We start from the raw sequence: 56,375 nt of genomic DNA on the forward strand, positions 1-56,375 counted from the left end.
GCCGCCCTGCCGCCCGGCCGCCCGGGTCCGCGGCCGGTTCCCGCTGCTGGAGGCCGGACGGCTCATCGCCGGGGGACGCCCCGACGCGGCCCGCGCGGTGTTCGACGCCGGGTTCGAGGTCGCCGGCCTGTGCGAGGGCGCCGAGGCCACCGGCCTGCTGGGGGCCCGGCTCTCCGGCCGGCCGCTGCCCGCGCCGTACGACTTCCGGATGCGCCCGCCCGCACCGTGACCGAGCGTTACGCCCCGTCCGCGCCGGGTACCCGGCGGCCATGGACCGCTTGGATCATCTGGAGCATCTGGACAAACACCTCGTCGACGAGCTGGCACAGGTGGCACGCGAGACGATCCGCGACGAACTGCGGGAGCAGACCCGCAAGCAGCGCCGCACGGCGATGCTGTACGCCGCGTCCGGCACCGTCGCCCTTTACGCGGGCGCGGCCCTCGCGCTCGCCGTCGGGCTCGCGCTGGCGCTTGTGCTGCCGGACTGGGCCGCCGCGCTCATCACCGCGGCGATCCTCGCCGTCGTCGCCTACGCGCTGCGCGGCGCCGCCCGGCCCAAGCAGACGTCGATGTACGACTCCGGCAACGGGCGCACCGTCGGCGGCACCCAGCCGGCCGGGCCGCCCGGCGGGCTCGGCACGGCGCCCTACCCGCCGATGCCGCCCGTCGCCCCCGGCGGGGCCGGCGCCGCGACCGGCGCGCCCGGCGCGGGCACCCCGGCCCCCGGCCACCTCGGCGCCCCGGCGCCGCGGCAGGACGACATCGACCCCGAGAACCCGCACCACCGGGCGTGACCACGGGGCGCGGGCCCGGAACGCCGTCGCGGCGGTGCGGAACCGTCGTGATCACCGGGCCGGTGAAGGCGCGGGCCGTGCGACGGTCCGCGCCTTCGCCGTGCGTGCCTTCGCCGTGCGCGGCGACCGCGTTGCCCTGCCGGCCCGCGGGTGCGGACCGGCACACCGGCCGGTCGGCGCCTTGTCAGTTGCCCGGGAGCTGCGGCAGCACCTTCGTGCGGTAGAAGTCGAAGAAGCCGCGCTGGTCGGGGCCGATCTGGTTGACGTAGATCGTGTCGAAGCCCGCGTCGGCGAAGGCGGTCAGCGCCGCCACGTGCTCGTCCACGTCGTCCCCGCAGACGCCCTGCTCGGCGATCATCTGCTCGGTGACCAGCGGCTGGAGCTGCTCGAAGTGGCGCGGTGAGGGCAGTATCTGGCCCATCTCGCCGGGCAGGTACTCGTTGGACCACAGCCGGTGCACGGTACGGACCGCCTCGTCGCGGTCGGTGCCGTAGCAGACCTTGGTGCCGCCGATGACGGGCTTCGTGCCCCCGCCGCCCTCGCGGTACCGCCGCACCATGTCCGCCTCGGGCATCATCGTGATGTAGCCGTCGCCCACGCGGGAGGCCAGCTCGGTCGCCTTCGGGCCGAAGCCGGAGACGTCGATCGGGACCGGCTCGTCCGGGACCGTGTAGAGGCGGGCGTTCTCGACCGTGTAGTGGGTGCCGTGGTGGGTGACCTCCTCGCCCGTGAACAGGCGGCGCATCACGTGGATCGCCTCCTCCAGCATCTCCAGCCGGACGTCCGCGGGGGGCCAGGTGTGGCCCAGGATGTGCTCGTTGAGGGCCTCGCCCGTGCCCACGCCGAGCCGGAAGCGGCCGTTCGTCATCACCGCGCTCGTCGCCGCGGCCTGCGCCACCACCGCCGGGTGGATCCGCACCGTCGGGCAGGTCACCGCCGTCTCGATCGGCAGCGACACCGCCTGCGACAGCGCGCCGATCACCGACCACACGAACGGGCTCTCGCCCTGCGCGTCGTTCCACGGGAGGTAGTGGTCCGAGATCCACAGCGACCGGAAGCCGGCCTGCTCGGCCATCCTGGCCTGTTCCAGCAGGTCCGCGGGGCCGTGCTCCTCGCAGGAGAGGAAGTAGCCGTACTCGGGCATGGGGGGTACCTCCGCGACGGGCGGACGGGTGGGGGATCCCCGCGCCGAGTTACCCGGGCGCCCGGCGGGGAAACCGGGGGGACGGCCCGCTGCCTCGGGGCGGACGGCCGAGGCGTCGGAGCTGGGGGCCGGGTGCCTCGGGCGGACGGCCGAGGCGTCGGAGCTGGGGGCCGGGTGCCTCGGGGCGGACGTTTGGGTGCCTCCGGCACGGGGACGCGGTTAGTTCGTACGGGAGTGCCGTACGTCCTCGTACCGCCCGCCCTCGTACCGCCCTCGCACGGGCGAGACCGCCGGAGGCGCACTGTGAGCCGACCCCGCATCGTGATCGTCGGCGCCGGCTTCGCCGGCTACCGGACGGCCCGCACGCTGTCCCGGACGGCCCGGGACAAGGCCGAGATCACCCTGCTCAACCCGACCGACTACTTCCTCTACCTGCCCCTGCTTCCGCAGGTCGCCGCGGGCGTGCTGGAGCCGCGCCGGGTCACCGTCTCCCTGTCCGGCACCCTGCCGCGGGTGCGGCTCGTGCTCGGCGAGGCCGGCCGGGTCGACCTCGACGCGCGCACCGTGCACTACACCGATCCCGAGGGCGGCGCCAAAACCCTGGAGTACGACCGGCTCGTCCTCGCCGCCGGCAGCGTCAACAAGCTGCTGCCCGTCCCCGGCGTCGCCGAGCACGCGCACGGCTTCCGCGGCCTGCCGGAAGCCCTCTACCTGCGCGACCACATCACCCGGCAGGTGGAGCTCGCCGCCTCCTGCGAGGACCCGGAGAGCCGCGCCGCGCGCTGCACGTTCGTCGTGGTCGGCGCCGGATACACCGGCACCGAGGTGGCCGCCCAGGGGCAGCTCTTCACCGACGCGCAGGTCCGCAGACACCCGCTGCGGCAGGGCCTGCGGCCCCGCTGGCTGCTGCTGGACGTCGCGCCGCGCGTCCTGCCCGAACTCGACGAACGGCTCTCCCGCACCGCCGGCCGGGTGCTGCGGGAGCGCGGCGTGGACGTGCGGATGGGCACGTCCGTGAAGGAGGCCACGCCCGGCGGCGTACTGCTCACCGACGGCGAGTACGTCGAGACCCGAACCCTCGTGTGGTGCGTCGGCGTGCGGCCCGATCCGCTGGTCGCCTCGCTGGAGCTGCCGCTGGAACGCGGCCGGCTGCTCGTCGACCCGCAGCTGCGGGTGCCGGGCCGGCCGGAGGTGTTCGCCTGCGGTGACGCGGCCGCCGTGCCCGACCTGGAGAAGCCGGGCGAGTACACGCCGATGACCGCGCAGCACGCCTGGCGGCAGGGCAAGGTCTGCGCCCGCAACGTCGCCGCCTCGCTGGGCGCGGGGGAGTGGCAGGCCTACCGCCACCGCGACCTGGGGTTCGTCGTCGACCTCGGCGGCGTCAAGGCCGCGGCGAATCCGCTCGGCGTGCCGCTGTCCGGGCCCCTCGCCGGGGCCGTCACCCGCGGCTACCACCTCGCCGCGATGCCCGGCAACCGGGTGCGGGTGGCCGCGGACTGGCTCCTCGACGCCGTACTGCCCCGGCAGGCCGTGCAGTTGGGGCTCGTCCGCTCCTGGTCGGTCCCGCTGGACACGGCTTCCCCGGAGCTGGCGCGGATGGCCGGCGGGCGGGAAGCGCCGGGGCATGGGGGAGGGGGAGGGGGAGGGGACAAGGGGGACGACCGTACGGAGGCCGGGAGGCGCGCCGTGTCAGAGAGTGCGATGAATCGACCGGGTCCTGGACCCGTACCCACGCCGGACGAGCCGGCGAAGAACCAGCCGGGCGGGGAGCCCGCGAGGAACCAGCCGGGCGGGGAGCCCGCGAGGAACCAGCCGGGCGGGGAGCCCGCGAGGAGCCAGCCCGGTGCTGAGCCGGCGGGTCAGCCGGGTGGCGAGACTGCCCGCGAGCAGCCCGGTGGGCAGGCCGAGACCGGTGGTGGTCTGGCGGACGGGGAGCCGGGCCGCGGTCGGCGCGGCGGCGGGCCCGGCGCGCGCCGGCATCGTCCGCTGGGGGCCGTCGTGGAGAGTGACGCCGAGTGGTCCGGGGTCGCCGGGCCGTTCCTGGACGCGGAGACGCCCGGACCGGCCGGGTCCGCGGACATCGAGCCGTCCGGGCCCGCCGAGACCGTGACCGGCGAGGAGGCGTCGAGCCCCGCCGAACCGCACTTCGGCCTCGGGCACGGCCCCACCCCTGTCCCCACCGAGCCCCGGGCCGGCCGCGAGCCGCCCGGCCCGGCCGGGACCGGGCACCGGACGGGGCCCGAACCACCCGGACCGGTCAGGAGCTCCGACCTGCCGGCGGACGACACCGATCCCTCCGAACCCTTCCCCGCCGACACCGATCCCTCCTGATCCCTCCCGACCGACACCGACACCGACACCGACACCGACACCTTCGCGCCCCTTCCCGCCGACACCCACACATCCGAACCCTCCGCCGAAGGAGACCGATGAACACCGACGAACTCGTGGAGCTGGGACAGCAGTTGCGTGTGGACAGCGTGCGGGCGGCGGCCGCCGCCGGCTCCGGGCATCCCACGTCCTCGATGTCGGCCGCCGACCTGATGGCCGTCCTGCTGGCCAACCACCTGCGCTACGACTTCGACCGCCCCGAACACCCCGCCAACGACCGCTTCATCCTCTCCAAGGGACACGCGTCCCCCCTGCTGTACTCGGCGTACAAGGCGGCCGGCGCCCTCGACGACGAGGAGCTGCTGACGTTCCGCAAGAAGGACAGCCGGCTGGAGGGACACCCCACGCCGCGGCGGCTGCCGTGGGTCGAGACCGCCACCGGATCGCTCGGCCAGGGCCTGCCCGTCGCAGTGGGCGTGGCGCTCTCCGGCAAGCGGCTGGAGCGCAGCGACTACCGCGTGTGGGTGCTGTGCGGCGACAGCGAGCTGGCCGAGGGCTCCGTCTGGGAGGCCGCCGAGCACGCCGGCCACGAGCACCTCGACAACCTCATCGTGATCGTCGACGTCAACCGGCTCGGCCAGCGCGGCCCGACCCGGCACGGCCACGACCTCGACGCCTACGCCCGCCGCTTCCGGGCCTTCGACTGGCACACCGTGGAGATCGACGGCCACGACGTCGACGCGATCGACCGCGCCTACGGCGAGGCGATCTCCACCACGGGCCAGCCCACCGCGATCCTCGCCCGCACCCTCAAGGGCAAGGGCGTCGAGGGCGTCCAGGACCGGGAGGGCCTGCACGGCAAGCCGCTCCCGGACGCCGACGAGGCCATCGCCGAGCTGGGCGGGCCGCGCGATCTGCGGGTGCGGGTGCACGAGCCGCCGGCCGACCGGGTCCTGCGCGCCGTCCGCGACGCGGCGGCCGCCGACCTGCCCGAGTGGGAGCGCGGCGGCGACCCCGTCGCCACCCGCGACGCCTACGGCAAGGCCCTCGCCGCCCTCGGCGCCGCCCGTGACGACGTCGTCGCCCTCGACGGCGAGGTGAGCGACTCCACCCGCGCCGAGTACTTCGCCAAGGAACACCCCGACCGCTTCTTCGAGTGCTACATCGCCGAACAGCAGCTGGTCGCCGCCGCGGTGGGGCTCGCCGCCCGCGGCTGGGTGCCGTACGCCTCCTCCTTCGCGGCCTTCCTCACCCGCGCGTACGACTTCGTGCGGATGGCGTCCGTCAGCGGCGCCGGGATCAACCTGGTCGGCTCGCACGCCGGGGTCGCGATCGGGCAGGACGGGCCGTCGCAGATGGGCCTGGAGGACCTGGCGATGTTCCGGGCCGTGCACGGCTCGACCGTGCTGTACCCCTGCGACGCCAACCAGACGGCCCGGCTGGTCGCCGAGATGGCCGGCCTCGACGGCATCCGCTACCTGCGCACCTCGCGCGGCAAGACCCCGGTGCTCTACGGGCCCGACGAGGAGTTCCCCGTCGGCGGCAGCAAGGTGCTGCGCTCCTCCGGCCGCGACCGGCTCACCCTCGTCGCGGCCGGGGTCACCGTGCCGGAGGCGCTGGCCGCCGCCGACGCCCTCGAACGGGAGGACATCCAGGTGCGGGTGATCGACCTGTACTCGGTCAAGCCCGTCGACCGGCTCACCCTCCGGCAGGCCGCCGAGGAGACCGGCTGCCTGCTGACCGTCGAGGACCACCATCCCGAGGGCGGCCTCGGCGACGCCGTCCTCGACGCCTTCCTCGACGGGCGGCCCACGCCGCGCCTGGTGCGGCTCGCGGTCCGTACGATGCCGGGCTCGGCCTCGCCCGAGGAGCAGCTGCACGCGGCCGGCATCGACGCCGAGTCGATCGCCGCCTCCGTACGCCTGCTGGTGGAGCAGGCGGTGGTGCGGTGACCGGTGCGGGAGCCCGCACGGTCCGGGCGGGCCGCCGTACGGTCGACGTACGGCGGCCCGCCAAGGTGCTGTTCCCGGGCGGCGACGGCCACCCGGAGTACACCAAGGGCGACCTCGTCGACCACTACCGGGCGGTCGCGCCCTTCCTGCTGCCGCACCTGCGCGGGCGCCCGCTGATGCTGCAGATGCACCCCGACGGCATCGACGGGCCCCGCTTCCTGCAGAAGAACACCCCGGAGAACTACCCGGAGTGGATCACCCGCGTCGACGTGCCCAAGGAGGGCGGCACGGTCCGCCACACCGTGTGCGACGACTCCGCGACCCTCGTGTACCTCGCCGGCCAGGCGTGCGTCACGCTGCACCGCTGGCTGTCGCGCACCGGCCGCGCCCACTCCCCGTCGCGCTCCGGTGGCTCGACCTCCCTCCACCACCCCGACCGGATGGTCTTCGACCTCGACCCGTCCGGCGACGACTTCGCACCCGTGCGGGAGGCGGCCGGGCTGCTCGGCGAACTCCTCGACACCCTGCGGTTGCCGTCTGCCCTGATGACCACCGGTTCACGCGGCCTGCACGTGATCGTGCCGCTGAACGGGCGGCACCACGTCGACGAGGTACGGCAGTTCGCGCGCGACGTCGCCCACACCCTCGTCGCCGCGCACCCCGACCGGCTCACCACCGCGGCCCGCAAGAAGGACCGCGGCGACCGGCTCTACCTGGACGTCCAGCGCAACGGCTACGCCCAGACGGCCGTCGCCCCCTACACCGTCCGCGCTCTCCCCGGCGCGCCGGTCGCCGTGCCCGTCACCTGGGATCAGCTGGACGCACCGGACTTCGGCCCGCGCCGCTGGACCATCGCCGACGCCGCCGACCAGGCGCGGACCCATCCCTGGGCGGACGTGCCGAGCCGGGGCCGCGCCCTCGGACCGGCCCGGCGCCGGCTCGACGCGTTGCGCTGACGAGCCACGCGGGGGGCCGGGCGGTGCGCGGATGAGCCATGCGGAGGTCGGGTGCTGCGCTGATGGGGCACGCGGGGGCCGGGCGGCGCGCGGGTGATTCCGCGGCCGAGTGGGGCGTGAGAGCGCGCGGCCGAGTGGTGCGCGGACGCGCGTGCCGGGACACCGCTCTGCCCTCCACAGGTTTGGCCACGGAATGTGCGGCCACCCGACCCAAGAGGTGGCCATGTCGAACACAGATCGCACATCACATTCGCAGCGTTCACAGAAAAACCAGACCGACAGCACGGACGAAACCGACAACACCGAGAACACCGACAACTCCCGTACGGCGGTGGACGACCGGCCGAGGCCGATGGAGGTGCTGCGCGAGGCGCGCGCCCAGCTCGCCGAACTCACCGGTATGACCCCCGAGTCCGTGTCGTCCTTCGAACAGACGGAGGACGGCTGGTCCCTTGAGGTCGAGGTGCTCGAACTCGAGCGCGTGCCCGACACGATGAGCCTGATGGCGAGCTATCAGGTCGAACTCGACCCGCAGGGCCAGCTCACGGGCTACCGGCGCATCCGCCGCTACGAACGCGGGCGGGCCGACGCACGGTCCGGCGGCCGCTAGGCCGTTCCACCCGCCCGCACCCACACACGAGCAGAGAAGGAGGGATCGGTCGGCATGACCGTTGTCCCGGCACAGCAGACCGGATCGGGAGGCGGCTCCAGCGGCCTCTACGACGTCCTGGAGCTCGTCCTCGACCGAGGGCTCGTCATCGACGCCTTCGTGCGGGTCTCCCTGGTCGGCATCGAGATTCTGAAGATCGACGTACGTGTCGTCGTGGCCAGCGTCGACACCTACCTGCGCTTCGCCGAGGCCTGTAACCGCCTCGACCTGGAGTCCGGGCCGCGCAAGAGCCCGGGCCTGCCCGACGTCGTCGGCCAGATCACCGAGTCCGGCGCGCGCGGCAAGTCCAAGGGCGCGCTGTCCGGCGCCGCGCAGACCATCTCGGACGCCTTCAAGCAGGCGCGTGACGAGAACAACGCCGAACCCGAGACCAAGAGCAGCCGCCGCGGTTCCACGTCCCGCCGGAAGGAGGAGCAGGAGTGAGCACCTACGTCTACGGCATCGCCGCCCGCTCCCACCCGGGCCTGCCGGACGGCATGGACGGCGTCGGGGACCCGGCCCGTCCCGTGCGGATCCTGAGGGAGGGCGAGCTGGCGGCCATCGTCAGCGACGCTCCCGAGGGGCTGCGCCCCAAGCGGCGCGACCTGGTCGCCCACCAGAACGTGCTCTCCGAGGCCGGCGCCGCCGGCTGTGTGCTGCCCATGCGGTTCGGCAGCCTGGCCGACGACGACGCGTCGGTCACCAGCGTCCTCGCCGAACGCGCCGAGCACTACCAGGAGCGGCTGCGGGCCCTCGACGGCAAGGTCGAGTACAACATCAAGGCCACGCACATCGAAGAGGCCGTACTGCACCACGTGATGGCCGAAGACCCCGAGATCCGCTCCCTCGCCGAGGCCAACCGGCAGGCGGGCGGCGGCAGTTACGAGCAGAAGCTGCGGCTCGGCGAGATGGTCGCGGCCGCGGTGAAGGCCAAGGAGGCCGAGGACGGCGCCGCGGTGCAGCGGCTGCTGGAGCAGGCCGCCGACACGATCAGCGTCGGGCCCGAGTCCACCGGCTGGCTGGTCAACATCTCGTTCCTGGTGGACCGGGACGCGCCCGGACCCTTCCTCACGGCCGTCGACCAGGCCCGCAAGAGCCTGCCCCACGTGGAGCTGCGCGTGAACGGCCCGCTGCCGCCGTACAGCTTCGTCGACCCCGGCCCCGCCGAGCACGCGGGCACGGCCGCCGCGGGCGCGGGGAGCACTGAGGAGTGACCCCGTGGGACTGATCGGAGAAGTGCTCATGCTGCCGCTCGCCCCGGTGCGCGGCAGCGCCTGGGCCATCAGACAGGTCCTGCAGGAGGCGGAGCGTATCTACTACGACCCCGCCACCGTCCGTGCCGAACTCGCCCGTCTTGAGGAGCAGCTCAACGCCGGGGAGATCACCGAGGAGGAGTTCGACCGCCGCGAGGACGAGCTTCTCGACCGGCTGGAGCATTCGCCGTGACACGGCGGCTGGTGGTCCTGGCCGTGCTCTTCCTGGCCCGCCGGCGGCTGCGCGCGCTGTCCCGGCGGCTCAGGGAGCACCCGCGGGTCCGGGAGATCGAGGAACAGCTCCGCGAGGATCTGCGGGGTGTGCCGGCCGCGGCCGCGGACATCCTGGCCCGCTGGGCCGAACGCCGCCTCGACGCCCTCGCCGACCGGCTGCACGAGCGTACGCGGGAGATCCACGCGTCGCTCGGCGCCGGGCCCGGCGGGAGCGCCGGGGCGGCGGGCGACGCGGAGCCCGGGTGGCCGGACGAGGACGACCAGGAGCAGGAGGACGTGGTCCAGCTGCTGACCGATCATCCCGAGGTGGCGAAGGGCGTGGTCGACCTGCTGGGCGACGACCCCGACGTGCTGGACGAGGTGGCCGAGGCGCTGGCCTCGGACCCCGAGGCGATGCAGGCCGCGATCGAACTGTTCGGCGAGCCGCGTGAGCCTGCGCCGGCGGAGGACGAGCCGGCGGAGGACGAGCCGGCGGTTGGCGAGCGGGCTGCTGACGCGCCGGAGAAGGATGAGTCGGCGGAGGACGAGCCGGTGGCTGGCGAGGCGGCTGCTGACGCGTCGGCGAAGGACGAGTCGGCCGCGGACGAGCCGGGCGACGTCGTGCCGGGGGACGGTGACGCGGACCCCCCGCAGGGTGCCGCCGAGGCGGACCCACCGGGTGGTGACGCCGAGGCGGACCCACCGGGTGGCGACGCCGCCGAGGCCGGCACCGACGCCCGCGCCGGCGCCCGTGACGATGCCGACGACGCCGACTCCGAGGGGAGCGGCGTCGTCGCGCGGAAGGCCCCGAAGAGCGGGACGCGGGCCGCGAGCACGGGGAAGAGTGCCGCGCGGGCGGCCGGGAAGACCACCGCCAGGAAGGCGAGGAGGGCTTCTGCCGCCGAGTCGGGGAGTACGCAGCCCTCGGCAGGGAAGGCGCCGGGCATGAAGGCGCCGACGACGAAGTCGGCGGAACGGACCGCCGCCCGCCGGACGGCGTCCGGAAAGGCGGCGGCACCGGCCACGGAGGGCGCCACGCGTGCCCCGAAGGCGGCCGACCGGCCCGCCGAGGGGACCGCGAGCGCCGCCGAGGGCACGGGGAGTGCCGCGAAGAGGACATCGCGTGCCGCGAACGGTACGGCACGTGGCGCCAAGAGCACGACGGGCGCCAGGAAGAGCACAACGAGCGCCAGGAAGAGCACAACGGGTGCCAGGAAGGGCACGGCGAGTGCCGGCAAGGGCACCGCGCGTGCCGCGAAGGCGTCCGCGCGTGCCGGCAAGACGTCCGCGCGTGGCGTGGAAGGAGGGGAGGACCGATGACCGGGGTGCACGCACCGGTCGTGTCCGGCCGTCGCGGCCTGCTCGGGGAAGTGGCCCGCAGCGAGGCGGCCGAGCGGCTGAGGGCGGAGGCCGGCAAGTACCTGGCCGCCCACGTCCGGCGGCTGCTCGCCGAGGCCGGCCGCGGGCTCGGCACGGCCACGGTCCGGCTCACCGACATCGCCGAGGGCCGCGACCCCGGCTTCGCCCGGCTGGCCCGGGACACGGGCCGCAGGCTCGTCCAGGGCAAGAGCCCGGCGCGGGCCGCGCTGGAGATCGCCGCCGCCCGGCTGACGAACCGGCCGGGCCGCCGGCAGGCCCGGCCGCTGACCGTCGTCGAGCAGATCGACGTCGGCGTGTCCGCCGACGAGGCCTACGAGGCGTGGGCGCGGCACCCGCACGCGCGTCCGGCCACCGGCAGACGGCTGGTGCGGACCGGGCGGGGCCTGCGGGGCGTGGTGTCCTTCCACCCGCTCGGCGACAGCCTGACCCGGGTGCTGCTGGTCGCCGAGTACGCGACCCCCCGACGGCCGGCCGCGCGGGCCGGCCTTCTGCTGCGGGCGCCGCGCCGCCGGGCCCGGCGCGCCCTGGAGGACTTCGCCCGGCACGTCACGCTGCGCGGGGTACCCGAGGGGGACGACAGCCCGGACGCCCTGCCCGAGAACACCAGGCCGACCCCAGGGAGCCGCCGATGACCACCGCCAGCAGACTTCCCGAGCCGTACGGCCGCGACGGGGGCGCCAACCTCGCCGACATCCTGGAGCGCGTCCTCGACAAGGGCGTCGTCATCGCGGGCGACATCCGGATCAACCTGCTCGACATCGAACTGCTCACCATCAAGCTGCGGCTCATCGTCGCCTCGGTCGACAAGGCGAAGGAGATGGGCATCGACTGGTGGGAGAACGATCCGGCCCTGTCCTCCCGCGCCCGCCGCGACGAGCTCGCCCGCCGGGACGACGACGCCCGGCACGACGAACTCGCCCGCGAGAACGCCGAGTTGCGTGAGCGGCTGGCGGCCCTGGAGGCCGGCCGTACCCGGGAGGAATCGTGATGACCACCGGACTTCGCTACGTCTACGCCGTCTGCCGACCCTTCGGCACGCCGCTGCAGTCCCAGCTGACCGGCGTCGGCGGCGCCCCGCCCCGGCTGCTGCACCACCACGACCTGGTCGCCATCGTCAGCACCGTGCCCGAGCGGCACTTCGCCGAGGAGCCGCTGCGCGCCCATCTGGAGGACCTGGACTGGCTCACCGACACCGCCCGCGCCCACCAGCAGGTGATCGACGCGCTCACCACGGTCACCACCCCGCTCCCGCTCAGGCTGGCCACCGTCTTCCGGGACGACAGCGCGGTCCGGACGATGATCGAGACCCGCGAGGAGTTCTTCCGGCAGGCCCTGGACCGGCTGGAGGGGCGGGTGGAATGGGGCGTGAAGGTCTACGCCGAAACGGAGCCCGACGAATCCGGGGAACCGGAGCCGGAGCCGAATTCCGGGAAAGCCGCCTCGGGCCGGGACTATCTGAGGCGGCGCAGCGCCCGCGTCCGCACGCGCGAAGAACGCTGGCAGCAGGCCGAGACGTTCGCCACCCGGCTGCACGAGACGCTTTCCGAGTACGCAGAAGATTCCGTTCTGCACGCCCCGCAGAATGCGGCGCTCTCCGGAGTTCCGGGGCGCAATGTGCTGAATGCCGCGTATCTGGTCCCGCGCAATCGATCCGAGGAATTCGTGGAACTGGTGGACCGTACGAAGGACGACCCGTCCGGAATGCGGGTGGAACTCACCGGCCCGTGGGCGGCCTATTCGTTCGTCAAGGCCCCCGACCTGGAGGACGACGAGGAGAACGGGGAGGGCGACCTGCCGTGACCGTCGTCGAACGCCGTGAGATCGCCCTGGTGGACCTGCTCGACCGGCTGCTGGCCGGCGGGGTGGTCATCACCGGTGACATCACGCTGCGGATCGCGGACGTCGATCTCGTCCGCATCGATCTGAACGCGCTGATCAGCTCGGTGAACGCGCAGGTGCCCGCACCGTGGGAATCGTGGGAGGGAATGAATCCGTGACCGTGAGCGGGGAGTATGTGAGCGGGGAAGCGGGCGGGGAGACCGTGGGCGGGGAGGACACGCCACGTCCGCCTGGCCGGCGCCACCGGCTGGAACTGGAGCCCGACACCGTCGAGCGCGACCTGGTGAAGCTGGTCCTCACCGTCGTGGAACTGCTGCGGCAGCTCATGGAGCGGCAGGCGGTGCGCCGGTTCGACGCCGGTGACCTGACCGAGGAGCAGGAGGAGCGGATCGGGCTCACGCTGATGCTGCTCGACGACCGGATGACCGAGCTGCGCGAGCGCTACGGACTGCGGCCCGAGGACCTGAATCTGGACCTCGGGCCGCTGGGACCTCTGCTGCCCCGGGACTGACCGTCATGTCCCGGGGCTTCCCCGGGACCGGCGATCACGTCCCGGCATTCCTCACCATCGATACCACCGTCCCCGGGAACCGGCAGCCGTCGTGCCGCGCAGCAGGAATCCGAGCAGCCACACGACGAGCACGGCCACGGCGATCCACCACAGGAGTTCCACGGCGAATCCGGCACCGAAGAGAAGCAGTGCCAAAAGCAGTACGAGCAGGATGGGTACCATTTTGAGAACCTCCTGCCGAACGTATTCCCCGGAATGCGCCGAACAGGCTCCCGAAGTATCTTCAGGCCCTTTCGGGCCCTTTCAGGCTTCCTTACGGCACAGGATCTCGCCGTGCAGAACGGTGAACCAGCCGTCCTCGTGCCGCCCCCACTCCCGCCAGGCGTCCGACACCGCCCGCAGCTCCTCCTCGGTGGCGTGGCCGCCGCCCACGGCGACCCGCGCGTACGCGGAGGTCAGGGTGCGGTCCGCCCACAGCCCGCTCCACCAGGCCCGCTCCCGCGCGGTCGAGAACGTCCAGGTGGAGGAGGTCGCCGTGATGTCGGTCAGCCCCGCGCGCAGCGCCCACGACTTCAGCCGGCGCCCGGCGTCCGGCTCGCCGCCGTTGGCGCGGGCCACCCGCCGGTACAGGGCCAGCCACTCGTCCATGCCCGTCGACGCGGGGTACCAGGTCATGGCGGCGTAGTCGGAGTCCCGTACCGCGATGTAGCCGCCCGGCCGCACCACCCGCAGCATCTCGCGCAGCGCCCGCACCGGGTCGCCGACGTGCTGCAGCACCTGGTGGGCGTGGACCACGCAGAACGTGTCGTCCGGGTAGTCCAGGGCGTGCACGTCCGCCACGGCGAAGTCGACGTTGCGCAGCCCCCGCCGCGCGGCCGTCGCCCGCGCCTGCTCCAGCACCTCCGCGGCCCGGTCGACCCCCGTGACCCGGCCGTCGGGGACCAGCTCCGCCAGGTCGGCGGTGATGGTGCCGGGACCGCAGCCGACGTCCAGGACCCTCATGCCGGGCTCCAGGACGCCGAGCAGGTAGGCGGCGGAGTTGGCGGCGGTCCGCCAGGTGTGCGACCGCAGCACCGACTCGTGGTGGCCGTGCGTGTAGACGGCGGTCTCCCGCGCTTCCGGCATGGCTGTGCCCCCTGTCTCCTCGGTTCTCGCGCCTTCCGGTCCCGTGCCTTCCGGCATGACGGCGCCCGCGCGGCCCGGGGACCCCGCGGGCGCCACCGTCACCCTAGAGCGGATGCCGAATGATGAGACAGTATGTATCGCATAGTGGTCTGATGCTTCGTCAACTCGCCCGTTGCCGGGCTCACGTCACCGGGCGGTACACCGCCAGCGCCTCCGGGTCCTTCTCCAGCGTCACCTCGCCCTCCACCTCGGTGACCTCACCGTCGTACGCGAGCAGTGTGCCCGGCGCCACGTCCGCCAGGCGCAGCCGGGCGACCCGGACCGCCGCGTGGGCGGGCGAACGGGTGAGCGGGCCCGCGAAGGCGGCGGCGAGCAGCCGCAGCGCCGGCCGGCGGCCGCCGTGCACCACGCGGACGTCCAGCAGCCCGTCCGCCAGGTCCCGGCGGCGGCCCGGAGCCAGGCCCATCCGGTGGTAGGTGCCGTTGCCCGCGAACAGCAGCCACAACGGGCGCGGCCGGCCGCCCACCCCGGCCTCCAGCGGATGCCGGTCGGCGCGCAGCACCCGCACCGCCGCGAGCACCCCGGCCGGCCAGTCGCCGATCCGGTGCGACCAGCGGTCCCGCTCGCGCACCAGCTCCGGATAGACGCCCAGCGAACAGGTGTTGAGGAAGATGCCGCGGCGCTCCCCGCACGCGTACCGGCCGACGTCGACCCGCACCCCCTCGCCCCGCTGGACCGCCCGGACGAACGACCGCGGGTCCTCCACGCCCAGATCGAGGGCGAAGTGGTTGAGGGTGCCGCCCGGCAGCACCGCGAGCGGCAGCCCGTGCCGCAGCGCGGCGTCGGCGGCGGCGTTCACCGTGCCGTCACCGCCGCACACCCCGAGCACCCGGGCCCGCGCGGCGGCCTTGCCCAGCTCCGCGGCCACGTCCTCGGGGGCGCACTCCACGATCTCCGCGCGGGGCAGCGCCTCCCGCAGCCCGCGCACCCGGTCGGCGGAGCCCGCCGCGGTGTTGACGACCATGACCAGCCCCTCGCCCTCGGGCAGCGCGGGCAGCTCGGCGCGCGGCCGCGCGGGCGTCGCGTGCTGGTCCCGGGTGGGCACCAGGCCCCGTACGGCGAACGCGGCGCCCACCCCGAGGGCGGCACCGGCGGCGACGTCGCTCGGGAAGTGGACGCCGGTGTAGACGCGGGACATGGCCACCGAGAACGCCACCGGCGCCACCGCCGCGCCCCACGCGGGCGACTCCATCGCCACGCCCGCCGCGAAGGCCGCCGCCGACGCCGCGTGCCCGGACGGGAAGGACGTGGTGATCGGCTGGCGCTTCAGCTGCCGCACCGTCGGCACCGGGTCGAGCAGCGGCCGGGGGCGGCGCACCGAGCGCTTGCCGACGGTGTTGATGGTGAGCGAGGCGAGAGTCAGCGAGGCCAGTCCGCGCGCGGCGGCCCGGCGGCCCCGTGGCGTGCGGCTCGCCGCCATCGCCGCGGCCGCCGCGAACCACAGCACCCCGTGGTTGGCGCTGCGGCTCAGGCGCGGCAGGACGGGCTCGGCGGCCGGCCAGTGCCGTGCGGCGGCGAACTCGAACAAGCGCGAGTCGAGGGCGAGCAGGCGGCTGCGCAGCGGATGGCGCCCCGCGCGCGGGGCGGTCAGGTCGACGTCTGGGCTCATACAGCAGCGGGTACCCGGAACCGCCCGTCCCCTGTCCCGGCGGGGGGACCGGCACCCGGAGGGAGCCATGCGCCTGCTGCTCGTCCGCCACGGCCAGACCCCGTCCAACGTGGACTTCCTGCTCGACACCTCGGTGCCCGGTCCGGGGCTGACCGCGCTGGGCGAGCGGCAGGCCGCCGCGCTCCCCGAAGCGCTCGCCGGCGAGGACATCGGGGCCGTCTACGCCTCCACGATGGTCCGCACCCAGCTCACCGCCGCTCCCCTGGCCGCCGCCCGCGGCCTCGGGGTGCGCGTGCGGGACGGCATCCGGGAGCTGTCCGCGGGCGACCTGGAGATGCTGCCCGGCGACTCCGAGCGGGGCCTTCGGTACATGCGGACCGTGTTCGCCTGGGCCGCCGGGGACACCGGGCTGCGGATGCCGGGCGGGGAGAGCGGCGCGGAGGCGCTGGCCCGCTACGACGCGGTGGTCGGGGAGGCGGCCCGGACCGGCGCCGGCACGGTCGCCCTGTTCAGCCACGGCGCCGCCATCCGGATGTGGGCCGCGGCCCGCGCCCGCAACGTCGACGTGCCCTTCGCCGCCGCCCACCTCCTCGACAACACCGGCGTCGTCGTCCTGGAGGGGGCGCCCGCGACCGGCTGGACGGCCCTGACCTGGGCGGGCGCCACGGTCGCGGCCCGGGGCGAGGGCGGCCCCGCCGGCCGTCCCGTCGAAGCGCGGCCCGGAGCCGGATGACGGGATAAAGCGTTTGCCGCCCGTCCGGCCCCACGCGGAGAATGCGGCCCCATGGGACATCTGGAAGCCGCGCACCTCGAATACCACCTCCCCGACGGGAGGACGCTGCTCGGCGATGTGTCCTTCCGGGTGGGCGAGGGCGCGGTCGCCGCGCTGGTCGGGCCCAACGGGGCCGGCAAGACGACGCTGCTGCGGCTGCTCTCCGGCGAGCTGACCCCGCACGGCGGCACGGTCACCGTCAGCGGCGGTCTCGGGGTGATGCGGCAGTTCGTGGGCTCCGTACGGGACGAGACGACCGTACGCGACCTGCTGGTGTCCGCCGCCCCGCCGCGTGTCCGCGCGGCCGCGCGGGCCGTCGACAAGGCCGAGCACGCCCTCATGACCGTCGACGACGAGGCCGCCCAGCTGGACTACGCCCAGGCCCTCGCCGACTGGGCGGAGGCACGCGGCTACGAGGCCGAGACGCTGTGGGACATGTGCACCACGGCCGCGCTCGGCGTGCCGTACGAGAAGGCGCAGTGGCGCCAGGTGCGGACCCTCTCCGGCGGCGAGCAGAAACGGCTCGTGCTGGAGGCGCTGCTGCGCGGCACCGACGAGGTGCTGCTCCTCGACGAGCCCGACAACTACCTCGACGTGCCGGGCAAGCGGTGGCTGGAGGAGCGGCTGAAGGAGACCCGCAAGACGGTCCTGTTCGTCTCCCACGACCGCGAACTCCTCGCCCGCGCCGCCGAGCGGATCATCTCCGTGGAGCCGGGACCGGCCGGCGCCGACGCCTGGGTGCACGGCGGCGGCTTCGCCACCTACCACGAGGCCCGCCGGGAGCGCTTCGCCCGCTTCGAGGAACTGCGCCGCCGCTGGGACGAGAAGCACGCCCAGCTGAAGAAGCTGGTGGTCAACCTGCGGCAGGCCGCGTCCGTCAGCCACGAGATGGCCTCCCGGTACGCCGCCGCGCAGACCCGGCTGCGCAAGTTCGAGGAGGCCGGGCCGCCGCCGGAGCCGCCGCGCGAGCAGGACATCCGCATGCGCCTCAAGGGCGGCCGCACCGGCGTACGGGCCGTCACCTGCCAGGGCCTGGAACTGACCGGCCTGATGAAACCCTTCGACCTGGAGGTCTTCTACGGCGAGCGGGTCGCCGTCCTCGGCTCCAACGGCTCCGGCAAGTCCCACTTCCTGCGGCTGCTGGCCGGCGAGGACGTGGCTCACACGGGGGAGTGGAAGCTGGGCGCGCGGGTCGTACCGGGCCACTTCGCGCAGACCCATGCCCACCCGGAGCTGCTGGGCCGCACCCTGCTCGACATCCTCTGGCGCGAACACGCCCAGGACCGGGGCGCGGCCATGTCCCGGCTGCGCCGCTACGAACTCACGGCCCAGGCCGAGCAGACGTTCGACCGGCTCTCCGGCGGCCAGCAGGCCCGCTTCCAGATCCTCCTGCTGGAGCTGGCCGGCGCCACCGCCCTGCTCCTGGACGAGCCCACCGACAACCTCGACCTGGAATCCGCCGAGGCCCTGCAGGAAGGCCTGGAGTCCTTCGAGGGCACCGTCCTCGCCGTCACCCACGACCGCTGGTTCGCCCGCTCCTTCGACCGCTTCCTGGTCTTCGGCAGCGACGGCCGCGTCCGCGAGACACCGGAACCGGTGTGGGACGAACGGCGGGTGGAGCGGGCCCGGTAGCCCGGCGGGCCGCTGCGGGCGCCGGGCGGCCGGGTCAGCTCCAGCGCAGCAGGGCGCCGAGGCCGCCCACCGGGACGTCCTCCCGCTGCGCCCCGGAGGCCGTGGCCACCGAGACGGCCGGGGCGGCGGTCGCGACCGCCGAGCGGATCAGGGCGTCGTCGGCACGGGCGGACCAGGAGTTCTGCTCGCCGAGGACCTTCAGGTCCGTACGGCGCACCGCCAGCTGGTCCGGGTCCTCGCCGATCCACACCTCGCGGTGGTTGTCGGGGCCGTCCGGGCGGATCAGCAGCTCGTCGATACGGTGCTCGCGCGCGGCCTCGACCAGCGCGGGAACGCCCTCGGCGGCCATCACCCGGCCCTCGGAGTCCGGGGCGCGGCCCGCCAGGAACCGTTCCAGCTCGGCGTCGGCGCGGGCGCGCTCGTGCTCGGCCCGGACCTTCTCCACCTCGGCGTCCAGCAGCCTGCTGCCCGCCCCGTGCGAGGCCTCGACGACCCGGTCGTGCAGCCGCTGCGGCAGCCGGTCGCGCACCGCGTGCCGCTCCCGCTCCTCGCCGACGAGGATCAGCAGATCCGCCCGGGTCTCCTCCTGGCAGACGGCGAGCGCGTCCGCGATCTCCGCAGCGTTGTGCTCCCAGGTGTTCTCCACCCGCAGCTGGAAGTGGCGCTCCGACCAGTCCGATGAGCTGGTGCGGTGCACCGGCCACTGCCGGCCGGCCACCGATCCCGCCTCCTCGCGGGTCACCGCGGAGCGCAGCTCGAAGTCGGCGCCCTTGCGGTCGATGTAGGCCACGACGCACACCGCGTCCTCGCCCTCCAGGTCGAGCAGCGGCGAGGTGCGCGGCAGCTGCGCCCAGGCGGCCCAGCTGCCGCCCTGCGGGGCCCTGGCCAGGGACGGGTCGAGGACGATCTCACCCGCGCGGGCGAACAGGGCCCGCCCGTACGGCTCGGAGGAGTGCCGCAGTTCCTCGATCGCGGCCCGTACGGCGTCGCAGGTGGCCTCGTCGGCGCCCTGGTCCCGCAGGTCCCGGGCCATCGCCTCGGCGGTGAGATGCCGCTGGCGGGCGGTGTCCTCCGCGTGCATCGACAGGTCGACGTACACGGAGGCCCACGGCCCCGGATGTTCGTACAGTGGATGCAGGAACGCGAGGTCCATGGCTCCCTCCCGGATGCCGTCGGGGGTAGTGCTCAACACCGGGCGGGTACCCGAACCGCATGAACGGACACGACGAGCGGGGTACCACGATGACCGGAGTCGACCCGGGCCGGCTGGACGACCAGCAGCTCATGAAGGAGCTGGAGACGATCCACCGCACGCGCCACGACACGCTGCTCTACGGCTCCAACGACGCGCTGCGGGCGCACAACGATCGCATGGCCCAGCTGGAGGGCGAGTACCTGCGCCGCAACCCGCGCCGCTTCGTCGCCGCGGGCCGCACCCGTGACGGCGCCCGGGAACGCGCGGGCGGCGACAACGGGGCGGGCGCCGAGACCCGGGACGAGGGCGCGCCGGTCGGCAAGTGGGGGCCGGGCGACAACGGGGCGTCGGGCTAGGCGGGGCCGGCGCCGTCGGCGCCGGCTGACGCGCCCGAACGAGGGCGCTCGTACACGAGGACGCCGCCGGACCGTAAGTCCGGCGGCGTCGCTCTCGCGGTGCGCGCGTGGTCTCGCGCCCGCGGCGGCTGTCAGGCGGTCTCCTTGGCGAAGACGTCGAGGAACGCCTCGCAGAACGCCTTCAGGTCGTCCGGCTTGCGGCTCGTGACCAGCGTGCCGGAGCCCCGCTCGCAGACCACCACCCGCTCGTCCACCCAGGTACCGCCCGCGTTGCGGATGTCGGTCCGCAGGCTCGGCCAGGAGGTCAGCTCACGGCCCCGTACGACGTCCGCCTCGACGAGCGTCCACGGCGCGTGGCAGATCGCCGCCACGGGCCGCCCGCGGGTGAAGAAGTCCCGCACGAACGCGACGGCCTTCTCGTCCATCCGCAGGAAGTCGGGGTTGGCCACCCCGCCCGGCAGCACGAGCGCGTCGAAGGAGTCGGCCGAGGTCTCGCCGACGACCTCGTCCACGGGGAACGTGTCCGCCTTGTCGAGGTGGTGGAACGCCTGGATCTCGCCCGGCTTCGTCGACACGAGCACCGGCTGGTGTCCGGCGTCCTCGGCCGCCTGCCAGGGATCGGTCAGCTCTACCTGCTCGACCCCCTCGGGCGCGGTCAGGAATGCGATGCGCATGATGATTCGAGGTCCCTTCGGTCAACGGTGGTCGGCGTCGTCCGGCGCGGCCCGCGAGATGTCCGCGAGGGCGCTGTCCGGCTCCTGCGCCACAGCGAGGTCGCCCAGGCTGACCATGCCGACGGGCAGCCCGTGCTCCACGACCGGCAGCCGGCGCACCGCCTTCTGGCGCATCAGCGCCACCGCGGTCGACACCGGATCGTCCGGGGTCACGACCGTCGGATGCGGGGTGCACACCTGCCCGGCGCTCACCGTCAGCGGATCGCGGCCCTCGGCGACGGCCCGCACGGTGATGTCCCGGTCGGTGAGCACGCCGACGACGTCCTGTCCGTCCGCCACCACCACGTCGCCGATGTTCTGGCTGCGCATCAGCCGCGCGGCCTCGACGAGCGAGGCGTCGGGGCGGACGGCCACCACACCCGGGGTCATCACCTCCCTCACGTAGTCGGCCGTCACGGCGCCTCCTCCCTGCGGGTCAGCGCCTCGGCCAGCTCCTGGACGTTGCCGTAGCGGGCCCCGCGCGGCAGCCGGGCCAGGGGCTCGATCAGCGCGTCCGGCGCGTTGTGCCGGCGCAGCTCGCCGATCAGTTCGCCCGGTCCGGCCGGGAAGGGCTTGCGGCCGAGCACCCGGGCCAGCTCCAGCCGGGTCTCCTCCAGGGAACCGAGCCCCGGTCCGCCCGCCACGCGCGGATCGTCGTCGGCGGAGGGCTCCGGGTCGTGCCACTCCTCGGTCCGTGTGGAGTGGCCGGACCTCAGCAGGCCCTGCAGTTGGTGCTTCATCTCGTCGTCCCGGTGGACGCTCAGCCGGTCACTGCCTCGCTGCATATCTCCCTCCAGGTCTCCGGGGGTGGACTCCGCGTACCCGAGGGGCGCAAGCCGACACCGGGTTTGTCCGTCCGATCGGGGGAGACCCGGCCCTGGCCCCCCGCGCACACCCCTCTGGGAAGGACAGGTCATGGCGGTCCTCGCTGTGCTCCTCCCGTTCGTGCTGCTCGGCATGGTGCTGGCGCTCGGGCGTTACGAAGAGAAGGTCCTGCCGGCGGACCGGGACCCGGACGCGGCCCCCGCCGCCCCCCGGCCCACCGCCCGCCACCGCCGGCCACGCCGGGCACCGCTGGGCAGCTAGGCGCAAGCCGGGGGCGCGGACTCCGGACGGGGCGCTCGGGGGCGCCTTCGACAGGGGCAGGGGCAGACGCGCGCGGTGTGCGGGGACCGGTCTCTGCGGCGCGCGGTGTGCGGGGACCGGTCTCTGCGGCGCGAGGGCAGGCCTACGGCCGTTCCGCCGGCCGGCGCTGGGTGTTCTGGGCGGGTGCGCTGCCGGCCGTCATCGCCGTGCCGCTCCTGCTGAGGCTCCTGCCGGGCCACCGGGTGACCTGCCGGCCCGGGGCCGCCGCGAGGCGGCGTACGCCGTCGCCGACCGCTGCGGCTGCGGCCTGCCCCGCCCTGTCCCGCTCGCCGTGCCCGGTTCGGCGGGCCGGGGCATGCGGGCGGACTCGGACCACCGGTATGCCGGCGGGCTCAGACCACCGGTACGTCGGTGAACCGTGCCGCGATGTGCAGGATGAACCGGATGCCGTCGCCGTCGGGCACCGCGAGGGACACCGACTCGTCCAGCTCGTCGGCGAGCGCGTGCGCGGCCGGACCGAGCAGCGCGGGCAGCCGCAGCGCGGCCAGGCAGGCGTTGCCCAGCTCCATCAGGCGCGGCGCGAGCAGCACCCGGCCGGCTGGTCCGACGAGCGGATCTGGGACGAACTCGACGCGCGCCTGGCCGCCGCCGGCACCCGCCCCCTGCACCGCGGTCCCATCACCGCGCGCTCGGTGCTCCCCATGCGCAGCTCGGTCACCGAGCCCGTGCGCTACGGCCGCGTCCTGCTCGCCGGCGACGCCGCCCACATCGTCCCGCCCACCGGCGCCAAGGGACTCAACCTCGCGGCGCCCGACGCCGTGGTCCTGGCCCGCGCCTTCGCCCACCTGCGCACCACCGGCTCCACGGCTCTCCTCGACGCCTGCTCCGACACCTGCCTGCGCCGGGTCTGGCGCGCGGAGCACTTCTCGTGGTTCATGACCACCACGCTCCACACCGACCCGGCACAGTCCCCGTTCGACACCCGCCTCCAGCTCTCCCAGCTGGACCGGATCACCACGTCCCGCACGCGGCGGCGGAACTGGCCGCCAACTACGCCGGGCTGCCGCACTGACCGAAGGCACGGGCCGTCTGAAGGTCAGCCCGAGGTTCAGGGAGCGGTGACGGCTGGCCTGCCGGGCCGTCACTTCCTGGGCCGGCCCGGCAGGAACTCCTGCATCTTCGCCTTGAGGCCCTGCTTCACCACCGAGCCGCGGTCCGCGTCGCCCTTCAGGATCGCCGCGGCCGTGGCCTCCATCTGCTCCCACGTGGCGTGCGGCGGGACGGGCGGTACGGCGGGATCGGTCAGGAACTCCACCACCGCCGGCCCGTCCGCCTCCAGCGCGGCCCGCCAGCCCGCCTCGACGTCCTCCGGCTTCTCCACCCGGATCCCGGTCAGGCCGAGCGAACGGGCGAACGCGGCGTACTGCACGTCCGGCAGCTCCTGCGAGGGCAGGAAGGACGGCGCGCCGCCCATCGCCCGCAGCTCCCAGGTGACCTGGTTGAGGTCGCGGTTGTTCCACACGCCGATCACCAGCCGCGGGTCCTCCCACTGGTGGCGGTACTTCGCCGCCGTGATCAGCTCCGCCATGCCGTTCATCTGCATCGCCCCGTCCCCGACCAGCGCGATCGCGGGCCGGTCCGGATGCGCGAACTTCGCGCCGATCACATACGGCACCGCGCAGCCCATCGTGGCCAGCGTCCCCGACAGCGAGCCGCGCATGCCCGGCCGCATGGTCAGGTGCCGCGCGTACCAGTTCGCCGTCGACCCCGAGTCCGAGGTGACGATCGCGTTGCCGGGCAGCAGCGGGTCCAGCGCGCGGGCCACGTACTCCGGGTTGACCGGGTCGGCGCTCAGCGCCGCCCGCCGCTCCATCACCTCGCGCCAGTGACGGACGTTGTCGCACACCGTGTCGAACCACTCGCGTCCGCGCCCCGACTCGATCAGCGGGATCAGCCGCTCCAGCGTCGCCTTCGCGTCACCGACCAGGTTCACCTCGTACGGGTAGCGCATCCCGACCATGTGCGGATCGATGTCGATCTGCACGCCCCGCGCCTTGCCGAACTCCGGCAGGAACTGGCTGTACGGGAACGACGAGCCGATGGTCAGCAGCGTGTCGCAGTCCCGCATCAGCTCGTACGACGGACGGGTGCCCAGCAGGCCGATCGCGCCGGTGACGTACGGCAGTTCGTCGCTCAGCACGTCCTTGCCGAGCAGCGCCTTGGCGACCCCCGCGCCGAGCAGCTCCGCGATCGTCTCCACCTCGGCCCGCGCCCCCGCCGCGCCCTGGCCGACCAGGATCGCCACCTTGTCACCGGAGTTCAGGATCTCCGCGGCCCGCCGCACCGCGTCGTCCGACGGCACCGCCGTCCACGCGCTGCGGTCCAGACTGGACGGCACCATCTTGAACTCGTGCGTCGGCGGCGTGTACTCCAGCTCCTGCACGTCCCCCGGGACGATCACCGCCGTGGGGCAGCGCCGCGCGTAGGCCGTGCGGATCGCGCGGTCCAGCACGTTCGGCAGCTGCTCCGGTACCGTCACCGTCTCCACGAAGTCCGAGGCGACGTCCTTGAACAGGGTGTGCAGGTCCACTTCCTGCTGGTACGAGCCGCCCATGGCGGTGCGGTGCGTCTGACCGACGATCGCCAGCACCGGCACATGGTCCAGCTTCGCGTCGTACAGCCCGTTGAGCAGGTGGATCGCGCCCGGCCCCGACGTGGCCACGCACACCCCGAGCCGGCCGCTGAACTTGGCGTAGCCGACCGCCTGGAGCGCGGACATCTCCTCGTGCCGGGACTGGATGAAACGGGGCCGGTTCTCCGCGCGGCCCCAGGCGGCGAGCAGGCCGTTGATGCCGTCGCCGGGGTAGCCGAAGACGTGCTCCACGTCCCACTCGCGCAGCCGTTCGAGGATGTGGTCGGAGACGAGGGTGCTCATCGAGTGACCTCCCGGGTGACGTGGGCGTTGGATGCCGAGTCACCTCAGGGGCGGGGGGAAAACTTCGCCGGGGCCGAGGGCCGTGAGGAGTGCTCCTGTGTGGTGGGTGCCTTCACCCCGTTGGCCGCGCGGTTCCCGCGAATGGAGGCCGGCCGCGCGCGGGCCCGGTGCCCAGCGGATGTGATGGCTGGGTGTCTGTCGTCACCGTGGTGGGAGTCGAGTCGTGCGTCGTGCCGCTCGTGTCGTGTCCGTAGTCGTCCTGGCCGCAACCGCGGTCGGCGGAGCCGCCGCCGGCGCCCTCGCGGAACCGGCCGCCGAGGTCAGCCCCGGCCAGGCCGCGCCCGGCGCCACCGTCACCGTCTCGGTGACCTGTGACCCCCTCGACGGCTCGGCGCCCGACGCCATCGACGCCACCTCCATGGCCTTCGAGGACGGGCTGGCCGAGCTGCGGCTGGTCACCGGGAAGGACGACAAGGCCACCAAGGCCGTCTACCGGGGCACCGCGCGGATCGTCCTCCCGGAGGACTTCGAGGACGACAAGCCTCCCGGCGGCCCGCTCACCGCGGAGGAGCCCGCCACGGACGGGCCCGCGGTCGCGGAGCCCGTGGACGAGCCCGTGGACGAGCCCGTGGACGAGCCCGTGGCGGACGAGCCCGTCGCCGAGGAGCCCGTTGCCGAAGAACCCGTGGCGGACGAGCCCGTCGTGGACGAGCCCGCCACAGGGCAGCTCACCGCCACCGGGCAGGCGGCCGGCGAGGACCCCGCGGGCGGGCACACCACGGACAAGGAGGGCACGGACAAGGAGGTCGCGGACAAGGAGGTGACGGACAAGGAGTTCGCGGACAAGGAGGTCACGGACAAGGAGGCCGCGGGCGAGGACTCCGCGTGGACCGTCGACGGGACCTGCCCCGCCCCCCACGGTGGCGAGGGCAAGCCCTGGAGCGCGACCTTCACCGTGCCCGCGAGCAGCGGCAGCGGCAACGGCGGCTGGAGCGGAGGTGCCGGCAGTGGCGGCGGCCACAGCGCCACCCCCTGCCCCGACCTCAAGGACCCCGGTTGCGGTACGGCGACCGTGCAGCGCGGGGTGCGCGCCGGGGCGGGCGGCGCGTTCGGCGTGTCCGTGCCCGCCCTGGTCCTGGGCGGACTGCTGATCGTGGGCGCACTCGGCGCCGCCGCGCACCGGCTCTACGGCAGGGCTTTCGGAACCGACGGCTGATCCGGCGGTGCGCTGGGTACGCAATAGCGCGGGTAGACGACACCGACGACACCGACGACGGGGCTGCCGGCGACGACACGGGCGCCGGTGACGCCGACCCGCACCGGCCACGGACCAGGGAGCGAGCCACGACCGAGAACGACGGAACGGCGGACGAACCCGCGCACCCGAGCGCGCCCGGCCCCACGAACGGAAAAGCCCACAGAGCAACCGGCGGAAAAGCCCACAGAGCAGCCGACGGGACAGGCAACGGAACGGCCGGCGGGACAGGCAACGGGACCGCGACCCGACCCGGCGCCCACCGAAGCGCGCAGGACCCCGCGCGGCGGCCGGCCCCCGAGGACCACGGCCCCGTCCGCTACGGCCCGCCCGCACCCGACGACGTGCTGCCCGTCCTGCCCGAGCTGGCCGCCGTGCTCGCCGCGGCGGCCGACCGCGGCGGCGCGGAACCGGTCGGCGGTGGCCCCACCCTCCTGGAGGCCGGGTGCGGCTACTGGGCGCGCCGGGGGCTCGCCACCGCGCCCGAGCACACGGTGGCCGCGCCGGGCGCGCCCGCCGTGCTGCTCGCGCTGACCGCCGCGCTCGGCGGCGACGTGCTGGTGCCCCGCCCCTGCGCGGCCGGGTGGGCGCCGTACGCGCGCCTGCTCGGGCGGCCCGTCTTCCATGTCGCCACCCCCGCCGAGTGCGGCGGCGTACCCGATCCGTACGCCCTGCTGGAGACCGTGCGGCGGGTGCGCGCCGAGGGCGGCGACCCCCGGCTCCTGGTGCTGTCGGTCGCCGACGATCCGACGGCTACGGTCGTGCCGCCGGAGGTGATGCACGAGGCCGTCGAGGCCGCTGCGGGGGAGGGGCTGCACCTGGTCAGTGACGAGACCTGGCGCGACACCCTGCACGACCCGCACGACACCGTGCTGTTCAGCCCCGCCGAGATGCTGCCCGAGCAGGTCACCGTCGTCACCGACCTGGCCGGCGCACTGCTGCCGTCCGGCTGGCCGGCCGCGCTCGCCCGGTTCCCCGCCGGGGCCGTCGGAGACGGCCTCCGCGCGCGCGTGCTCGACGTGCTCACCGCGCTCGGCGCGCGGATCGCCGGGCCGGTCGCCGCCGCGGCGGCCTACGCCCTCGCCGAACCGGAACCGGTCACCGCGCGGACCGCGGCCGCCGTACGCCTGCACGCGCGCGTGGCCGGGGAGATGCACCGCGCGATCGTCGCCGCGGGCGCGCTCGCGCTGCCGCCGCGCGCGGGCCGCCACCTGTACGCCGACCTCGGGCCGCTGAAGGCCGGTCTCGCCGCGCACGGCGTGACCGACGCCCAGGAACTCGAGGACTTCCTCTCCGCGCGGCTCGGTATGCCCGCGCCCGGCGGGCACCGCTTCGGCGACGACCTGGGCGCGCTGCGGGTCCGGCTGTCCACCGGCGCCCTGCTGGGCGGCTCGGACGCCGAGCGCCTGCGGGCCCTGCGTTCCGCCACGCCGACGGAACTGCCACACGTGCGACGGTCGTTGATCACTCTGAGGTCGGTCCTCGACGGCCTCCGTGACGACGCTCAGCGATGGGAGCATCCTCGATGACGCAGCAGTCCGAGTCGACCACGAGCCCGACGGCCCGGGAGAGCGCCGACCCGGCCGCTGCCGCGGCACCCCTCGCCCCACCCTTCCCACCGCTCGCCGAACCGCGCCCGCTCGGGGAGCGCAGAGTCTGGCCGCGCGCCTTCCACGACCGGCTGACCGCCCCGCTGCCCGGCATCAAGGCGCTCGCCCGCTTCGCCCGCGAAGGCGCCGTACGGCCCGGCAAGGAGGGCCTGACCGACATCCCCCGGCTGCCGTACGAGCCCGCACCGCTGCCCCGCGTGGACGCCCGCACCCTCGCCGTCACCTGGGCGGGCCACGCCAGCTGGGTCCTGCGGATCGGCGGGCTCACGGTGCTCACCGACCCGGTCTGGTCCCGGCGCATCATCGGCACCCCCACGCGGATCACCCCCGTCGGCGTGGATTGGGAGGCGCTGCCCCGCGTGGACGCCGTCGTCATCAGCCACAACCACTACGACCACCTGGACGCCCCGACGCTGCGCCGGCTCCCGCGCGAGACCCCGGTGTTCGTCCCGGCCGGCCTCGGCCGCTGGTTCCGCCGCCGCAGGTTCACCACCGTCACCGAGCTGGACTGGTGGGAGGCGTCCGAACTGGGCGGCGTGCGCTTCGACTTCGTGCCCGCCCACCACTGGTCCAAGCGGACCCTGACCGACACCTGCCGCTCCCTGTGGGGCGGCTGGGTGCTCACCGCGCCCGACGGCAAGCGGGTCTACTTCGCGGGCGACACCGGCTACGGCCACTGGTTCTCCCGCATCGGCCGCCGCTACCCCGGCATCGACCTCGCCCTGCTCCCCATCGGCGCCTACGACCCCCGCTGGTGGCTCAGCGACGTCCACTGCGACCCCGAGGAGGCCGTCCGCGCCGCCCAGGACCTCGGCGCCGCCCGGATGGCCCCCATGCACTGGGCGACCTTCGTCCTGTCCGCCGAACCGGTCCTCGAACCCCTGACCCGCGTCCGCGCGGCCTGGGAGCAGGCGGGCCGGGACCGCGCGGACCTGTGGGACCTGCCGGTGGGCGGCTCGCGGCTGCTGGAGTAGCCCGCCCTGGCAAGCCGCAACCAGCAAGCCGCAAGCCGCGAGCCGGAGACAGGAGGCAGGAGATAGGAGGCAGGAAGCCGGAGGCGGGAGTCCGGAAGCAGGAAGCCGGAGGCGGGAGGCGGGAGTCCGGAAGCAGGAAGCCGGAAGCCGGACAGGAAGCCGCAGGCGAGGTAGCCGGAAGCCGGAAGCCGGACAGGAAGCCGGAGGCAGGAAACAGGCAGCGTCCGCGCGGCCGCACGCGCTCAGGCCGCCCCCGGCCTCCGCAACCGCCTCCACACGCCGGGGGCCACGCTGATCAGCAGGGTCAGGACGACCGCAGCCACCACGCCCTCCCAGGGCTCGGGGAAGAGGGAGCCGCCGAGGATGCCGATGAGCTGGTAGGTCACCGCCCAGGCCAGGCACGCCGGGAGGTTGCCGCGGGCGAAGCGGCGCAGCGGCCACTCGGCGACCAGGCAGGCCAGCATCACCGGCAGCCGGCCGGCCGGCACCAGCCGGGACAGCACGAGCACGGCCACCCCGTGCGCGGCCAGCTTCTCCTGGGCCTGCGCCAGCCGGTCCTCCGGCGCGCGCGCCCGGATCGCGCCGAGCCAGCGCGAGCCGTTGCGTGACCGCATCCCGCGCCGTCCCAGCCAGTACAGCGCGATGTCCCCGCAGAACGCGGCCAGCGCGGCGGTCACGAACACCAGCGCCAGCGCGAACGGCGCGGTCTGATGGAACGCCACCACCGCCGCGCCGCTGACCAGCGCCCCCGTCGGCACCACCGGCACCAGCGCCCCGACCAGCACCAGCAGGAACAGCGTGGGATAGCCGATCGCCTGCTGGGTGGTCTCGGGCGGCACCGTCGCCGGCGCGGCCGCCAGCCAGTTCACCGCGCGACCTCCGGACGGACGCTCTCCCCGTGCCCCAGCCGGTGCACCACCACCCCGGGTGCCCACCGGGCAGCCAGCCGGACGAACTCGTCGCCGGGCGCGTGGAACTCGTGCGGGCGCACCGCGTCCATGCCGATCGGCCAGTACGTGCCGTAGTGCACCGGCACCGCGCTGCGCGGCGCCAGCCGGGCCAGCGCCTGCGCCGCCCGCCCCGCGTCCAGGTGGCCCTCGCCGAGAAACGGCCCCCAGCCGCCGACCGGCAGCAGTGCCACGTCGACCGGCCCGACCTCCTCGGCCATCGAGTCGAACAGTCCGGTGTCCCCGGCGAAGTAGGTGCGCGCCTCGCCCTCGACGACGTACCCCAGCGCGGGGGAGCGGTGCCGGCCGAGCGGCAGCCGCCGTCCGTCGTGCAGCGCCGGGACGGCCCGGATCTCGAGATCACCCACCGTCACCCGGTCGCCCGGCGCCACTTCCGTCACGCGCAGCCGCGTGAGCCGGCGCAGACCGGGCACCGCACGGGGTGCGCCCCGGGGCACGAGCAGGCGCGTGCCCGGCGCGAGCCGCGCGAGCGAGGGCACATGCAGATGGTCGGCGTGCAGATGCGACACCACGGCGACGTCCGCGCGCCACGCGCCGGGCGGTGGCGGCGCCCCGCACCGGCGCCTGAGGTGCGCCAGCCGGCGTGCGAACAGAGGGTCGGTCAGCACGCGCACGTCCGAATCCTCGACCGTGCAGGTGGCGTGACCCCACCAGGTGATCTCCACCGGCACCCCTTTGCCTCCTTCACGCGACTCCCCGAAGCCTACGGGCAGGAGTAGGGTCGGCGGCGAAACCCTGAGGTGAGGGGGACGCCATGGGAGAAGCACGCCCCGGGCCGGTCCGCGTCACGGCGATCGCCAGTCTGACGCCGTTGCGGGAGCTGGAGATCGACCCCTTCCTGGTGGACTCCCGCGGCCAGCACGCGATGTGCGCCCGCTGGGCCGCCGAGCACGGGTACGTCGTCACCCGCGAGCTCCTGGTGCACAGACTGCGCCCCGACCACTGCCTGCTGTGGGACGGGGTGCGGCCCGGCCGCGACGTGTTCGTCGCCCCCAGCCGCCGCGTCCTGGAGTCCGCCCTCGCCGACGTCGAGGAGTTCACCGCCGAGTGCGCCCGGCGCGGGGTGCGCGTCGAGACGGTGGGCCGGGCGGAGCCCTTCTACGACGCCCAGATGAAGGCCCGCGTCCACCGCAGACTCTCCATGCCGACGGCGGGCTACGACGGGCGGTAGCCGCGGACCCGCGGCACCGGCCGGACGACCAGCCGCCTCGACGCACCGTGCCCGGCACCCAGACGACGTGACGGCGTGCGGCCGACCGGCACGAGCGGGGCGCCGCGCGAACCCGGCCGTGGCGGGCGGTATGACACGCTGGGGACGGGCCCGCGCCGACCGCGGGCCGGGACGTGAGGTGTACGGGGAGTGCGTGCGGGGCGTTGGCGGCGGGTGGCGAGCCAAGTCGGGCGGAGCGTCGCCGTCTGGGCGGTCAGTACGGTCACCATGCTGGCGCTCGCCGGGATCCTGCCGGACTTCCGGCTGCGGTCGGCGGACGGCGACAGCGCCACCGACATCGCCGTGACCGCCGCGTTCGGCGCGGGCGCCTTCGGCCTGCTGTCGGCGCTCGTGTGGCCGCTGCTCGTACGGCTGCTGCTGCTGGTGCCCGCGCTGGTCCTCGGGCTGCTGGTGTTCGCCCTCAACGGGGCGCTGCTGCTGCTCGCGCTGCGGCTGAACCCGGGGGAGCGGGGCGCCGCCGATCCGGAGACCGCGGTGGTGGTGGCCGCCGTGATGTCCGCCGTCGCCTCCGCCACGGGCGCCGCGCTCGCGGTGCGCGACGACGACGCCTACCGGCGCCGGCTGTACCGCCTCGCCGACCGCCGCCGCCGCGAGCTGCCACCCGGACCCGCCACCCCCGGCACCCTCTTCCTGCAACTCGACGGCGTCGGCCACGACGTGCTCGTCGACGCCGTCGGCAAGGGCCTGATGCCGACCGTCGCCCGCTGGCTCGGCACCGGCACCGATACGGGGACCGGCACGGGCACCACCGGCACCCGCGACGTGCCGCACACCGCCCGCCCCGCCGCCCGTCCCACCCACCGCCTCACCCCCTGGCGCACCGACTGGTCCAGCCAGACCGGCGCCAGCCAGCTCGGCATCCTGCACGGCAGCACCTTCGACGTGCCCGCCTTCCGCTGGTACGAGAAGGACACCCAGGAGGTGATGGTCAGCAACCGCCCCACCAGCGCCGCCGAACTCCAGCGCCGCGCAGTCCGGCGCACCGGCGACGGCGGGCTGCTCACCGTGGACGGCGCGAGCCGCGGCAACCTCTTCGGCGGCGGCGCCGACGAGCAGGCCCTGGTGCTGTCCATCGCCACCCGGCGCCGCAGCCGCGAGAACCGATCCCGGGCCGGCTACTTCGCGTACTTCTCCGACCCGGCCAACGCCGTACGCACCGCCCTCTCCTTCGTCGCCGAGGTCGGCCGCGAGATCGGCCAGTCCACCCGCTCCCGGCTGCGCAAGGAGCGCCCGCGCGTCTCGCGCGGCGGTCTCTACCCGTTCATCCGGGCCTTCGCCACCGTCGTCGAGCGGGACGTCGTCGTCGCCGCCGTCATGGGCGACCTGCTCGCCGGACGCACCGCGATCTACGCCGACCTGGTCGCCTACGACGAGGTCGCCCACCACTCGGGGCCGTTCAGCCGGGACGCCGAGCGGGTGCTGCAGCGCCTCGACCGGGCGCTCGCGCTGATCGAGAAGGTCACCGAGCACGCTCCGCGCCCGTACCGGATCGTCGTCCTCTCCGACCACGGCCAGAGCCCCGGCGAGACCTTCCGCGCCCGCTACGGCCTCACCCTCGGCGACCTGGTGCGGGCCGGCTGCGGCCTGCCCGTGCCGCGCCGGGCCGAGCGCACGCACAGCGGCGCCGAGGCGCGCGCCGCGGTCCGGGCCGCGCTGCGCATCCCGGTCGAGGAGGGCGCCGACGAACGCCGCCCGGCCCGCCGCTCCGAGCCGGTCGTGCTGGCCTCCGGCAACCTCGGCCTGGTCTCCTTCCCGGACGTGCCGCACCGGATGAGCAAGGAGGAGATCGACGAACGCCACCCGGCGCTGCTGCCGACCCTCGCCAACCACCCCGGCATCGGCTTCCTGCTGGTGCGCAGCGAGGAGCACGGCGGGGTGGTGCTCGGCGCGCACGGCGTGGAGGTCCCGGTGGACCGGCTCGACGACGACCACCCCGGCCCGCTCGCCCCGTTCGGTCCGGGCGCCGCGGCGGCGGTCCGCCGCACCCACTCCTTCCCGCACGCCGCCGACATCATGATCAACTCGGCCTGTGACCCGGCCGACGGCGAGGTCCTCGCCTTCGAGGAGCAGATCGGCTCCCACGGCGGCCTCGGCGGCGCCCAGAACACGGCGTTCCTGCTGTCCCCGCTCGCCCTGTCCGCGCCCGCCCCGGACGGCACCGCGATCACCGGCGCCGAGCACGTCCACCGGGTGCTGCGCCGCTGGCTGCGGGAGGCGGACGGCCCCCAGGTGCCGGTGGACCGCAGGACGGAAGGGCAGATTCCGGAAGGTTCGGCGCCGGTGGACGATTCCCGGTCCGAAGCCCCCGACGACGCACCTTTTGCGGTGCCGGACCCCACCGTGCAGGACAAAACCGCGTGATTTGGAACCTCTCGAACCGGTGACCGAACATGACGGTCGTCCGGCGATCCCGGGCACCGGCACGACGAGAGGCGCACCACCCCATGCACGACACCGGGACCGTCCAGGCTCCGGCCCCGCAGGCTGCCGCACCCGAGGCCGCCGCGGCCCCCGACAAGCACACCCGGCGCTTCGGGCTCCCCGTCGCCACCGCCCTGGTCATGGGCAACATCATCGGCGGCGGCATCTTCCTGCTCCCGGCCGCCGTGGCCCCCTTCGGCACCGTCAGCCTGGCCGCCTTCGCCGTCCTGACCGCCGGCGCCATCGCCCTGGCCCTGGTCTTCGGCCGGCTCGCCCGGCGCGACCCGCGCACCGGCGGCCCGTACGTCTACGCCCGCGAGGCCTTCGGCGACTTCGCCGGCTTCCTCGCCGCCTGGGCGTACTGGATCACCACCTGGGTCTCCAACGCGGCGCTCGCCGTGGCCGCCGTCGGCTACCTCGACGTGCTGATCCCGGTGAACGACCACAAGTGGACCGCGTGCCTGGCCGCGCTCGTCATCCAGTGGCTGCCCGCCCTGGCCAACTTCGCCGGCTCCCGCTACGTCGGTGCCGTCCAGCTCGTCTCCACCGTGCTGAAGTTCGCGCCGCTGCTGCTCGTCGCGGTCGGCGGACTGTTCTTCTTCGACGCCGGCAACCTCGGCCCGTTCAACGCGAGCGGCGACAGCGCGCTCGGCGCGCTCTCCGCGTCCGCCGCGATCCTGCTCTTCTCCTACCTGGGCGTGGAGTCGGCCGCGGTCAGCGCCGGAGAGGTCCGCGACCCGCGCCGCAACGTCGGCCGCGCCACCGTCATCGGCACCCTCGGCGCCGCCCTCGTCTACCTGCTCGGCACCCTCTCCGTCTTCGGCACCGTCGCCCACGACGAGCTCGTCGGCTCCACGGCACCCTTCTCGGACGCGGTGAACGCCATGTTCGGCGGCTCCTGGGGCGGCTGGGCCGTCGCGCTCGCCGCACTGGTGTCGATGACCGGCTGCCTCAACGGCTGGACCCTGCTCAGCGCCCAGACCCCGTACGCGGCCGCCCGCGACGGCCTGTTCCCCGCCGTGTTCACCCGCAAGCGGCGCGGCGTGCCCACGGTCGGCGTCGGCGTCACCGTCGTCCTGGCCTCCCTGCTGACCGTGTACAACTACACGGCGGGCTCCGCGCGGGTCTTCGAGATCCTGGTCCTGGTCACCACGTTCACCGCGACCGTGCCGTACCTGCTGGCGACCGCCGCGCAGATCTTCCACCTGGTCCGCGGCGAGCACGAGAAGGTGAACCGGGCCCGCCTGGTGCGCGACGCGGTGCTCGCCGCGCTCGCCTTCGGCTTCTCCCTGTGGCTGGTCGCGGGCGCCGGATACGCGGCCGTCTACCAGGGCGTGCTGTTCCTCTTCGCCGGCGTGCCCGTCTACGCCTGGCTGGCGGCCCGCCGGCAGCGCGCCGCCGCCTGAGCGCGACGCCGGTGGCCGGTCTTCCTCGTGCGGTGCGCCGGAGTGTGATCGGATGGTGTCCGTCAACCCGGATCCGTCCGAACCGGGACCGTACGAAAGGAATGAACGTGGCCACCACGCGCTCCGCACACACTGTCTGGGAAGGCAACCTGCTCGAGGGCAACGGGGTCGTCACCTTCGACTCCTCCGGCGCGATCAACGAGCAGCCGGTGACCTGGGCCGCCCGCACCCAGGAGCCGGGCGGCAAGACCAGCCCGGAGGAGCTGATCGCCGCCGCCCACTCCAGCTGCTTCTCCATGGCGTTCTCGCACGCCCTCGCCCAGGCCGGCACCCCGCCGACCAAGCTCGTCACCTCCGCCGACGTCACCTTCCAGCCGGGTGAGGGCATCACCGGCATCCACCTCACCGTCGAGGGCACGGTCCCCGGCCTGGACAACGAGGCGTTCGTCGCCGAGGCCGAGAAGGCCAAGGTCAACTGCCCGGTCAGCCAGGCCCTGAAGGCCGTCCCGATCACGCTGACGGCGAAGCTCGCCTGACCGCGCCCGCCCCGGCTCCACGCCGACCCGGGCCGCCCCTCTCCCGGCGAGGGGCGGCCCGCGCGGTTCACCGGGACGGGGCGGGGGGTATCAACGCCCTGCGCCGAATGGGGAGGGGATCTTTTCGATGGCGGCGGGAACGTCCGGCGGTGGGGGACCATCCAGCGGTACGGCGGTGCTCGACTCCGCCACCCGCGAATACACCCGCATCCTCATGCTGTTCAGCCTGGCGGGCCGCATCCGCCCGCGCGACGGCGAACTGGGCCCCCTCGTCGACCGCTTCGACTTCGGCCGCTTCGCCCCGCACCTGGTGTCCGGCGCCGCGTTACTGCCCGTGCCGGTGCTCACCCAGCGCCTGGAACCGGGCGAGCTGGCCCTGCCCGCCGGCGACCACGGACTCGCCCTGGACACCGCCGGCATCCTCGTCGTCACCACCCCGCGCGGCGACGCCACCCTGCTCCTGGACTGCGAGTTCGCCGGGCACACCCCGGCCGGCGCCATCGCCGCCTGGCTCGCCGACACCTGCTTCGACCGCGGGGACATCACCCTCGGCGGCCGTCCGCTGCTCGACGTGCTCACCGACCGGCTGGGCCTGGACACCCCCCTCGCCTACGGGCAGAACGTCCACCAACTCGTCTTCCCCGGCGGCCGGTTGCTCGCCGACCTGATCACCGCCGCCGCCGAGGGCGGCCCCGGCCTGTTCGGCCCGCTCAACGAGATCGTCTACCGCGGCAAGATGGCGAACGGCCCCAGCCTGCCGCCCAACCTGAAGAACCAGGGCGCGACGGTCTCCGCGCACGGCCGCGGCGTCTCCGTCCAGGCCGGCTGGGCCCCGCACGTGGAGAACGGCCTCGCCCTGGTCGCCACCGGCATGATCTCCGCGCTCGCCGTGCTGCAGCGCACCCGGCTGGCCGCGTTCACGATGATGCGCGCCAACGAGCAGGCCGCCGCCGACTCCCCGCAGAACATCCGCGCCCTGATCTCCCGGCTCTCCGCCGGCGTCAACGAACTCCAGCTCGACCTCGCCTTCGGCGTGGAGGCCTACGTCGACAGCCTGCTGATCCCGGAGATGCTGATGGAGGGCTTCCAGTCCTCCCTGCGGGACACCCTCGGCATCCGCGACAGCCTGGACAACTCGGCCCGCATGGTGGAGCGCCTCACCTCCGTCATCAACGCCCGCTCCGCCGCCCTCGACGCCGCCCTCGCCGAACGCGACGAGGCCCGCGACCGCACCATCTCCGGCCTGGTCGCCGCCGCCACCCTGATCGCCCTGCCGCCGACCCTGCTGCTCGCGTTCTTCGGGGTGAACGGCACCGACGTCGACGAGCACCGCTCCATCCTCGACCTCGGCCGGTACGGCGTGGCCTATCTGCTGGCCTGGCTGCCCTTCATCATCCTGGTGCTGATCGGCTATCTGCTGCTGAGACGGGCCGGCCGCTCCGGAGAGCTGCTCACCCCGCCCGACGACGGACCCCCGCCCCTCCCCGCACCACGCACCACCTCCGGGAGCTGACCGCCATGACCCGACGCCCCGCCGTCTCCGCCCACCGCGGCGGATCCGAGACCTTCGGCCCCGCCACCTGGCAGGCGTACGAGGACGCGCTGCGCACCGGTGCCGAGTACGCCGAGTTCGACATCCGCCGCACCGCCGACGGCGTCCTCGTCGTCTACCACGACCCCCGCGTCCGGCACACCGGCCCGCTGCTCACCGAGCTGACCCACGCCGAGCTGAACGAACGCGCCGGCTACCCGGTGCCCGTGGTCGACGAGGTGATGGAGCTGATCGCCGGGAAGCTGATCGGGCACCTCGACCTGAAGGAGACGGGCTACGAGAACGACGTGATCGACCGGGCGATCGCCCTGCTCGGCGAGGACGGCTTCGTCGCCACCACCCTGGAGGACCGTTCCGTCGCCGCGATCACCCGCGCCTACCCCGGCGTGCGGACCGCGCTGTCCCTGGGCCGGGACCGCAAGGAGATCGGCGCGGCCCGGTTCACCGCGACCCGGCTCAGCGAACTGTTCCCGATGCGCCGAATCCGCGCGTGCGGCGCGCACGGCGTCGCCGTCCACCAGCGGCTCGCCCGCGCGAACGTGCTGCGGGAGGCCGCCCGCAACGGCCTGTTCACCATGGTGTGGACCGTCAACGACGACATGGCCCTGCGCGGCTTCCTCGCCGACCCGCGCGTGGACGTGCTGATCACCGACCGGCCCCGCCGCGCCCTGGAACTGCGCGGCGAGCCCCCGGAGGCGGACGGGCAGGGCACCCCCGCCGCCGAGTCGTCCCGGCCGTGACGCGTCACCGGGAGCCGGTCAGCCGGTCAGGACGACGAGCCGCCCCGTCGCGCGCGTCATCGCCACATAGCGGTCGACCGCCCCGGTGACACCCGCGCCGAAGGCCTCCGGTTCGACCAGCACCACCAGGTCGAACTCCAGCCCCTTCGACAGCTGAGGGGTCAGCGACCGCACGCGGGGCCGCTCCCGGAACGCGGGAGCGCCGATGACACAGGCGGTGCCCTCGGCGTGCTCCGCCAGCCACGTGGCGACGACCGCCTCCAGCTCGGCGACGGACCCGTGGACGACGGGGACACCACTGCCGCGCACCGACACCGGCACGTTCGCGTCCGGGAGCGCGGCCCGGATCACCCGCTCGGCCTCCGTCATCACCTCCCGCGGCGTGCGGTAGTTGATGCCGAGCGAGGCCGTCTCGATCCGGTCGAACCCGACCCGTTCGAGCCGCTCACGCCACGACTCGGTGAACCCGTGCCGGGCCTGGGCGCGGTCCCCGACGACGGTGAAGCTCCTGGACGGACAGCGCGCCAGCAGCATCTGCCACTCCGCGTCGGTCAGTTCCTGCGCCTCGTCCACGACGACGTGCGCGAACGGCCCGGACAGCGGGTCGCGCGCGGCGGCGGGCAGCTCCGACTCGTCGACCAGGCTGAGCCGGGCGTCCTCACCCCGCAACATGGTCACCAGGCCCTCCCCGTCGTCACCGTCGGCGCCGGACGCGGACGCGGCCTCGATCAGGTTGTCCACGACCTGCGTCATCCGTTCCCGCTGGGCGGCCAGGGCGGCCTCCTCCCGGCGCCGGTGCCGGGCCGCCGCCGGGTCCCCGAGCCGCTGCCGCGCCGCGTCCAGCAGCGGCAGGTCGGACACCGTCCAGGCGTGCGGCTCGGCGCGTTGCAGCCTGCGCACCTCCTCGCGGCCGAGCCAGGGAGCGCACAGCCGCAGATAGGCGGGGACCGACCACAGGTCGCCGACCAGGTCGGCCGCCTCGATCAGCGGCCACGCCCCGTGCAGGGCGGCGACCAGCTCCCGGTCGCGCAGCAGCGCGGCGCGGAACACGCCGGGCTCCACGTCGGCGCCGAGCCTGTCCAGCAGGATCGCGGCCAGCTCGTCCCAGATCTGCTCGCGAGCCTCGTTGTGCGGGGTGCCGGGCGCGGGCGCGTCGAACGCGTCCGCCCAGTCGTCCGCGCTCACCCGGACCTCGCCCCAGTCGGTGGTGACGGTCATCGCCTCGCCGGGCGGCTCCTCGTAGAACCGGACGGCCTTCTCGATCGCCCGCACCATGTCCGCGGACGCCTTCAGCCGGGCCACCTCCGGATCGCTCTCCACCCCCGCCGTGGCGCCCTCGGCGACGAGGTCGCGCAGCGTGCAGGTCCGCACGCCCTCCTCGCCGAGGCTGGGCAGCACGTCGGCGACGTACGCCAGATAGGGCTGGTGCGGGCCGACGAACAGGACCCCGCCGCGGCGGTGTCCGAGGCGCGGGTCGGAGTACAGCAGGTAGGCGGAGCGGTGCAGGGCGACGACGGTCTTGCCCGTGCCCGGCCCGCCGTCGACCACCAGCGCCCCACGGGAGCCCGCCCGGATGACGGCGTCCTGGTCGGCCTGGATGGTGGCGAGCACGTCCCGCATCCGGGCCGAGCGACTGGCGCCGAGGGAGGCGATGAACGCGGACTGGTCGTCGAGCGCGGCGTGCCCCTCCAGCCCGTCGGCGGCGAACACCTCGTCCCAGTAGTCGCTGACCCGGCCGCCGGTCCAGCGGTACCGGCGGCGGCTGACCAGGCCCATCGGGTCGGCGTGGGTCGCCGCGAAGAACGGCTCGGCGGCGGGGGAACGCCAGTCGACCAGCAGCCGGCGCCCGGCCGGGTCGGTGAGGCCGAGCCGCCCGATGTAGACCGGCTCGGGGTCGTCCGCGCGGACGATGTGCCCGAGGCACAGGTCCAGTCCGAACCGGCGCAGGGCGCGCAGGCGGCCCGTCAGCCGGTGGATCTCCACGTCCCGGTCCAGCGCCTGCCGGCCCAGCCCGCCGGGCGACCGGCGCACCTCGTCGAGACGGCCGGACACTTCGGCGATCGCCTGCTCCAGGGCCGCCGCGACGGCCGCGAAATGCCGCTCGTCGCGGGCGATCAGCGCGGGGTCGGCCTTCGCGGCCAGACGCTCGGGAAGGTCGAACGCGCTCGAGGACGTCGACAAAGAGGTACGCATTTCGTGAAGCTCCCATTCCCGCAGGTTCCGGCCGAGGCCAGCGATTGTGCGGGACGGAGGGGGCCTTGCGGCAAGCCCCCGGGTGCGCTATAGGTTGAGAGTGGCAAGGGGTGGGGGTCGTCGTTTGCCTTGCCCCTCACGACTCTCTCCTCACCTCTCTCCGGTGGACACCGTCGGCAGAAAGCTCGGCAGCTCCTCACCGCTGAACTCCAGCCCCTGCGCGCGGTAGACGTCTCCGAGACGCACCAGCGGCATCCCGCGCCGCCCCGCCCTCCGGACGGACGACGCGGCTCCGCGGGCACCCCGCACTGGGCGGGCAGGGGACGCGCCCGCCCGCGGGGGCCGTACCGGTGACGTCAGGGCTTGCGGGCCACCCCCGCGTACACCGGCACGATGCCCTCCGCCTGCGCCGCCACGTCCTCCGCCTCCGGACGCCAGCCGTGCACCGGGATCAGCCCCGGACCCAGCAGCTCCAGACCGTCGAAGAACCGCGCGAACTCGGCCAGCGAGCGGGGGTGGAAGGGCGTGCCGGTGCGGCGGAAGTTCTCGGCTGCCTTCCCGATCGCCTCCGGGTTCAGATCCGGGGTGACCTGCGACAGGATCAGGTAACTGCCCGGCGCGAGCGCGTCGACGTACCGCGCGACCAGCCCGTACACGTCGTCGCCGGACGGGTCGGCGTCCAGGTAGTGGGTGAGCGCCACCAGCGACAGCGCCACCGGCCTGGTCAGGTCCAGGGTCTCGGCGGCCCGCTCCAGCAGGGCGTCCACGTCCCGCACGTCGGCGTGCACATACGCGGTGCGGCCCTCGGGCGAGCCGTACAGCAGCGCCTCGGCGTGCCGCAGCACGATCGGGTCGTTGTCCGCGTACACCACCCGGCTCTCCGGGGCGGTCGCCTGCGCCACCTGGTGCAGGTTCGGCTCGGTGGGGATGCCCGTGCCGATGTCCAGGAACTGGCGGATCCCCGCCTCCGCGACCGTGCGCACCGCGCGGTGCATGAACCGCCGGTTGGCGCGCGCCCCGCGCACCACCGTGCCGTCCACGGCGAGGATCCGGCGGGCCAGCTCCTCGTCCACCGGGTAGTTGTCCTTGCCGCCCAGCCACCAGTCGTACACCCGCGCCGGATGCGGCCGGCCGGTGTCGATGCGGGCGTTTCGCTCGTCCTGCTCAGTAATCCCCACGGCACTCCTGAAGGATCTTCTTCGTACGCCGCGCCGACGCGGCGTGCGCGGTCATGTGGTCCAGCACCTCCAGGTGCGCCGAGACCTCCGCACGGGAGTCCAGATACAGCGCGCCCGTCAGATACTCGGTGAACACCATGTCCGGCAGCTCCGGCTCGGCGAACCGGAACAGCGCGAACGGCGCGTACGTCCCCGGATGCGGGCCGGCGGTGAACTCCGCGACCTGGAGGGTGATCCGGTCGCTCTCGACGGCCTCCAGCAGCCGGTCCAGCTGGCCGCGCATCACCTCGGGCCGGGTGGACACCGGGCGCCGCAGCGCCGTCTCGTCCATGATCACCCACAGGTGGGGCGGGTTCGGGCGGCGCAGCAGCTCCTGGCGGGCCATCCGCAGCGACACGTGCCGCTCCAGCGACGGCCGGTCCGTCTGCCCGATCGTCCCCGCCTCCAGCACGGCCCGCGCGTACTCCTCGGTCTGCAGCAGGCCGGGCACGAAGTGCGGCTCGTAGGAGCGGATCAGCCGGGCCGCCCCCTCCAGGGACACGAACAGGCTGAACCAGTCCGGCAGCACATCGTGGAACCGCTGCCACCAGCCCGGCTGGTTGGCCTCCTCGGCCAGGGTGACGAACGCGGCGGCGTCGTCCTCCGGCACCCCGTACGCGTCGAGCAGCAGCTGCACGTACGGGATCTTCAGCGCGACCTCGGCGGTCTCCATCCGGCGCACCGTCGCCGGGGCCACCCGCAGCACCCGCGCGGCGTCCTCGCGGCTCAGTCCGGCCGCCTCCCGCAGCTCCTGCAACCGTTTGCCGAGCACCACCTGGCCCACGGTGGGCGCCGGCCGCCGCTCACTCACGCCACGCCTCCCCTACGCGCCGGAAGTCCGCCAGCAGTGTGTCATGTTCCCGGCGCACTCTCACGGGTTCGGCGTGCGGTGCCCGGCATCCGGGACAGGCGGCCACTGCCCCCCACCGCCCCCTTACCTCGCGGGTAATCGACCGGGACCACGCCCCGCGGGATGGTTGGCGTACCGGGTGAACGGGGCGGCGCACTCCGCCCCGTTCACCCGGGTCCCCGCACCGACGACCTCGCCGGAGGATGATCCGCCATGTCCGCCACCCAGCTCGCCGCCCTCGCCCGCACCTCCGACCCGCGCACCATGCTCCGGCGCTTCCTCGCCCTCGACGCGGTCGTTACCGGCGCCAACGGCGTCGCCTACCTCGCCGCCTCCGGCCCGCTCGGCGACCTGTTCGACGTCGACGCGACCCTGCTGCTGATCCTCGGCGCGTTCCTCGCCGCGTTCGCCGCCGGGGTTGGCCTGCTGGCCGCCCGCCCGCACCCCGCGGCCCTGCCCGTGCGCCTGGTCGTGGAGGCCAACCTCGCCTGGGCGGCGCTCAGTCTGCTCGCCCTCGCGCTGTGGCTGACCCCGAGTACCGCCGGCGCGGGGTGGACGGTGCTCCAGGCGCTCACCGTCGCCGGATTCGCCGGCCTCCAGCACATGTCGCTGAAGGCCCGTCAGGACATCAGCTCCTGAAGGTGCTTCGCCGTTGCCGGGTCGGCCGGGAGGAACGTCTCGATGGCCAGCTCGGCGACGGTCACGTCCATCGGCGTGTTGAACGTGGAGATCGACGAGATGAACGACAGGATCCGGCCCTCGTACTCGACCTGCATCGGCAGCGCGAAGTACGGGACCGGCTCCTCCGGTTCGGCGTCCGGCGCGGTCCGCGGCACCGGGTACGCCGCCACCTCCTCGTACAGGGCGCGCAGCGGCGCCGAGCGGTGCAGCGCGATCTGCCGCTCCATCTGCGCCAGCAGATGCCCCCGCCACTCGCGCAGATTGCGGATCCGCGGCGCCAGCCCCCGCGGGTGCAGCGTCAGCCGCATCGCGTTCAGCGGCGGCACCAGCAGCTCCTCGGGCACTCCCTCCAGCAGCATGGCGATGCCCCGGTTCGCGGCCACCACGTCGTACCTCGCGTCCACCACCAGCGCCGGATACGGCTCGTAGCCGCGGATCAGCCGCTCCATGCCCGCCCGCAGCGCGCCCATCGACGGATCGTCCAGCGGGGTCTCCGGATAGCGCGGGGCGTAACCGGCCGCCAGCAGCAGCGCGTTGCGCTCCCGCACCGGCACCTCCAGATGCTCCGCCAGCCGCAGCACCATCTCCTCGCTCGGCCGGGAGCGGCCCGTCTCGACGAAGCTGATGTGCCGGGCGGACGAGCCGGCGCGCAGCGCCAGCTCCAGCTGACTGATCCGCCGCCGCTCCCGCCAGGCCCGCAGCAGCGGGCCGACGCCCTGCTCGGCGGGGGCGGCGACCGGCGCGGACGGTCCGGGCGTGACAATGCTCATGCGTACGACCGTAGTCGAGGAGGCACCGCGTGAACGAGCTGTCGCAGCAAGGAGACCAGCAGGCACGGGCGGTGTACCGGTCACGGGTGCGCGGCTGTCTGCTCGGCGGGGCGCTCGGCGACGCCCTCGGCTACCCGGTCGAGTTCAGCTCCCTCGACGCGATCCGCGCCGCCCACGGACCGCGCGGCGTCACCACCCTCGTCGCCGACGCCGGCGGCGTGGCCGGCCGGATCAGCGACGACACCCAGATGACCCTGTTCACCGTCGAGGGCATCCTCGTCGCCCGCCGCCGCGAACGCGAGAAGGGCATCGGCGGCGCCGCCCACCAGCTGATGTACGAGGCCTACCAGCGCTGGCTCGTCACCCAGGAACGGCCCGGCCCCGAGGGCCCCTACGCCGCGTACACGGGCAACGACCGGCCGCTGCTCGCCGAGCCCTGGCTGTACGCCCGCCGCGCCCCCGGCAACGCCTGCCTGTCCGGCCTCCACCAGCCCTACGTCCCCGACCAAGGCGCCCCGCTCGGCGGCTTCGGGCCCGTCAACCCCAACTCCAAGGGCTGCGGCGGCGTGATGCGCTCCGCGCCCTTCGGGCTCACCGGCGCCCCCGCCGACCGCGCCTTCGACCTCGCCGCCCGCTGCGCCCGGCTCACCCACGGCCACCCCACCGGGTACCTCGCGGCCGGCGCGCTCGCCGCGATCATCGCGTACCTGATCACCGGGGACTCCCTGGAGGGTGCCGTCCTGCGCACCCTGCGGCTGCTCGCCGGCCGGCCCGGCCACGAGGAGACCACCGCGGCCCTGGGGAGGGCCCTCGACGCGGCAGCCGAGGGCACCCCCAGCGCGGACCGGCTGGAGAAGCTGGGCGCCGGCTGGATAGCCGAGGAAGCCCTCGCCCTCGGCGTCTACGCCGCGCTCGCCGAACCGCACCGGCCCGCCCACGCCCTGCTGCTCGCCGTCAACCACTCCGGCGACAGCGACTCCACCGGCTCCGTCTGCGGCAACCTCCTCGGCGCCCGCCTCGGCGACGTGGGGCTGCCGCAGGAGTGGGTGCGGCAGGTGGAGGGCCGCGAGCGCATCGCCGCGCTCGCGGACGACCTGGCGGCGGAGTGCGAGGCGGGCTGACGCGCGCGCCGCGGCTTGCGTGGTCCCGGCCGGCGCCTGTGCATGGGCCGGTGCCTGTGCGCGGGGCCGGCGCCGAGGCGTCACGGGTGGTGCCGAGACGACACGCGTGGTGCCGAGGCGTCACGGGCGATGCCGCATATGCCGATGGCCCGTACCCGGCGGCCGAATGCCGCCGCAGCCACCCCCCGGCGGCCCCTCTGACCAGGACCGGAACCCCGTCCCTGTGGCAGGCTGGACGGGGACCCCCGGAAGGAGCGAGGTCATGGCCGTCGAACCGCTGTCGCCCCAGGAGATCGAGGACCGGCTGGCCGAACTGCCGGGCTGGTCCCTCGACGCGGACCGGCTCACCCGCACCTACCGGCTCGGCTCACACATCGCCGCCGCCGCGCTCGTCATGCACATCGCCCGGGTGCAGGACGAGCTGGACCACCACTCCGACCTCACCCTCGGCTACCACGACGTGACCGTCTCGGTGCACACCCACAGCGTCGGCGGCAAGGTCACCGAGCTGGACATCGAGCTGGCCCGCCGCGTGTCCGCCCTCGCCCCGGCCCACGGCGCGGACTGAGCCGGCGGTGCTCGACTACGACAAGGAGGCCGAACACTACGACGCCTCCCGAGGCGGCGAGCCCCGGGCGCGCGCCGCCGCCGAGGCCGTCCTCGGCCTGATCCCCGCCACCGCGCGCAGCGTGCTCGACCTCGCCTGCGGCACCGGCATCGTCACCCGGCACCTGGCCGCTGCCCGCAGCGGGTCACGGGTGACCGGCGTCGACCTCACCGCCGAGATGATCCACCGCGCCGCCGCCCGCCTGCCCGGCGCCGTGGTCCGCGCCGACGCCCGCCGACTGCCCTTCCCCGACGCCACGTTCGACGCGGTGACCACCGTATGGCTGCTGCACCTGCTGCCGGACCCGGCGGGCGTGCGCGCCGTCGTCGCCGAGTGCGCGCGCGTGCTGCGTCCCGGCGGCGTCTGGGTCACCACCGTCGACAAGGCCGCCGCCCACAACGTCGGCAGCGACATCGACGCCGTCCTCGCCGACCGCCCCCGCACCCGCCCCGCCGACGAGTCCGCGGCCGTCGGGGCGCACGCCGCCGCCCACGGCCTGGTCCCGGCCGGCCGTGGGCGATTCCGTGGCCGCGGCCAGGGCCGCAGCCCCCGCCGCACCATCGCCGACCTGCGCCGCGGCTGGTTCGTCACCCTGCCGCCCGGCGACCCCCGCGCCGACGTCTTCGCCGAACGCCTGGCCGCCCTCCCCGACCAGGACCGGCCGCGCCCCGACCCGTGGTTCACCCTTCGCGCCTTCCGCAAGCCGCAGGCACCCCGGACCTGAGGGGCGACGCGGGTCACACCCGTCCGTGTCACACGGCGCCGGCGCGATCCGTCTCATGGGTGCGACCCACCGGCCACCACGAAGGGACACCCCATGGACGCGCGCCTGAACTACTTCGCCGACCCGACCGCCGGCAAGGCCCTCAAGCACCTCATGGCCGCGGGCCAGGCGATCAAGGCCTCGGCACTGCCGGCCGCCACGCGGGAACTCGTGTCGCTGCGGGTCAGCCAGATCAACGGCTGCGCCGTCTGCGTCGACATGCACACCAAGGAGGCCGCCGCCGCGGGCGAGACCCCGGTGCGGCTCCACCTGGTCGCCGAGTGGCGGGAGGCCAGCGTGTTCACCGAGGCCGAACGGGCCGCGCTGGAACTGGCGGAGGAGGCCACCCGGATCGCCGACGGGGCCACCGGCGTCAGCGACGAGGTGTGGGAGCGCGCCGCGAAGCACTACGACGAGGAACAGCTCACCGCCCTGGCGGTCCTGGTCTCCTTCATGAACGCGGCGAACCGCCTGAACGTCATCGGCCGGCAGCCGGCCGGGGATTACAAGGCCGGGCAGTTCCACTGAACCAGCGGGACTGAAAGGCAAGTTGAGGCAAGGGAGGGCGCGCACCGCTGCCGATGCGCGCCCTCCCGGTTCAGTTCATCGCGCAGGTTAGGTCACCCAGCCTGAACGCGGCCGGTTTCCCGTTCGCGCCCGGCGAGGTGCCGGTGAAGCCGAAGCTCACCGACGAGCCCGCGGCCACGCTCGCGTTCCAGCCGACGTTGCGCGCCGTCACCGTCCCGCCCGACGCGGAGTGCTCGGCGTTCCACATCTGGGACACCGTCTGCCCGTCGGGGAAGGACCAGCTCAGCGACCAGCCGTTCCAGGCGCCGCTCCCGGTGTTGGCGAGCCGCACCTCCGCCTGGAAGCCGCCCGACCACTGGTTGGTGACCTTGTACGTCACCGCGCAGGCACCCGTGGGCGTCGGCGTGGGCGTCGGCGTCGGTGTCGGGTCCGTGCCGCCACCGCCGCCCGTGCCGGAGGTGTCGCCGTAGATCACGCCGCGCCCGTTGGTCGCGACGTACACCCGCCCGTACACCCGCGGGTCGCCGGTGATCGCGGCGCCCGTCCAGCCCCACTGGTGGGCGTCGTCGTTGATCCGGGTCCAGGTCGCGCCCTGGTCGGTGGAGCGGAAGATGCCGCGCACCCCGGCGATCTTCGCGCTGGTGTAGAGCGTCTGGTACGAGGCGCCGGGCGCCGCCTTGCCGAAGCCGATGGTGTCGGCCTCCTGCACGTTCGACAGCCTGGTGAAACTCGCGCCGCCGTCCGTGGAGTGCCACAGCCCGTACGCCCCGTCGCTCGCGCCGCCCGCCAGCCAGATGTCGCCCTTGCCGCCGGGCAGCGCCTTGAAGCGGACGCTGTCGCCGCTCGGCAGGTTGGCCGCCGGTGACGCGGTGAAGGTCGCGCCGCCGTCCGTGCTGACGTAGAACTTCCCCGACTTGAAGCCGTAGAAGGTCTTCGGGTCCACCCGGTCCGACTCGACGATCGCGCCCTCGGGGATGCCGGTGGAGGCCTTCCACGACGTGCCGAAGCCGGTCGTGTGGTGCACGCCCGCGCCCTGCGGGCTCCAGACGAACCGGCTGCCGTCGGCCGCCGCCGCGACCGTCCCGCCGCCGCTCACCCCGGACGGGTCGGTCCCGGCGAACCAGTTCGCGCCGTTGTCCGTGGAGAACGCGATGTGCGGACCGGAGTCGAGGTTGCCGGCCCGGACCACCGTGTTCGGGTTCGACTCGGCGAAGTCGAGGCTGGTGGTGGAGGTGAAGTTGGGGGAGGTGTACATCATCGGCGGGACCTTCGTCAGGTCCGTGTGCCGGAAGCCGCCGATGTCACCGAGCGCGCTCAGCAGCGGCGCGCCGGACGGGGGAGAGGCGAGGTCGAGGACCGCGGTCTCCTCCAGGCCCTGCACCATCGGCTTGATGGTGAATTTGGCTCCCGTGTCCCAGTTGGTGAGGTTCTCGGTGCCGTAGACCGTGGCGCCGGTGCCGTACATCATCCGGTTCGAGTCGAACGGGTCGATCTCCAGCGCCTCCGTCATCCAGCCCAGCTTCGGGGTCTGCTCGGGCGGGGACGGGTGGGCGCCCCAGGTCAGCCACGGGGAGGACGAGACGTCCATCGTGTACCGGTTCTCGCGGTTGGGATACGACGTGTAGTCCCACGCCTTGGTCCAGGTGGCGCCGCTGTCGGTGGAGCGGAAGATCTGGGTGTCCGGCCACCAGGAGCTGTAGGCGGTGGCCATCACGGTGCCCGGCTTCTGCCGGTCCACCGTCAGTCCGCTGAAGCCGAAGTACGTGTCGGCCTCCGCGACCGGGCTGATGTCCGTCCAGGTGCCGGTCGCCGTCGTGTACCGGTACAGCCGGCCCTTGCCGCCGTCGTACGGCCCGCCCTTGTCGCTGTAGGCGAGGTACAGATGACCCTTGGCCGTGTCCAGGACGCCCTTGTGGGCGAGGTAGCCCGTCGGCTGCCCGGCCAGCCGCTGCCAGGTCGCGCCCGCGTCGGTCGAGCGGTAGACGGCGTTGTCCTTGTCGGCGACCCCGACGTAGATGGTCTTCGTGGCGCTGCCGGACGTGCCGGTGGACTCGTCGAAGGTGACCCAGACGATGCCCTGGTTGTCGCTGGCGTAGCCGGAGGTGTCGCTCGGGTCCTGCGCGTAGTTGCCGGGGTTGGGGAAGCTCGTCACCTGCGACCAGGTGGCCCCCGAGTCCGTCGACCGCCACAGGCCCTTGCCGCTGGGCGCGCCCAGGTACAGCACGCTGTTGCGGTTCGGGTCGACGGCGAGGCGCTCGCCCATGCCGCGGCCCGGCATGTTGCCGCCCAGCTTGAACGGCAGGTCGGTCTTCTGCCAGCTCGCGCCCCGGTTCGCGGAGCGCAGCACGGCTCCCTTGCCCGGGTCCCAGTCGTTGGTGTACGTGCCGACGGCCGCGTACACCTTGTCCGGGTCCACGGGGTCGGAGGCGAGGCTCACCACGCCCGTGTGGCCCCAGTCGTCCCAGCCGACGTGGTCGAGCAGGGGCGTCCAGGTCTTCGTCGACTGCTGCCAGCGGTAGGCGCCGCCGATGTCGGTGCGGGCGTAGGCGAGGTTCTTCTCCTTGCGGTTGAAGACGATGCCGGGGACGAAGCCGCCGCCGTCGATGCGGGCGTTCTTCCAGGTGTAGGTGTCGGCGGCGATCGACACCTCCCGCTCGACGGGCTCGGCCGCCGGCGCGGGCGGGGCGCCCGCGAGCAGACCGCCCGCGAGCAGGCCGGCCAGGAGCGCCGGCACGGCCGTGAGGATGCGGGTTCTTCGCACGGTGGGGATGTCCTTCCTGCTGCTTGAGCCGGGGGAGGGGCTGCGGGTGCTGCGAGGGGGACGTACGACGGCCGGGCGGTCCCCCGTGCGGGTGGGGACCGCCCGGCCGGACGGGGCCCCGCCGTCAGGTGACGGGGCCCGTGCACGCGGAGCGTTCAGCGGGGACTTATTCGAGGAGCTCCGCGTACGAACCCATGGCGGTGGCGATGTCCACCTGAGCCCAGAACCGGTGGTACGTGAAGGTGGGCGCGGCACCGCCCGCCAGGTAGGACTCGATCTTCGACCAGGCCGGGTCGTCCTTGTAGAAGGACCGGATCGAGGCGAAGGTCGAGGAGGAGTTGATGGTGTCGCCGTTCGGCATGGTGCCGGTCCAGCCGCTCGGGATGTAGACCTTCTCGTTGAAGCGGCTGTAGTCGGTGCGGGTCTCCGGGACGGCGATGCCGAGCGCGTCCTGGTTGTTCTCCCACATGCCGTCCAGCAGGGCCTTCGCCACCCGTGCCGCGTCCGTGTCACCGGAGCGGTCGGCGTAGTACGTCAGGGTCTTGGCGTACGAGGCGGCCACGCCGACGTCGTTGGTGTAGTCGACGACGGTGACGTGCAGCCCGGTGTTGGTGCCGGGGCTCGACGGGTTCCAGGTGTCGGGCTTGCCCGACCACTGGAGGGTGGACGGGATCCGGAAGGAGCCGTCCGGGTTGACGGTGGTCTTGGACAGCGCCCAGTCCACCCACTTGTCGAGGACGACCTTGGCGTCCGCGTCGCCCGTCTGCTGGTAGTACTCGGCGACCCGCTCCATCGACCACGCCTGGAAGCCGAACCACTGGTTGGACGGCGGGTCGTGGTAGACGGGCTTCTCGTCGTAGTACATGCCGTAGAAGGTCGGGGTGCCGGCCGGCGGGGTCGCGTAGCGGCCCGCCCAGCTGTTGGTGGCGCCGCCCGCGATGGCGCCCTCGGCCGACTGCAGCCAGCGGTAGAACTCCAGCTGCCGGTCGAGGGACTTCGCCCAGTCGGCCTGGCCCGTCGCCGACTTCGGCTTCAGGTCCGGGTAGTTGGCCAGGGCGTGCGCGGCGAGCGGGTTCTGGTAGCCGCCGTGCGCGTGCGAGGAGCCGATGCGCCAGGCCCAGCCCGCCGAGGTGTCGACGGCGCCGCCCCAGGCGTAGTACCAGGACAGCAGGTAGTGCGAGGAGTCCTTGCCGCTGCCCGCCGGGCAGGTGGCCGGGCCCACGCAGTTGCCCACCTTCTTGAAGTACTTGTCGTACATCGCGTACCGCAGGTAGTCACCCATCTTCGCCGCCTTGGCGACGGTGGCCGCGACCTGCGAGCCCTTGCCCTGCTGCTCGGCCCAGATGTCCGCCCAGTAGGCGGCCTGCACCGCGCGCGCGTCGGCGTCGGGGGCGTTGGTGAACTTCCACTGCTTGGCGTAGGAGGAGTCACCGGTGAACAGGTCCAGGTAGCCGTTCTTGCCGCCGTACTTGAACGCGTCGCAGGTCGGCTGCGGGACCGTCTCCCAGACCGACTCCTGGGGGCCGCGCTGGAAGGTGTTGATGTACGACGGGCCGGTGTCGGTGGGGCCCGCCTCGCACTTGCCGGGCGAGTTGCCGTAGCCGTAGACGTTGTCGACGTCCTGGATCCAGTGCATGCCGTAGATCTCGTCCGTGCCGTACGCGGACTTCAGCTCACCGGCGATCGGGTCCGGGCCGACCGAGACGCCCGTGTCCAGCTTGGACGGGTACTCGTTCGGGGTGTCCAGCTCCGGCGCGTAGGTCGCCGGCTTGGAGGCGTTGTAGTACGAGTTCGTCGGCTGGTCGGCCTTGGTGGGGATCATGTACTTCTCCATGATCTCCCAGGCGCCGTTGAACTTGGACCAGTCGCCCGTCACCTTGCCGTACATGGCCTGGAGCCACAGCAGGTAGCTGTACGCCTCCGACGTGGTCTCGTGGCCGTGGTCCGGCGCCTCGACGATCAGCGTCTCCACCGAGTGGTAGGGGATCCCCTCGGGGGAGAAGTAGCCGTTCGCCGGGTTGGTGATCTTCCCGTACAGCTCCAGGAAGCGGGCGTCGTACTCCTTGGTCGCGCCGATCTGGGTGACCGTCACCGACGCCTTGCCGTGGCCGGGCGCCGTCGACTCGAAGACGGCCGCGCCGGTCCCGGAGGAGTCGGCGGTGATCGTCACCTTCTGCGGGGTGTTCCAGTTCGACGGGGTGAAGGTCAGCGAGGCGCCGCCGGTCACCGTCAGGCCCGTGTTGCCGGAGGCTCGGGCGGTGGTGACCGTGACGTTCGAGGACGGCTGGGTGGACAGCCGCACCTCGTAGCTGCCCGTCTTGCCCTGCTGGACGGGCAGTTGGGTCGGCGAGGCCACCACGGCGGGGCCCGAGGCGACCGTGATGCCGACCGGCGTCGAGGACCCCGAGGCGCCCAGGCTGTCGTACGCCTTCGCCACCAGCGAGTGGCTGCCCACGGACAGTCCGGTCGCCGAGAAGGTGTACGGCGCGGTGGTGTCCGTGCCCAGCAGCGTGGTGTCGTCGTAGAACTCGACCTTGGTGACGCTCGCGTTGTCCGCCGCCGCCGCGGTGGCCGCCAGCGGCACCGGGTCGCCCTGTGAGTAGACCGCGCCCGGCTTGGGGCTGGTCAGCACGGTGATCGGCGGCTGATGGGCACCGGCACACGTGGTGCCGTTCACCGCGAAGGAGGTGGGGGCGGTGTTGGTGCCGCTGTAGGTGAACTGGGCGCCGGTCGACACCGCCGCGCCGGCCGCGATCCGCCCGTTGTACGAGGCGTTCTTCACGGTGACCGCCTGGCCGGACTGCGACCAGGTGCCGTTCCAGCCGTTCGTCAGCTTCTGGTTGCCGCTGTAGGAGTACGTCAGCGTCCAGCCGTCGATCGGATCGGTACCGCGGTTGGTGAGCGTCAGATCCGCGGTGAAGCCGGAACCCCAGTCGTTGGTCTTCTTGTAGTCGACGCTGCACTGGAGCGCCGCCGCGTGCGCGGGGCTCGGGTTCGCGGCCAGCATCGACAGGGGTACCGCGAGGGCCGCCACCACGGCGGTCCACAACCGCCGCGCGGTGCGGCGTCTGGTTCTGGGGGGCATGAGCTGGTTCCTCCTTGCGGCAGTTGCGACAGGTGCGGCTGTTGCGGCTGTGCGGCTCGGAATGTCAAGGCTTGAACCAGTGGGAGCGCTCCCATAGTGAGGACGGGGCATGTTCCGGTCAAGACGCTTGAAGAGTCGAAAAGATTCGATGAACGTGCCGGCGGAAAAGTCAAGCAACTCCTCTGTTCTTTGCCGTCACTTGGCGCTACCTTCGACCCTCACCAGTGGGAGCGATTCCGCCAGTCGACGGGCCGTCAGGACCCGTCCCAGCTGCAAGGAGTCGCTCATGCGACACCCCCCGCGTTCAGGTCTTTTACGTGCCGGCGCCGCCGTGCCCACTCCCGTGGGACCCCCGCCGCGCCCGCTTCTCGCTCACTCGCGCTGACGTGCTCCGGCCACCGCGCCCCCACCGCGCCCTCCTTGAGGGACGGGCCGCCCTGTCACAGAAGTCGCACGAAGAGGAACCCCACCGATGAGCCGTACCCGCACGAGAACCGCACTGCTGGCCGCACTCACGCTCGTGGGTGGTGCGACCGGCACCGCCATGGCGGCGATCCCCGACGACACCGGCGCCGCCGCCATCCCCTGCACCGTCGACTACAAGGTGCAGAACCAGTGGAGCACCGGTTTCACCGCCTCCGTCACCGTCACCAACCACGGCGCCGCCAAGTCCGCCTGGTCGGTGAAGTGGTCGTACGCCGGCAACCAGAAGGTCACCAGCGCCTGGAACGCCAAGGTCACCCAGAGCGGGAGTGCCGTCACCGCCGCCAACGAGAGCTACAACGGCCCGCTCGGCACCGGCGGCTCGGTCAACTTCGGCTTCCAGGGCACCTACAGCGGCACCAACGCGATCCCCGCCACCTTCACCCTGGACGGCGTCACCTGCAACGTCGACGACGGCAGCGGAGGACCCGGCGGCCCCACCGACCCGCCGCCGAACCCGTCGGGCAAGGCCGACAACCCGTACGCCGGAGCCAAGGTGTACGTGAACCCCGAGTGGTCGCGGAAGGCCGCCGCCGAGCCGGGCGGCAGCCGCATCGCCAACCAGCCCACCGGCGTCTGGCTGGACCGCATCGCCGCGATCAACGGCGTCAACGGCGGCATGGGCCTGCGCGCCCACCTCGACGAGGCGCTGAAGCAGAAGGGCTCCGACCAGCTGGTCGTCCAGCTGGTCATCTACAACCTGCCCGGCCGGGACTGCGCCGCCCTCGCCTCCAACGGCGAGCTGGGCCCGACCGAGATCGACAAGTACAAGACGCAGTACATCGACCCGATCGCCGCGATCCTCGCCGACCCCAAGTACAAGGACCTCAGGATCGTCACCACCGTCGAGATCGACTCGCTGCCCAACCTCGTCACCAACGTCACGCCGCGGCCCACCGCCACGCCGAACTGCGACGTGATGAAGGCCAACGGCAACTACCAGAAGGGCGTCGGCTACGCCCTGAACAAGCTCGGCGACATCCCGAACGTCTACAACTACGTCGACGCCGGCCACCACGGCTGGCTCGGCTGGGACGACAACTTCGGCGCCTCCGCCGAGATGTTCAAGTCCGCCGCCACCACCGAGGGCGCGACCGTCGCCGACGTGCACGGCTTCATCGTCAACACCGCCAACTACAGTGCCCTGAAGGAGGACCACTTCAAGATCACGGACACCGTGAACGGGACGTCCGTGCGCCAGTCCAAGTGGGTCGACTGGAACCGCTACACCGACGAGCTGTCCTACGCCCAGGCGATGCGCGACAAGCTGGTCTCGATCGGCTTCGACTCGAAGATCGGCATGCTCATCGACACCTCCCGCAACGGCTGGGGCGGTACCAAGCGGCCTGCCGGGCCCGGTCCGACGACCGACGTCAACGCCTATGTCGACGGCGGCCGCTACGACCGCCGCATCCACCTCGGCAACTGGTGCAACCAGGACGGGGCGGGACTCGGTGAGCGGCCCCGCGCCAACCCCGAGCCGGGCATCGACGCCTACGTCTGGATGAAGCCGCCGGGGGAGTCCGACGGCGCCAGCAAGGAGATCCCGAACGACGAGGGCAAGGGCTTCGACCGGATGTGCGACCCCACGTACACCGGCAACCCGCGGAACAACAACAACATGTCCGGTGCCCTGCCGAACGCCCCGCTCTCCGGCCACTGGTTCTCCGCGCAGTTCCAGCAGCTGATGCAGAACGCCTACCCGCCGCTGAGCTGACGGGTGCGGGCCACCGCGGCGTCCGGCGACCGCGGTGAGCCGGAAATCCGGCCAGTCGTGTTGCCGTTGCGGCAACACGACTGGCTCCTTCGCGGTGCGTCGGCGCACGCTGTCCGCACCCCGGAGGAGAGGCTGAGCACCATGCCGCACGACCACCACGACCCCGCACCCGGCCACGAGCACCGCGACGGGCACCGCGACGAGCACCGGCACGAGCACGACCACCGGCATCAGCACGACCACCGGCATCAGCACGACCACCGGCATCAGCACGGTCAAGGCCACGACCACGACCACGGCGACGATCATGGCCACGGTCACGGCGACGGCGACGTCGACTGGGCCGGGATGGCCCCGCTGCTGGAGGCCCAGGCCGAGCTGTTCACCCCGCTGTACGAGCGGGCCCTGGCCTGGCTGGCCAAGCAGCAGACCGACCCGGGCCTGGTGGTGGACGCGGGCAGCGGACCCGGCGTCGTCTCCTGTCTGCTCGCCGAGGCCTTCCCCGGCGCCCGCGTGGTCGCCGTCGACGCCACCGAGCCACTGCTGGAACGGGCCCGCGCCCGCGCCGAGCGGCTCGGCGTCGCCGACCGGTTCGGCACCCTCGCCGGGGACCTGCCCGGCGTCCTCGGCGACCTCGACTACCCGGCCGACCTGCTGTGGGCGGGCCGCAGCCTGCACCACCTCGGCGACCAGCGCGCCGCGCTCGCCGCCTTCGCCGACCGGCTCGCACCGGGCGGCACCCTCGCCATCCTGGAGGGCGGCCTGCCCGCCCGGTTCCTCCCCCGCGACCTCGGCTTCGGCCGCCCCGGCCTCCAGGCCCGGCTGGACGCGCTCCAGGAGGAGTGGTTCGAGCGGATGCGCGCGGACCTGCCCGGCAGCGTCGCCGAGACGGAGGACTGGCCGGCGCTGCTCGCCGCCGCGGGCCTCGGCCACCCGCACACCCGCAGCTTCCTGCTGGACCTGCCCGCCCCGGCCACCGAACGGGCCCGCGCCTATGTCGCCGCCACGCTCTCCCGGATGCGGGACGGCTTCGGCGACCGCCTCGACGCGACCGACCGCGCCACCCTCGACCGGCTGCTCGACCCCGACGACGAGGCGAGCGTGCACCACCGCCCGGACGTGTTCGTGCTGGCGGCGCACACCGTGTACACGGCGACCAAGTCCCTGTGACGGATCCGCCGCCCTGTCCGCCGCCCTGTCCGCCGCCCGGTCCGTCGGCCGGTCCACCGACCGATCAGCGCTGGGCGGGCCCCCGGCCGCACGACGGCGCCCCGGGACCTTGCGGTCCCGGGGCGCGGTCACGACGGCTGTGCCGTGGCGGTCGGTCCGTACGGCCAGGCAGTGCGGCCAAGCGGTGCGGCCAAGCGGTGCGGTCAGGCCGTGCGGTCAGGCCATGTCGAACTCGGCGGGGTCCGGGCCGATGCGCCGGTCCTCGTTCAGGGCGCTGATCGCCGCCAGGTCCTCGTCGTCCAGGGTGAAGTCGAAGACGTCGATGTTCTCCTTGATGCGCGACGGGGTCACCGACTTGGGGATGACCACGTTGCCCAGCTGGAGGTGCCAGCGCAGCACGACCTGGGCCGGGGTGCGGCCGTGCTTGCGCGCGATGGCGACGATCGCCGGCACCTCGAGCAGGCCCTTGCCCTGGCCGAGCGGCGACCAGGCCTCGGTGGCGATGCCGTGCTCCGCGTGGTACTCGCGGGCCGCCTGCTGCTGCAGGTGCGGGTGCAGCTCGATCTGGTTGACCGCCGGGACGACCGAGGTCTCACCGATCAGCCGCTCCAGGTGCTCCGGCAGGAAGTTGGAGACACCGATGGCCTTGATCCGGCCGTCCGCGTGCAGCTTCTCCATCGCCTTGTACGTGTCGACGTACGTGTCCCGGGCCGGCAGCGGCCAGTGGATCAGGTACAGATCCACGTAGTCCAGGCCGAGCTTGGCCAGCGAGAGGTCGAACGCGCGCAGTGTGGAGTCGTACCCCTGGTCGCTGTTCCAGAGCTTGGTGGTGACGAAGATCTCCTCGCGGGGGATGCCGCAGGAGGCGATCGCCTTGCCGGTGCCCTCCTCGTTGCCGTAGATCGCCGCTGTGTCGATGCTGCGGTACCCGGCCTCCAGCGCGGTGGTGACCGCCTGCTCCGCCTCGTCGTCCGGCACCTGCCAGACGCCGAAGCCCAGCTGGGGCATCTCGACGCCGTTGTTGAGGATGATCGGGGGGACCTTGCTGCTCACGAGCTCTTGATCCTTCGGTTGTCGTCAGGTGGTACTCACATCGTCAACGATCACGGGCCGCGTCGCATTCCTGACGGGAGAATCCGTAGGTGCGTCCGGAATGTCTTACGTCCGGTACGGCAGGTCTCACGTCTCGTACAGCGCCTCCACCTCGTTCGCGTAAGCCTTCTCGATGGCC

53 protein-coding genes and 3 pseudogenes (1 of these 56 running past the window's edge) are annotated in these 56,375 nt (G+C 73.7%); 36 read left to right on the forward strand and 20 right to left on the reverse strand.

The window, feature by feature from the left end:
• Together AB0K92_RS13970 and AB0K92_RS13975 are read left to right on the forward strand one after the other, a co-directional pair.
• Window positions 1-229, forward strand: a pseudogene (locus tag AB0K92_RS13970) (DUF5107 domain-containing protein); the annotation flags it as partial.
• A 40-nt stretch (window positions 230-269) separates the two neighbouring features.
• The gene (locus AB0K92_RS13975) at window positions 270-794 is read left to right on the forward strand and encodes a phage holin family protein (protein WP_365922500.1); all 525 of its coding nucleotides are present in this window, start codon (window positions 270-272) and stop codon (window positions 792-794) included.
• 184 nt (window positions 795-978) lie between these two features.
• On the opposite strand, the gene AB0K92_RS13980 is transcribed toward AB0K92_RS13975, so the two are convergent.
• Complete coding sequence (locus AB0K92_RS13980) at window positions 979-1,938, reverse strand: LLM class F420-dependent oxidoreductase (protein WP_365922502.1); 960 nt, start codon at window positions 1,936-1,938, stop codon at window positions 979-981.
• A 303-nt stretch (window positions 1,939-2,241) separates the two neighbouring features.
• Here AB0K92_RS13980 and AB0K92_RS13985 point away from each other — a divergent pair, with 303 nt between their 5' ends.
• The 13 genes from AB0K92_RS13985 (at window position 2,242) to AB0K92_RS14045 (ending at window position 13,022) form a co-directional block, all read left to right on the forward strand.
• Complete coding sequence (locus AB0K92_RS13985; protein ID WP_365922504.1) at window positions 2,242-4,269, forward strand: FAD-dependent oxidoreductase; 2,028 nt, start codon at window positions 2,242-2,244, stop codon at window positions 4,267-4,269.
• A gap of 71 nt (window positions 4,270-4,340) precedes the next feature.
• Entirely contained in the window at window positions 4,341-6,221 is a 1,881-nt protein-coding gene (locus tag AB0K92_RS13990; protein ID WP_365922706.1) for a transketolase, read from the forward strand.
• A complete protein-coding gene (ligD, locus tag AB0K92_RS13995; protein ID WP_365922506.1) occupies window positions 6,218-7,177 on the forward strand; it encodes a non-homologous end-joining DNA ligase in 960 nt (319 codons plus the stop codon). Before AB0K92_RS13990 ends, ligD begins: the two co-directional genes overlap by 4 nt.
• 223 nt (window positions 7,178-7,400) lie before the next feature.
• Window positions 7,401-7,787 (forward strand): gas vesicle protein, encoded by a 387-nt coding sequence (locus AB0K92_RS14000; RefSeq protein ID WP_365922508.1) that lies wholly within the window; start codon window positions 7,401-7,403, stop codon window positions 7,785-7,787.
• A gap of 54 nt (window positions 7,788-7,841) precedes the next feature.
• Window positions 7,842-8,270: a gas vesicle structural protein GvpA gene (locus AB0K92_RS14005; RefSeq protein WP_166003154.1), complete on the forward strand. Its 429-nt coding sequence runs from the start codon at window positions 7,842-7,844 to the stop codon at window positions 8,268-8,270.
• Window positions 8,267-9,040 (forward strand): GvpL/GvpF family gas vesicle protein, encoded by a 774-nt coding sequence (locus tag AB0K92_RS14010; RefSeq protein WP_365922511.1) that lies wholly within the window; start codon window positions 8,267-8,269, stop codon window positions 9,038-9,040. Before AB0K92_RS14005 ends, AB0K92_RS14010 begins: the two co-directional genes overlap by 4 nt.
• Window positions 9,041-9,044: 4 nt before the next feature.
• Complete coding sequence (locus AB0K92_RS14015) at window positions 9,045-9,272, forward strand: gas vesicle protein GvpG (RefSeq protein WP_166003156.1); 228 nt, start codon at window positions 9,045-9,047, stop codon at window positions 9,270-9,272.
• Complete coding sequence (locus AB0K92_RS14020; protein WP_365922513.1) at window positions 9,269-10,612, forward strand: hypothetical protein; 1,344 nt, start codon at window positions 9,269-9,271, stop codon at window positions 10,610-10,612. The genes AB0K92_RS14015 and AB0K92_RS14020 overlap by 4 nt, the downstream gene beginning before the upstream one ends.
• Window positions 10,609-11,304 (forward strand): cyclase/dehydrase, encoded by a 696-nt coding sequence (locus AB0K92_RS14025; protein WP_365922515.1) that lies wholly within the window; start codon window positions 10,609-10,611, stop codon window positions 11,302-11,304. The genes AB0K92_RS14020 and AB0K92_RS14025 overlap by 4 nt, the downstream gene beginning before the upstream one ends.
• Window positions 11,301-11,660, forward strand: coding sequence for a gas vesicle protein (locus AB0K92_RS14030; RefSeq protein ID WP_365922517.1), 360 nt, complete (start codon window positions 11,301-11,303; stop codon window positions 11,658-11,660). The genes AB0K92_RS14025 and AB0K92_RS14030 overlap by 4 nt, the downstream gene beginning before the upstream one ends.
• A complete protein-coding gene (locus tag AB0K92_RS14035) occupies window positions 11,660-12,472 on the forward strand; it encodes a GvpL/GvpF family gas vesicle protein (RefSeq protein WP_365922519.1) in 813 nt (270 codons plus the stop codon). Before AB0K92_RS14030 ends, AB0K92_RS14035 begins: the two co-directional genes overlap by 1 nt.
• A complete protein-coding gene (locus AB0K92_RS14040; RefSeq protein ID WP_365922521.1) occupies window positions 12,469-12,669 on the forward strand; it encodes a gas vesicle protein in 201 nt (66 codons plus the stop codon). The genes AB0K92_RS14035 and AB0K92_RS14040 overlap by 4 nt, the downstream gene beginning before the upstream one ends.
• Window positions 12,670-12,713: 44 nt before the next feature.
• The gene (locus tag AB0K92_RS14045; RefSeq protein ID WP_365922708.1) at window positions 12,714-13,022 is read left to right on the forward strand and encodes a gas vesicle protein K; all 309 of its coding nucleotides are present in this window, start codon (window positions 12,714-12,716) and stop codon (window positions 13,020-13,022) included.
• Between the two features lie 51 nt (window positions 13,023-13,073).
• Here AB0K92_RS14045 and AB0K92_RS14050 read toward each other — a convergent pair whose 3' ends face one another.
• From AB0K92_RS14050 to AB0K92_RS14060, 3 genes are all read right to left on the reverse strand, one after another.
• The gene (locus AB0K92_RS14050) at window positions 13,074-13,244 is read right to left on the reverse strand and encodes a hydrophobic protein (protein ID WP_166003162.1); all 171 of its coding nucleotides are present in this window, start codon (window positions 13,242-13,244) and stop codon (window positions 13,074-13,076) included.
• A gap of 81 nt (window positions 13,245-13,325) precedes the next feature.
• The gene (locus AB0K92_RS14055) at window positions 13,326-14,147 is read right to left on the reverse strand and encodes a class I SAM-dependent methyltransferase (RefSeq protein ID WP_365922523.1); all 822 of its coding nucleotides are present in this window, start codon (window positions 14,145-14,147) and stop codon (window positions 13,326-13,328) included.
• A gap of 181 nt (window positions 14,148-14,328) precedes the next feature.
• Complete coding sequence (locus AB0K92_RS14060) at window positions 14,329-15,816, reverse strand: phosphatase PAP2 family protein (protein WP_365922525.1); 1,488 nt, start codon at window positions 15,814-15,816, stop codon at window positions 14,329-14,331.
• A 67-nt stretch (window positions 15,817-15,883) separates the two neighbouring features.
• On the opposite strand from AB0K92_RS14060, the gene AB0K92_RS14065 reads away from it, so the two are divergent.
• Entirely contained in the window at window positions 15,884-16,549 is a 666-nt protein-coding gene (locus AB0K92_RS14065) for a histidine phosphatase family protein (RefSeq protein ID WP_365922527.1), read from the forward strand.
• 51 nt (window positions 16,550-16,600) lie between these two features.
• The gene (locus AB0K92_RS14070) at window positions 16,601-18,220 is read left to right on the forward strand and encodes an ATP-binding cassette domain-containing protein (RefSeq protein WP_365922529.1); all 1,620 of its coding nucleotides are present in this window, start codon (window positions 16,601-16,603) and stop codon (window positions 18,218-18,220) included.
• A 34-nt stretch (window positions 18,221-18,254) separates the two neighbouring features.
• Here AB0K92_RS14070 and AB0K92_RS14075 read toward each other — a convergent pair whose 3' ends face one another.
• Window positions 18,255-19,373, reverse strand: a complete 1,119-nt coding sequence (locus AB0K92_RS14075) for a Vms1/Ankzf1 family peptidyl-tRNA hydrolase (protein ID WP_365922710.1) — start codon at window positions 19,371-19,373, stop codon at window positions 18,255-18,257.
• 59 nt (window positions 19,374-19,432) lie between these two features.
• On the opposite strand from AB0K92_RS14075, the gene AB0K92_RS14080 reads away from it, so the two are divergent.
• Window positions 19,433-19,771, forward strand: a complete 339-nt coding sequence (locus AB0K92_RS14080) for a DUF6158 family protein (protein WP_365922531.1) — start codon at window positions 19,433-19,435, stop codon at window positions 19,769-19,771.
• A 131-nt stretch (window positions 19,772-19,902) separates the two neighbouring features.
• Here AB0K92_RS14080 and AB0K92_RS14085 read toward each other — a convergent pair whose 3' ends face one another.
• From AB0K92_RS14085 to AB0K92_RS14095, 3 genes are read right to left on the reverse strand one after another with little or no spacing between them, the layout of a single operon-like run.
• Entirely contained in the window at window positions 19,903-20,445 is a 543-nt protein-coding gene (locus AB0K92_RS14085; RefSeq protein WP_365922533.1) for a type 1 glutamine amidotransferase domain-containing protein, read from the reverse strand.
• 21 nt (window positions 20,446-20,466) lie between these two features.
• Window positions 20,467-20,901: a CBS domain-containing protein gene (locus tag AB0K92_RS14090; protein WP_365922535.1), complete on the reverse strand. Its 435-nt coding sequence runs from the start codon at window positions 20,899-20,901 to the stop codon at window positions 20,467-20,469.
• Window positions 20,898-21,269 (reverse strand): DUF2795 domain-containing protein, encoded by a 372-nt coding sequence (locus AB0K92_RS14095; RefSeq protein WP_365922537.1) that lies wholly within the window; start codon window positions 21,267-21,269, stop codon window positions 20,898-20,900. The genes AB0K92_RS14090 and AB0K92_RS14095 overlap by 4 nt, the downstream gene beginning before the upstream one ends.
• A gap of 130 nt (window positions 21,270-21,399) precedes the next feature.
• Between AB0K92_RS14095 and AB0K92_RS14100 the strand changes: the two genes are divergently transcribed.
• Window positions 21,400-21,570: a hypothetical protein gene (locus AB0K92_RS14100; protein WP_365922539.1), complete on the forward strand. Its 171-nt coding sequence runs from the start codon at window positions 21,400-21,402 to the stop codon at window positions 21,568-21,570.
• 416 nt (window positions 21,571-21,986) lie between these two features.
• On the opposite strand, the pseudogene AB0K92_RS14105 reads toward AB0K92_RS14100, so the two are convergent.
• Window positions 21,987-22,166: pseudogene (locus tag AB0K92_RS14105) on the reverse strand (IclR family transcriptional regulator); the annotation flags it as partial.
• Here AB0K92_RS14105 and AB0K92_RS14110 point away from each other — a divergent pair.
• A pseudogene (locus AB0K92_RS14110) lies at window positions 22,161-22,642 on the forward strand (FAD-dependent monooxygenase); the annotation flags it as partial. The pseudogenes AB0K92_RS14105 and AB0K92_RS14110 sit on opposite strands and share 6 nt — an antisense overlap.
• Before the next feature lie 69 nt (window positions 22,643-22,711).
• Here AB0K92_RS14110 and AB0K92_RS14115 read toward each other — a convergent pair.
• The gene (locus AB0K92_RS14115; RefSeq protein WP_365922541.1) at window positions 22,712-24,505 is read right to left on the reverse strand and encodes a thiamine pyrophosphate-requiring protein; all 1,794 of its coding nucleotides are present in this window, start codon (window positions 24,503-24,505) and stop codon (window positions 22,712-22,714) included.
• Window positions 24,506-24,749: 244 nt separating this feature from the next.
• Here AB0K92_RS14115 and AB0K92_RS14120 point away from each other — a divergent pair, with 244 nt between their 5' ends.
• The 3 genes from AB0K92_RS14120 to AB0K92_RS14130 all read left to right on the forward strand — a co-directional run bounded on the left by AB0K92_RS14120 (window position 24,750) and on the right by AB0K92_RS14130 (window position 28,344).
• A complete protein-coding gene (locus tag AB0K92_RS14120) occupies window positions 24,750-25,721 on the forward strand; it encodes a hypothetical protein (RefSeq protein ID WP_365922543.1) in 972 nt (323 codons plus the stop codon).
• Between the two features lie 383 nt (window positions 25,722-26,104).
• The gene (locus AB0K92_RS14125) at window positions 26,105-27,289 is read left to right on the forward strand and encodes an aminotransferase class I/II-fold pyridoxal phosphate-dependent enzyme (RefSeq protein ID WP_365922545.1); all 1,185 of its coding nucleotides are present in this window, start codon (window positions 26,105-26,107) and stop codon (window positions 27,287-27,289) included.
• Window positions 27,286-28,344 (forward strand): MBL fold metallo-hydrolase, encoded by a 1,059-nt coding sequence (locus AB0K92_RS14130; RefSeq protein WP_365922547.1) that lies wholly within the window; start codon window positions 27,286-27,288, stop codon window positions 28,342-28,344. Before AB0K92_RS14125 ends, AB0K92_RS14130 begins: the two co-directional genes overlap by 4 nt.
• A 242-nt stretch (window positions 28,345-28,586) precedes the next feature.
• On the opposite strand, the gene AB0K92_RS14135 is transcribed toward AB0K92_RS14130, so the two are convergent.
• Window positions 28,587-29,213 carry a VTT domain-containing protein gene (locus AB0K92_RS14135; RefSeq protein ID WP_365922549.1) on the reverse strand — a complete coding sequence of 209 codons (627 nt, stop codon included), beginning with the start codon at window positions 29,211-29,213 and terminating at the stop codon, window positions 28,587-28,589.
• A complete protein-coding gene (locus AB0K92_RS14140) occupies window positions 29,210-29,983 on the reverse strand; it encodes an MBL fold metallo-hydrolase (protein ID WP_365922551.1) in 774 nt (257 codons plus the stop codon). Before AB0K92_RS14140 ends, AB0K92_RS14135 begins: the two co-directional genes overlap by 4 nt.
• A gap of 83 nt (window positions 29,984-30,066) precedes the next feature.
• On the opposite strand from AB0K92_RS14140, the gene AB0K92_RS14145 reads away from it, so the two are divergent.
• From AB0K92_RS14145 to AB0K92_RS14170, 6 genes are all read left to right on the forward strand, one after another.
• On the forward strand, window positions 30,067-30,483 hold the full coding sequence (locus tag AB0K92_RS14145; protein ID WP_365922553.1) for a hypothetical protein: 417 nt from the start codon (window positions 30,067-30,069) through the stop codon (window positions 30,481-30,483).
• 189 nt (window positions 30,484-30,672) lie between these two features.
• Window positions 30,673-32,904, forward strand: a complete 2,232-nt coding sequence (locus AB0K92_RS14150; RefSeq protein WP_365922555.1) for a phage holin family protein — start codon at window positions 30,673-30,675, stop codon at window positions 32,902-32,904.
• A gap of 83 nt (window positions 32,905-32,987) precedes the next feature.
• A complete protein-coding gene (locus AB0K92_RS14155) occupies window positions 32,988-34,370 on the forward strand; it encodes an amino acid permease (RefSeq protein WP_365922557.1) in 1,383 nt (460 codons plus the stop codon).
• Between the two features lie 107 nt (window positions 34,371-34,477).
• On the forward strand, window positions 34,478-34,906 hold the full coding sequence (locus AB0K92_RS14160) for an OsmC family protein (RefSeq protein ID WP_166003181.1): 429 nt from the start codon (window positions 34,478-34,480) through the stop codon (window positions 34,904-34,906).
• A 127-nt stretch (window positions 34,907-35,033) separates the two neighbouring features.
• Window positions 35,034-36,419 (forward strand): hypothetical protein, encoded by a 1,386-nt coding sequence (locus AB0K92_RS14165; RefSeq protein WP_365922559.1) that lies wholly within the window; start codon window positions 35,034-35,036, stop codon window positions 36,417-36,419.
• A 5-nt stretch (window positions 36,420-36,424) separates the two neighbouring features.
• Window positions 36,425-37,198: a glycerophosphodiester phosphodiesterase family protein gene (locus tag AB0K92_RS14170; protein ID WP_365922561.1), complete on the forward strand. Its 774-nt coding sequence runs from the start codon at window positions 36,425-36,427 to the stop codon at window positions 37,196-37,198.
• Window positions 37,199-37,216: 18 nt separating this feature from the next.
• On the opposite strand, the gene helR is transcribed toward AB0K92_RS14170, so the two are convergent.
• The 3 genes from helR to AB0K92_RS14185 form a co-directional block, all read right to left on the reverse strand.
• On the reverse strand, window positions 37,217-39,391 hold the full coding sequence (helR, locus tag AB0K92_RS14175) for an RNA polymerase recycling motor ATPase HelR (protein WP_365922563.1): 2,175 nt from the start codon (window positions 39,389-39,391) through the stop codon (window positions 37,217-37,219).
• Window positions 39,392-39,747: 356 nt separating this feature from the next.
• Window positions 39,748-40,569 (reverse strand): SAM-dependent methyltransferase, encoded by an 822-nt coding sequence (locus AB0K92_RS14180; protein WP_365922565.1) that lies wholly within the window; start codon window positions 40,567-40,569, stop codon window positions 39,748-39,750.
• A complete protein-coding gene (locus AB0K92_RS14185) occupies window positions 40,556-41,419 on the reverse strand; it encodes a helix-turn-helix transcriptional regulator (protein ID WP_365922567.1) in 864 nt (287 codons plus the stop codon). Before AB0K92_RS14185 ends, AB0K92_RS14180 begins: the two co-directional genes overlap by 14 nt.
• A 252-nt stretch (window positions 41,420-41,671) precedes the next feature.
• On the opposite strand from AB0K92_RS14185, the gene AB0K92_RS14190 reads away from it, so the two are divergent.
• Entirely contained in the window at window positions 41,672-42,097 is a 426-nt protein-coding gene (locus AB0K92_RS14190; RefSeq protein WP_365922569.1) for a hypothetical protein, read from the forward strand.
• Here AB0K92_RS14190 and AB0K92_RS14195 read toward each other — a convergent pair.
• The gene (locus tag AB0K92_RS14195; protein WP_365922571.1) at window positions 42,079-42,909 is read right to left on the reverse strand and encodes a helix-turn-helix transcriptional regulator; all 831 of its coding nucleotides are present in this window, start codon (window positions 42,907-42,909) and stop codon (window positions 42,079-42,081) included. The genes AB0K92_RS14190 and AB0K92_RS14195 overlap by 19 nt on opposite strands.
• A gap of 29 nt (window positions 42,910-42,938) precedes the next feature.
• On the opposite strand from AB0K92_RS14195, the gene AB0K92_RS14200 reads away from it, so the two are divergent.
• The 4 genes from AB0K92_RS14200 (at window position 42,939) to AB0K92_RS14215 (ending at window position 45,928) form a co-directional block, all read left to right on the forward strand.
• Complete coding sequence (locus AB0K92_RS14200; RefSeq protein WP_365922573.1) at window positions 42,939-44,030, forward strand: ADP-ribosylglycohydrolase family protein; 1,092 nt, start codon at window positions 42,939-42,941, stop codon at window positions 44,028-44,030.
• Window positions 44,031-44,292: 262 nt separating this feature from the next.
• Window positions 44,293-44,598, forward strand: coding sequence for a 4a-hydroxytetrahydrobiopterin dehydratase (locus AB0K92_RS14205; protein WP_365922575.1), 306 nt, complete (start codon window positions 44,293-44,295; stop codon window positions 44,596-44,598).
• A gap of 7 nt (window positions 44,599-44,605) precedes the next feature.
• Window positions 44,606-45,361: a class I SAM-dependent methyltransferase gene (locus tag AB0K92_RS14210; RefSeq protein WP_365922577.1), complete on the forward strand. Its 756-nt coding sequence runs from the start codon at window positions 44,606-44,608 to the stop codon at window positions 45,359-45,361.
• Between the two features lie 93 nt (window positions 45,362-45,454).
• Window positions 45,455-45,928, forward strand: coding sequence for a carboxymuconolactone decarboxylase family protein (locus AB0K92_RS14215; RefSeq protein ID WP_365922579.1), 474 nt, complete (start codon window positions 45,455-45,457; stop codon window positions 45,926-45,928).
• A gap of 70 nt (window positions 45,929-45,998) precedes the next feature.
• Here the strand turns inward: AB0K92_RS14215 and AB0K92_RS14220 are convergent, their stop codons facing one another.
• Together AB0K92_RS14220 and AB0K92_RS14225 are read right to left on the reverse strand one after the other, a co-directional pair.
• A complete protein-coding gene (locus AB0K92_RS14220; protein ID WP_365922581.1) occupies window positions 45,999-48,689 on the reverse strand; it encodes a cellulose binding domain-containing protein in 2,691 nt (896 codons plus the stop codon).
• Between the two features lie 166 nt (window positions 48,690-48,855).
• Window positions 48,856-51,774: a glycoside hydrolase family 48 protein gene (locus AB0K92_RS14225; protein WP_365922583.1), complete on the reverse strand. Its 2,919-nt coding sequence runs from the start codon at window positions 51,772-51,774 to the stop codon at window positions 48,856-48,858.
• A 472-nt stretch (window positions 51,775-52,246) separates the two neighbouring features.
• Between AB0K92_RS14225 and AB0K92_RS14230 the strand changes: the two genes are divergently transcribed.
• Both AB0K92_RS14230 and AB0K92_RS14235 read left to right on the forward strand, forming a co-directional pair.
• Window positions 52,247-53,974 (forward strand): glycoside hydrolase family 6 protein, encoded by a 1,728-nt coding sequence (locus AB0K92_RS14230; RefSeq protein ID WP_365922585.1) that lies wholly within the window; start codon window positions 52,247-52,249, stop codon window positions 53,972-53,974.
• Window positions 53,975-54,322: 348 nt separating this feature from the next.
• Window positions 54,323-55,144 carry a methyltransferase domain-containing protein gene (locus AB0K92_RS14235; RefSeq protein ID WP_365922712.1) on the forward strand — a complete coding sequence of 274 codons (822 nt, stop codon included), beginning with the start codon at window positions 54,323-54,325 and terminating at the stop codon, window positions 55,142-55,144.
• Window positions 55,145-55,360: 216 nt separating this feature from the next.
• Here the strand turns inward: AB0K92_RS14235 and AB0K92_RS14240 are convergent, their stop codons facing one another.
• On the reverse strand, window positions 55,361-56,197 hold the full coding sequence (locus tag AB0K92_RS14240) for an aldo/keto reductase (protein ID WP_365922587.1): 837 nt from the start codon (window positions 56,195-56,197) through the stop codon (window positions 55,361-55,363).
• 126 nt (window positions 56,198-56,323) lie between these two features.
• A protein-coding gene (locus tag AB0K92_RS14245; RefSeq protein WP_365922589.1) for an AMP-dependent synthetase/ligase crosses the window boundary here: on the reverse strand, window positions 56,324-56,375 show its 3' end. The gene runs 1,775 nt beyond the window's last position; only the last 52 of its 1,827 coding nucleotides appear in the window; its start codon lies off the right edge, out of view; the stop codon is at window positions 56,324-56,326.

It is taken from the genome of Streptomyces sp. NPDC052687, from assembly GCF_040678395.1.
In the GTDB taxonomy this organism is placed as follows: Bacteria; Actinomycetota; Actinomycetes; order Streptomycetales; family Streptomycetaceae; genus Streptomyces.

Coding starts and splice junctions, on each gene's coding strand:
- AB0K92_RS13975 (WP_365922500.1), top strand. CDS start 270: ATGGACCGCTTGGATCATCTGGAGCATCTGGACAAACACCTCGTCGAC.
- AB0K92_RS13980 (WP_365922502.1), bottom strand. CDS start 1,938: ATGCCCGAGTACGGCTACTTCCTCTCCTGCGAGGAGCACGGCCCCGCG.
- AB0K92_RS14000 (WP_365922508.1), top strand. CDS start 7,401: ATGTCGAACACAGATCGCACATCACATTCGCAGCGTTCACAGAAAAAC.
- AB0K92_RS14005 (WP_166003154.1), top strand. CDS start 7,842: ATGACCGTTGTCCCGGCACAGCAGACCGGATCGGGAGGCGGCTCCAGC.
- AB0K92_RS14025 (WP_365922515.1), top strand. CDS start 10,609: ATGACCGGGGTGCACGCACCGGTCGTGTCCGGCCGTCGCGGCCTGCTC.
- AB0K92_RS14030 (WP_365922517.1), top strand. CDS start 11,301: ATGACCACCGCCAGCAGACTTCCCGAGCCGTACGGCCGCGACGGGGGC.
- AB0K92_RS14035 (WP_365922519.1), top strand. CDS start 11,660: ATGACCACCGGACTTCGCTACGTCTACGCCGTCTGCCGACCCTTCGGC.
- AB0K92_RS14050 (WP_166003162.1), bottom strand. CDS start 13,244: ATGGTACCCATCCTGCTCGTACTGCTTTTGGCACTGCTTCTCTTCGGT.
- AB0K92_RS14055 (WP_365922523.1), bottom strand. CDS start 14,147: ATGCCGGAAGCGCGGGAGACCGCCGTCTACACGCACGGCCACCACGAG.
- AB0K92_RS14060 (WP_365922525.1), bottom strand. CDS start 15,816: ATGAGCCCAGACGTCGACCTGACCGCCCCGCGCGCGGGGCGCCATCCG.
- AB0K92_RS14065 (WP_365922527.1), top strand. CDS start 15,884: ATGCGCCTGCTGCTCGTCCGCCACGGCCAGACCCCGTCCAACGTGGAC.
- AB0K92_RS14070 (WP_365922529.1), top strand. CDS start 16,601: ATGGGACATCTGGAAGCCGCGCACCTCGAATACCACCTCCCCGACGGG.
- AB0K92_RS14075 (WP_365922710.1), bottom strand. CDS start 19,373: ATGGACCTCGCGTTCCTGCATCCACTGTACGAACATCCGGGGCCGTGG.
- AB0K92_RS14080 (WP_365922531.1), top strand. CDS start 19,433: ATGAACGGACACGACGAGCGGGGTACCACGATGACCGGAGTCGACCCG.
- AB0K92_RS14085 (WP_365922533.1), bottom strand. CDS start 20,445: ATGCGCATCGCATTCCTGACCGCGCCCGAGGGGGTCGAGCAGGTAGAG.
- AB0K92_RS14095 (WP_365922537.1), bottom strand. CDS start 21,269: ATGCAGCGAGGCAGTGACCGGCTGAGCGTCCACCGGGACGACGAGATG.
- AB0K92_RS14100 (WP_365922539.1), top strand. CDS start 21,400: ATGGCGGTCCTCGCTGTGCTCCTCCCGTTCGTGCTGCTCGGCATGGTG.
- AB0K92_RS14115 (WP_365922541.1), bottom strand. CDS start 24,505: ATGAGCACCCTCGTCTCCGACCACATCCTCGAACGGCTGCGCGAGTGG.
- AB0K92_RS14130 (WP_365922547.1), top strand. CDS start 27,286: ATGACGCAGCAGTCCGAGTCGACCACGAGCCCGACGGCCCGGGAGAGC.
- AB0K92_RS14145 (WP_365922553.1), top strand. CDS start 30,067: ATGGGAGAAGCACGCCCCGGGCCGGTCCGCGTCACGGCGATCGCCAGT.
- AB0K92_RS14155 (WP_365922557.1), top strand. CDS start 32,988: ATGCACGACACCGGGACCGTCCAGGCTCCGGCCCCGCAGGCTGCCGCA.
- AB0K92_RS14165 (WP_365922559.1), top strand. CDS start 35,034: ATGGCGGCGGGAACGTCCGGCGGTGGGGGACCATCCAGCGGTACGGCG.
- AB0K92_RS14170 (WP_365922561.1), top strand. CDS start 36,425: ATGACCCGACGCCCCGCCGTCTCCGCCCACCGCGGCGGATCCGAGACC.
- helR (WP_365922563.1), bottom strand. CDS start 39,391: ATGCGTACCTCTTTGTCGACGTCCTCGAGCGCGTTCGACCTTCCCGAG.
- AB0K92_RS14190 (WP_365922569.1), top strand. CDS start 41,672: ATGTCCGCCACCCAGCTCGCCGCCCTCGCCCGCACCTCCGACCCGCGC.
- AB0K92_RS14195 (WP_365922571.1), bottom strand. CDS start 42,909: ATGAGCATTGTCACGCCCGGACCGTCCGCGCCGGTCGCCGCCCCCGCC.
- AB0K92_RS14205 (WP_365922575.1), top strand. CDS start 44,293: ATGGCCGTCGAACCGCTGTCGCCCCAGGAGATCGAGGACCGGCTGGCC.
- AB0K92_RS14215 (WP_365922579.1), top strand. CDS start 45,455: ATGGACGCGCGCCTGAACTACTTCGCCGACCCGACCGCCGGCAAGGCC.
- AB0K92_RS14225 (WP_365922583.1), bottom strand. CDS start 51,774: ATGCCCCCCAGAACCAGACGCCGCACCGCGCGGCGGTTGTGGACCGCC.
- AB0K92_RS14230 (WP_365922585.1), top strand. CDS start 52,247: ATGAGCCGTACCCGCACGAGAACCGCACTGCTGGCCGCACTCACGCTC.
- AB0K92_RS14235 (WP_365922712.1), top strand. CDS start 54,323: ATGGCCCCGCTGCTGGAGGCCCAGGCCGAGCTGTTCACCCCGCTGTAC.